54 protein-coding genes, 1 tRNA gene and 3 pseudogenes (2 of these 58 only partly in view) are annotated in these 57,286 nt (G+C 54.6%); 33 read left to right on the top strand and 25 right to left on the bottom strand.

The window, feature by feature from the left end:
* From RIKMI_RS0112255 to RIKMI_RS14960, 9 genes are all read left to right on the top strand, one after another.
* Positions 1–390, top strand: partial view of a phospho-sugar mutase gene (locus RIKMI_RS0112255; RefSeq protein ID WP_027291863.1) — the 3' portion only. It extends 1,368 nt beyond the left edge of the window; the window shows 390 of its 1,758 coding nt (coding positions 1,369–1,758); its start codon lies beyond the left edge, outside the window; its stop codon occupies positions 388–390.
* Positions 383–1,159: an MBL fold metallo-hydrolase gene (locus tag RIKMI_RS0112250; RefSeq protein ID WP_027291862.1), complete on the top strand. Its 777-nt coding sequence runs from the start codon at positions 383–385 to the stop codon at positions 1,157–1,159. Before RIKMI_RS0112255 ends, RIKMI_RS0112250 begins: the two co-directional genes overlap by 8 nt.
* Before the next feature lie 3 nt (positions 1,160–1,162).
* Positions 1,163–1,966, top strand: a complete 804-nt coding sequence (locus RIKMI_RS0112245; RefSeq protein ID WP_027291861.1) for an SDR family oxidoreductase — start codon at positions 1,163–1,165, stop codon at positions 1,964–1,966.
* Positions 1,967–1,987: 21 nt separating this feature from the next.
* Positions 1,988–2,461: a thioredoxin-dependent thiol peroxidase gene (bcp, locus tag RIKMI_RS0112240; protein ID WP_037291978.1), complete on the top strand. Its 474-nt coding sequence runs from the start codon at positions 1,988–1,990 to the stop codon at positions 2,459–2,461.
* Between the two features lie 18 nt (positions 2,462–2,479).
* The gene (recA, locus tag RIKMI_RS0112235) at positions 2,480–3,553 is read left to right on the top strand and encodes a recombinase RecA (protein ID WP_084135303.1); all 1,074 of its coding nucleotides are present in this window, start codon (positions 2,480–2,482) and stop codon (positions 3,551–3,553) included.
* 231 nt (positions 3,554–3,784) lie between these two features.
* Positions 3,785–5,989 carry a RelA/SpoT family protein gene (locus tag RIKMI_RS0112230; protein WP_037291975.1) on the top strand — a complete coding sequence of 735 codons (2,205 nt, stop codon included), beginning with the start codon at positions 3,785–3,787 and terminating at the stop codon, positions 5,987–5,989.
* Positions 5,990–6,001: 12 nt separating this feature from the next.
* Positions 6,002–6,412: a hypothetical protein gene (locus tag RIKMI_RS0112225; RefSeq protein ID WP_027291857.1), complete on the top strand. Its 411-nt coding sequence runs from the start codon at positions 6,002–6,004 to the stop codon at positions 6,410–6,412.
* A 30-nt stretch (positions 6,413–6,442) separates the two neighbouring features.
* Positions 6,443–6,829, top strand: a complete 387-nt coding sequence (locus tag RIKMI_RS0112220; protein WP_027291856.1) for an HIT family protein — start codon at positions 6,443–6,445, stop codon at positions 6,827–6,829.
* A 423-nt stretch (positions 6,830–7,252) separates the two neighbouring features.
* On the top strand, positions 7,253–7,774 hold the full coding sequence (locus tag RIKMI_RS14960) for a helix-turn-helix domain-containing protein (protein ID WP_147288462.1): 522 nt from the start codon (positions 7,253–7,255) through the stop codon (positions 7,772–7,774).
* A 16-nt stretch (positions 7,775–7,790) separates the two neighbouring features.
* On the opposite strand, the gene RIKMI_RS14125 is transcribed toward RIKMI_RS14960, so the two are convergent.
* Complete coding sequence (locus tag RIKMI_RS14125) at positions 7,791–8,192, bottom strand: YkvA family protein (RefSeq protein ID WP_084135301.1); 402 nt, start codon at positions 8,190–8,192, stop codon at positions 7,791–7,793.
* A 278-nt stretch (positions 8,193–8,470) separates the two neighbouring features.
* On the opposite strand from RIKMI_RS14125, the gene RIKMI_RS0112205 reads away from it, so the two are divergent.
* The 4 genes from RIKMI_RS0112205 to fmt all read left to right on the top strand — a co-directional run bounded on the left by RIKMI_RS0112205 (position 8,471) and on the right by fmt (position 12,609).
* On the top strand, positions 8,471–8,851 hold the full coding sequence (locus tag RIKMI_RS0112205; RefSeq protein WP_027291854.1) for an START-like domain-containing protein: 381 nt from the start codon (positions 8,471–8,473) through the stop codon (positions 8,849–8,851).
* 99 nt (positions 8,852–8,950) lie between these two features.
* Positions 8,951–10,402, top strand: coding sequence for an LptF/LptG family permease (locus tag RIKMI_RS0112195; protein WP_027291853.1), 1,452 nt, complete (start codon positions 8,951–8,953; stop codon positions 10,400–10,402).
* 12 nt (positions 10,403–10,414) lie between these two features.
* Positions 10,415–11,641 (top strand): bifunctional 3,4-dihydroxy-2-butanone-4-phosphate synthase/GTP cyclohydrolase II, encoded by a 1,227-nt coding sequence (locus RIKMI_RS0112190; protein WP_027291852.1) that lies wholly within the window; start codon positions 10,415–10,417, stop codon positions 11,639–11,641.
* Between the two features lie 8 nt (positions 11,642–11,649).
* Positions 11,650–12,609 carry a methionyl-tRNA formyltransferase gene (fmt, locus tag RIKMI_RS0112185; RefSeq protein ID WP_027291851.1) on the top strand — a complete coding sequence of 320 codons (960 nt, stop codon included), beginning with the start codon at positions 11,650–11,652 and terminating at the stop codon, positions 12,607–12,609.
* A 105-nt stretch (positions 12,610–12,714) separates the two neighbouring features.
* Here the strand turns inward: fmt and RIKMI_RS0112180 are convergent, their stop codons facing one another.
* The 6 genes from RIKMI_RS0112180 to RIKMI_RS0112150 form a co-directional block, all read right to left on the bottom strand.
* A complete protein-coding gene (locus tag RIKMI_RS0112180) occupies positions 12,715–13,635 on the bottom strand; it encodes an AraC family transcriptional regulator (protein ID WP_037291971.1) in 921 nt (306 codons plus the stop codon).
* Between the two features lie 13 nt (positions 13,636–13,648).
* On the bottom strand, positions 13,649–13,936 hold the full coding sequence (locus RIKMI_RS0112175; protein ID WP_027291849.1) for an FtsB family cell division protein: 288 nt from the start codon (positions 13,934–13,936) through the stop codon (positions 13,649–13,651).
* A 265-nt stretch (positions 13,937–14,201) separates the two neighbouring features.
* Positions 14,202–15,002, bottom strand: coding sequence for a bifunctional hydroxymethylpyrimidine kinase/phosphomethylpyrimidine kinase (gene thiD, locus RIKMI_RS0112165; protein ID WP_027291848.1), 801 nt, complete (start codon positions 15,000–15,002; stop codon positions 14,202–14,204).
* An 11-nt stretch (positions 15,003–15,013) separates the two neighbouring features.
* Positions 15,014–16,000, bottom strand: a complete 987-nt coding sequence (gene thiL / locus RIKMI_RS0112160) for a thiamine-phosphate kinase (protein ID WP_051214541.1) — start codon at positions 15,998–16,000, stop codon at positions 15,014–15,016.
* Positions 15,997–16,650 (bottom strand): thiamine phosphate synthase, encoded by a 654-nt coding sequence (gene thiE, locus RIKMI_RS0112155; RefSeq protein WP_245584963.1) that lies wholly within the window; start codon positions 16,648–16,650, stop codon positions 15,997–15,999. Before thiE ends, thiL begins: the two co-directional genes overlap by 4 nt.
* The gene (locus RIKMI_RS0112150) at positions 16,638–17,594 is read right to left on the bottom strand and encodes an NAD(P)H-dependent flavin oxidoreductase (protein WP_027291845.1); all 957 of its coding nucleotides are present in this window, start codon (positions 17,592–17,594) and stop codon (positions 16,638–16,640) included. The genes thiE and RIKMI_RS0112150 overlap by 13 nt, the downstream gene beginning before the upstream one ends.
* Positions 17,595–17,723: 129 nt before the next feature.
* Here RIKMI_RS0112150 and RIKMI_RS0112145 point away from each other — a divergent pair, with 129 nt between their 5' ends.
* On the top strand, positions 17,724–18,731 hold the full coding sequence (locus tag RIKMI_RS0112145; protein ID WP_027291844.1) for a D-alanine--D-alanine ligase family protein: 1,008 nt from the start codon (positions 17,724–17,726) through the stop codon (positions 18,729–18,731).
* Positions 18,732–18,740: 9 nt separating this feature from the next.
* Positions 18,741–20,687: a 6-phosphogluconolactonase gene (locus RIKMI_RS0112140; protein ID WP_027291843.1), complete on the top strand. Its 1,947-nt coding sequence runs from the start codon at positions 18,741–18,743 to the stop codon at positions 20,685–20,687.
* 172 nt (positions 20,688–20,859) lie between these two features.
* On the opposite strand, the gene RIKMI_RS0112135 is transcribed toward RIKMI_RS0112140, so the two are convergent.
* Positions 20,860–22,290 (bottom strand): sulfatase, encoded by a 1,431-nt coding sequence (locus RIKMI_RS0112135; protein ID WP_027291842.1) that lies wholly within the window; start codon positions 22,288–22,290, stop codon positions 20,860–20,862.
* Positions 22,291–22,759: 469 nt separating this feature from the next.
* Positions 22,760–23,281, bottom strand: a complete 522-nt coding sequence (locus RIKMI_RS0112125) for a ferritin-like domain-containing protein (protein WP_027291841.1) — start codon at positions 23,279–23,281, stop codon at positions 22,760–22,762.
* 182 nt (positions 23,282–23,463) lie between these two features.
* On the opposite strand from RIKMI_RS0112125, the gene RIKMI_RS0112120 reads away from it, so the two are divergent.
* The gene (locus tag RIKMI_RS0112120; protein WP_211224114.1) at positions 23,464–24,366 is read left to right on the top strand and encodes an alkaline phosphatase family protein; all 903 of its coding nucleotides are present in this window, start codon (positions 23,464–23,466) and stop codon (positions 24,364–24,366) included.
* Positions 24,367–24,501: 135 nt separating this feature from the next.
* Here RIKMI_RS0112120 and RIKMI_RS0112115 read toward each other — a convergent pair whose 3' ends face one another.
* The 3 genes from RIKMI_RS0112115 to RIKMI_RS0112105 form a co-directional block, all read right to left on the bottom strand.
* On the bottom strand, positions 24,502–26,874 hold the full coding sequence (locus tag RIKMI_RS0112115; RefSeq protein WP_027291839.1) for an ABC transporter permease: 2,373 nt from the start codon (positions 26,872–26,874) through the stop codon (positions 24,502–24,504).
* 184 nt (positions 26,875–27,058) lie between these two features.
* Positions 27,059–28,309 carry a peroxiredoxin family protein gene (locus RIKMI_RS0112110; RefSeq protein WP_027291838.1) on the bottom strand — a complete coding sequence of 417 codons (1,251 nt, stop codon included), beginning with the start codon at positions 28,307–28,309 and terminating at the stop codon, positions 27,059–27,061.
* A 323-nt stretch (positions 28,310–28,632) separates the two neighbouring features.
* The gene (locus tag RIKMI_RS0112105) at positions 28,633–29,817 is read right to left on the bottom strand and encodes a MalY/PatB family protein (protein WP_027291837.1); all 1,185 of its coding nucleotides are present in this window, start codon (positions 29,815–29,817) and stop codon (positions 28,633–28,635) included.
* 106 nt (positions 29,818–29,923) lie between these two features.
* On the opposite strand from RIKMI_RS0112105, the gene RIKMI_RS14120 reads away from it, so the two are divergent.
* Together RIKMI_RS14120 and RIKMI_RS0112095 are read left to right on the top strand one after the other, a co-directional pair.
* Positions 29,924–31,036: a pseudouridine synthase gene (locus RIKMI_RS14120; RefSeq protein WP_051214540.1), complete on the top strand. Its 1,113-nt coding sequence runs from the start codon at positions 29,924–29,926 to the stop codon at positions 31,034–31,036.
* Positions 31,037–31,176: 140 nt separating this feature from the next.
* Positions 31,177–31,249: transfer RNA gene (locus tag RIKMI_RS0112095), tRNA-Lys, on the top strand.
* 335 nt (positions 31,250–31,584) lie between these two features.
* On the opposite strand, the gene RIKMI_RS15205 is transcribed toward RIKMI_RS0112095, so the two are convergent.
* On the bottom strand, positions 31,585–31,815 hold the full coding sequence (locus tag RIKMI_RS15205) for a hypothetical protein (protein ID WP_051214539.1): 231 nt from the start codon (positions 31,813–31,815) through the stop codon (positions 31,585–31,587).
* Between RIKMI_RS15205 and RIKMI_RS14110 the strand changes: the two genes are divergently transcribed.
* Positions 31,798–33,207, top strand: coding sequence for a hybrid sensor histidine kinase/response regulator (locus RIKMI_RS14110; RefSeq protein ID WP_051214538.1), 1,410 nt, complete (start codon positions 31,798–31,800; stop codon positions 33,205–33,207). The genes RIKMI_RS15205 and RIKMI_RS14110 overlap by 18 nt on opposite strands.
* Positions 33,195–33,920: a sigma-54-dependent transcriptional regulator gene (locus tag RIKMI_RS14715; RefSeq protein ID WP_084135300.1), complete on the top strand. Its 726-nt coding sequence runs from the start codon at positions 33,195–33,197 to the stop codon at positions 33,918–33,920. The genes RIKMI_RS14110 and RIKMI_RS14715 overlap by 13 nt, the downstream gene beginning before the upstream one ends.
* A gap of 14 nt (positions 33,921–33,934) precedes the next feature.
* Here the strand turns inward: RIKMI_RS14715 and RIKMI_RS14105 are convergent.
* Positions 33,935–34,864 (bottom strand): annotated as a pseudogene (locus RIKMI_RS14105) (MFS transporter); the annotation flags it as partial.
* Between the two features lie 422 nt (positions 34,865–35,286).
* Here RIKMI_RS14105 and RIKMI_RS15065 point away from each other — a divergent pair.
* The 5 genes from RIKMI_RS15065 to RIKMI_RS0112055 all read left to right on the top strand — a co-directional run bounded on the left by RIKMI_RS15065 (position 35,287) and on the right by RIKMI_RS0112055 (position 39,551).
* On the top strand, positions 35,287–35,559 hold the full coding sequence (locus tag RIKMI_RS15065) for a hypothetical protein (RefSeq protein ID WP_027291835.1): 273 nt from the start codon (positions 35,287–35,289) through the stop codon (positions 35,557–35,559).
* Positions 35,504–35,914 (top strand): RteC domain-containing protein, encoded by a 411-nt coding sequence (locus tag RIKMI_RS14710; protein ID WP_169715527.1) that lies wholly within the window; start codon positions 35,504–35,506, stop codon positions 35,912–35,914. Before RIKMI_RS15065 ends, RIKMI_RS14710 begins: the two co-directional genes overlap by 56 nt.
* A gap of 207 nt (positions 35,915–36,121) precedes the next feature.
* Positions 36,122–37,471, top strand: a complete 1,350-nt coding sequence (locus RIKMI_RS0112065; RefSeq protein WP_169715526.1) for a C10 family peptidase — start codon at positions 36,122–36,124, stop codon at positions 37,469–37,471.
* Between the two features lie 135 nt (positions 37,472–37,606).
* On the top strand, positions 37,607–38,203 hold the full coding sequence (locus RIKMI_RS0112060) for a hypothetical protein (protein ID WP_027291832.1): 597 nt from the start codon (positions 37,607–37,609) through the stop codon (positions 38,201–38,203).
* A gap of 217 nt (positions 38,204–38,420) precedes the next feature.
* Positions 38,421–39,551: an AAA family ATPase gene (locus RIKMI_RS0112055; RefSeq protein WP_027291831.1), complete on the top strand. Its 1,131-nt coding sequence runs from the start codon at positions 38,421–38,423 to the stop codon at positions 39,549–39,551.
* Positions 39,552–39,586: 35 nt separating this feature from the next.
* Here RIKMI_RS0112055 and tatC read toward each other — a convergent pair whose 3' ends face one another.
* From tatC to RIKMI_RS0111995, 11 genes and pseudogenes are all read right to left on the bottom strand, one after another.
* Positions 39,587–40,375 (bottom strand): twin-arginine translocase subunit TatC, encoded by a 789-nt coding sequence (gene tatC / locus RIKMI_RS0112050; protein WP_027291830.1) that lies wholly within the window; start codon positions 40,373–40,375, stop codon positions 39,587–39,589.
* 3 nt (positions 40,376–40,378) lie between these two features.
* Entirely contained in the window at positions 40,379–40,588 is a 210-nt protein-coding gene (tatA, locus tag RIKMI_RS0112045) for a twin-arginine translocase TatA/TatE family subunit (RefSeq protein WP_027291829.1), read from the bottom strand.
* 6 nt (positions 40,589–40,594) lie between these two features.
* Entirely contained in the window at positions 40,595–41,593 is a 999-nt protein-coding gene (locus tag RIKMI_RS0112040; RefSeq protein ID WP_037291964.1) for a flavodoxin, read from the bottom strand.
* Between the two features lie 92 nt (positions 41,594–41,685).
* A pseudogene (locus RIKMI_RS14705) lies at positions 41,686–42,501 on the bottom strand (carboxymuconolactone decarboxylase family protein).
* A gap of 9 nt (positions 42,502–42,510) precedes the next feature.
* Positions 42,511–43,572 carry an alpha/beta hydrolase gene (locus RIKMI_RS0112025; protein ID WP_027291825.1) on the bottom strand — a complete coding sequence of 354 codons (1,062 nt, stop codon included), beginning with the start codon at positions 43,570–43,572 and terminating at the stop codon, positions 42,511–42,513.
* A 92-nt stretch (positions 43,573–43,664) separates the two neighbouring features.
* Positions 43,665–44,816, bottom strand: a complete 1,152-nt coding sequence (locus RIKMI_RS0112020; RefSeq protein WP_027291824.1) for an aldo/keto reductase — start codon at positions 44,814–44,816, stop codon at positions 43,665–43,667.
* Positions 44,817–44,836: 20 nt separating this feature from the next.
* A complete protein-coding gene (locus tag RIKMI_RS0112015; RefSeq protein WP_027291823.1) occupies positions 44,837–45,589 on the bottom strand; it encodes an SDR family NAD(P)-dependent oxidoreductase in 753 nt (250 codons plus the stop codon).
* A gap of 95 nt (positions 45,590–45,684) precedes the next feature.
* Entirely contained in the window at positions 45,685–46,497 is an 813-nt protein-coding gene (locus RIKMI_RS0112010) for an AraC family transcriptional regulator (RefSeq protein ID WP_027291822.1), read from the bottom strand.
* A gap of 111 nt (positions 46,498–46,608) precedes the next feature.
* Entirely contained in the window at positions 46,609–47,775 is a 1,167-nt protein-coding gene (locus RIKMI_RS0112005; RefSeq protein WP_027291821.1) for a MalY/PatB family protein, read from the bottom strand.
* 3 nt (positions 47,776–47,778) lie between these two features.
* Positions 47,779–49,212: an MATE family efflux transporter gene (locus RIKMI_RS0112000; RefSeq protein ID WP_027291820.1), complete on the bottom strand. Its 1,434-nt coding sequence runs from the start codon at positions 49,210–49,212 to the stop codon at positions 47,779–47,781.
* A gap of 19 nt (positions 49,213–49,231) precedes the next feature.
* Positions 49,232–50,098, bottom strand: coding sequence for a DUF3737 family protein (locus RIKMI_RS0111995; protein WP_027291819.1), 867 nt, complete (start codon positions 50,096–50,098; stop codon positions 49,232–49,234).
* Positions 50,099–50,689: 591 nt separating this feature from the next.
* Between RIKMI_RS0111995 and RIKMI_RS15200 the strand changes: the two genes are divergently transcribed.
* The 8 genes and pseudogenes from RIKMI_RS15200 to RIKMI_RS14950 form a co-directional block, all read left to right on the top strand.
* Complete coding sequence (locus RIKMI_RS15200; protein ID WP_169715525.1) at positions 50,690–50,860, top strand: hypothetical protein; 171 nt, start codon at positions 50,690–50,692, stop codon at positions 50,858–50,860.
* A gap of 9 nt (positions 50,861–50,869) precedes the next feature.
* Complete coding sequence (locus RIKMI_RS0111985; protein ID WP_027291817.1) at positions 50,870–51,700, top strand: FimB/Mfa2 family fimbrial subunit; 831 nt, start codon at positions 50,870–50,872, stop codon at positions 51,698–51,700.
* Between the two features lie 344 nt (positions 51,701–52,044).
* The gene (locus tag RIKMI_RS0111980) at positions 52,045–53,391 is read left to right on the top strand and encodes a DUF4906 domain-containing protein (protein ID WP_027291816.1); all 1,347 of its coding nucleotides are present in this window, start codon (positions 52,045–52,047) and stop codon (positions 53,389–53,391) included.
* A 7-nt stretch (positions 53,392–53,398) separates the two neighbouring features.
* Positions 53,399–53,860 (top strand): annotated as a pseudogene (locus RIKMI_RS15195) (DUF3575 domain-containing protein).
* A gap of 104 nt (positions 53,861–53,964) precedes the next feature.
* Positions 53,965–55,527, top strand: a complete 1,563-nt coding sequence (locus RIKMI_RS14450; protein WP_084135296.1) for a DUF4906 domain-containing protein — start codon at positions 53,965–53,967, stop codon at positions 55,525–55,527.
* Positions 55,528–55,530: 3 nt separating this feature from the next.
* Positions 55,531–56,697, top strand: a complete 1,167-nt coding sequence (locus RIKMI_RS14095; protein ID WP_115356414.1) for a hypothetical protein — start codon at positions 55,531–55,533, stop codon at positions 56,695–56,697.
* Between the two features lie 135 nt (positions 56,698–56,832).
* Positions 56,833–57,183 carry a hypothetical protein gene (locus RIKMI_RS14955; RefSeq protein WP_115356415.1) on the top strand — a complete coding sequence of 117 codons (351 nt, stop codon included), beginning with the start codon at positions 56,833–56,835 and terminating at the stop codon, positions 57,181–57,183.
* Between the two features lie 4 nt (positions 57,184–57,187).
* Positions 57,188–57,286 carry the 5' portion of a hypothetical protein gene (locus RIKMI_RS14950; protein WP_156877469.1) on the top strand. The gene runs 60 nt beyond the window's last position, so the window shows 99 of its 159 coding nt (coding positions 1–99); the start codon lies at positions 57,188–57,190; its stop codon lies beyond the right edge, outside the window.

Below are 57,286 nucleotides of genomic sequence, written 5' to 3'. Positions count from 1 at the left end.
TACGGCTTCTTTAAGGAAGGTCTGGTGTCGGTGGTACGCAAAGGCAAGGACGGGCAGGCCGAAATCAAACGGATGATGGTCGATTTCCGCAATCAGCCGCCCACGGAGCTGGCCGGCTCGAAAGTGGTCGAAGTGCGGGACTATCTGGGACAGTATAAAGTGGTGAACGGAGTGAAAGAGGCGATGGACCACCTGCCTAAGTCGGACGTGCTTCAGTTCGTGACCGAAGACTCCACGATCGTTTCGGTACGGCCCAGCGGCACCGAACCGAAAATCAAGTTCTATTTCGGCGTGCGCGAACCGCTGGCCGACACGGCGCAGTACGATACGGTGAACGCCCAGCTGGGCGAAAAAATCGAACGGATCAAAAAGGAGTTGCGCCTTGTCTGAGACTGAGCTTACTTTTCTGGGGACCGGCACCTCGCAAGGGGTGCCGATTATCGGTTGCGGCTGCGAGGTCTGTACGTCGGCCGACCCGCACGACAAACGGTTGCGCTCGTCGGTACTCGTCGAACGGGACGGAGTACGGATCGTAATCGACACGGGACCGGATTTCCGGTACCAGATGCTGCGCGAACATGTCTCCCGGATAGATGCCATCCTCTATACGCACGGGCATATGGACCATGTGGGAGGGATGGACGACGTGCGGGCGTTCAATTACGTGATGCGGCGGCCGGTGGACATCTATTGCGAGCCGAGGGTCCGAAAGACGCTGGAACGGGTTTTCGACTACGCTTTCGCCGAACAGAAGTATCCGGGGGTGCCGGAAGTCGTGTTGCATCCGATCCTTTCGGACGCGGAGGCATTCGACGTGCACGGTGTGAGCGTGATGCCCGTGCGGGGCATGCACTATCGGTTGCCGGTATTGGGCTACCGGATCGGCGACATATGCTACCTGACGGACATGAATGCGATCGACGAAAGCCAGATCGACAAATTCCGGGAGGTGGAAGTGCTGGTCGTCAACGCCCTGAGGCGGGAAAAACATATTTCGCACTTTACGCTGGACGAAGCGTTGGCGGTGATTGCCCGGGCGAAACCGAAACGGGCCTACCTGACGCATATTTCCCATCAGCTGGGACGGTATGAAGAGGTGCGCAGGGAATTGCCGGAAAATGTTTTTCCGGCCTATGACGGATTGAAAATCAAAGTGTGACGAATGGATTTCAAAGATAAGGTGGTTGTCGTAACGGGCGCTTCGTCCGGGATCGGCGAGGCGTTGGCGCGTCGTTTTTCGGCACTCGGGGCGCATGTGGTCGCCGGAGCGCGGAGCCTCAGTAAACTGGAGACGGTGGTCGCCGGGTTGCCGACCGAAGGATTGGCGGTGCAGTGCGACGTCTCGAAGGAGGAAGATTGCCGGCGGCTGATCGACCGGGCGGCGGAGGTTTACGGCCGGATCGACGTATTGGTGAACAATGCAGGGATTTCGATGCGGGCGTTGTTCGACGACGTGGATCTGGACGTATTGCGGAAGTTGATGGATACCAATTTCTGGGGCACCGTGTATTGCACCAAATATGCGCTGCCTTATATACAGCGGTCGCACGGGAGTATCGTGGGAGTTTCGTCCGTGGCCGGCTTCCACGGTTTGCCGGGCCGGACCGGTTATTCCGCATCGAAATACGCGATGCACGGATTGTTGGAAACGGTGCGGGTCGAGAACCTGAAGAAAAAGGTGCACGTGCTGATCGTCGCGCCCGGATTTACGGCCTCCAACGTGCGGTTCGCGGCGTTGACGGCGGACGGATCGCAGCAGGGCGCTTCGCCGCGCGAAGAGGGAAAAATGATGACCGCGGATGAAGCGGCGGCGAGGATCGTGCGAGCCGTGGCCAAACGCAAACGGACGCTGTTGATGGACTTCGACGGCAAGGCGACGCGGATATTGAAATTTTTCGCGCCCGGGCTGTTGGATAAATTGTATTATAACCACATGGCGAAAGAACCGGATTCGCCGTTCAAGTAACATGCCGAAAAGAAAATCGTTATGCTGAAAACAGGAGATAAAGCGCCGGACTTCGCGGCGCAGGATCAGGACGGGAAGGTCGTTTCGCTGGCCGACGTACTGGCAGGGGGCAAGAGCGTGATCCTTTACTTTTATCCGAAAGACAATACGCCGGGTTGTACGGCCGAAGCCTGTTCGCTCCGGGACGGCTATTCGGAGCTGTCGAAAAAGGGATTCGTCGTGTTGGGTGTGAGCGCGGACAGCGCGGCTTCGCACGCGAAGTTCATCGAAAAACACGGATTGCCGTTCACGCTGTTGGTCGATGCGGATCACCGGATCGCGGAAGCGTACGGGACATGGGGCGAAAAAAAATTCATGGGACGCACCTATATGGGCATGATCCGTACCACCTTTATTATCGGTACTGACGGTGTGATCGCACAGGTCTTCGATAAGGTGAAAACCAAAGATCATTTCGGTCAGATTCTGGAATGGTACGAGTCGGAAAAACAATAATTACATACGAAACGAAGAATGGCAGAAGAAAAAGAAAAGGCTCCGGCGCCCAAGACGGCGGAGGCGGAAAAAACGGCCGCCAGGAAACGGCCGGAGATACCGGCTGAAAAGCTGAAAGTGCTTCAGGCGGCGATGGATAAACTCGAAAAGGATTTCGGCAAGGGGACGATCATGCGGATGAGCGACCACGTGGTCGCCGACGTGCCGGTGATTTCGTCGGGGTCGATCGGGCTGGACCACGCGCTGGGCATCGGCGGTTATCCGCGGGGCCGGATCGTGGAGATTTACGGGCCGGAATCGTCGGGTAAGACGACGCTGGCGATCCATGCGATCGCGGAGGCGCAGAAAGCGGGAGGCATCGCGGCATTCATCGACGCCGAACATGCTTTCGACCGTTTTTATGCGGAAAAACTGGGCGTGGATGTGGACAATCTGCTGATTTCTCAGCCGGATAACGGAGAGCAGGCGCTGGAGATCGCCGACCACCTGATCCGTTCGAGCGCGATCGATATCGTGGTGATCGACTCGGTGGCGGCCCTGACGCCGAAAGCGGAGATCGAGGGGGATATGGGGGATTCCAAAGTCGGCTTGCAGGCCAGGCTGATGTCTCAGGCTCTGCGTAAATTGACCGGCACGATCAGTAAAACTAACACGTTGTGTATATTTATCAACCAGTTGCGTGAGAAGATCGGCGTGATGTTCGGCAATCCGGAAACGACTACCGGGGGGAATGCCCTGAAATTCTATGCTTCGATCCGGGTCGATGTGCGCAAGGGAACGAGCCTGAAAGACGGCGACGAGGCGACCGGGAACCGGACGAAAGTAAAGATCGTGAAGAATAAAATGGCCCCGCCTTTCCGTAAAACCGAATTCGATATCGTTTTCGGCGAAGGAATATCCAAGGTCGGCGAAATTATCGACTGGGGCGTGGAATTCAATATCATCAAGAAGAGCGGTTCGTGGTTCTCGTACGGCGACCGGAAACTGGCTCAGGGACGGGACGCCGTGAAGAATCTGCTCTTGCAGGATGCCGCGCTGACCGAAGAGCTGGAGGCCAAGGTGCGCGAGGCGTTGGCCCAGGCGAAGGAATAGCTCCGCCGACAGCCGGTTCGGAGTACGGGCGGGCTTTCGTCTTCAAGACGAAAGCCCGCCTTTTTTAGGTCGGGTAACGGATTATTGCGGGAAAAATTGTATCTTGGGTTCTGAAAAATGTAGACTATGACAGATTTCAACCCCTCTTTCGGTGAAAATCCCGCACCAGCGACAGTACCGGCCGAATCCGGAACGAGACCGGCCCGGGACAATTACGATAAGGATGAATTGATGGTGCAGCAGCAGTTCGACGAATTGCTGGAACGGTGTGCGCCGATCTGTAAAAGCGAGGGGGATTACGAGCGTATCCGTCAGGCTTTCTATTTCGCCAATGAGGCGCATAAAGGGGTGAAACGCCATTCCGGGGAGCCGTATATTACGCATCCGCTTTCGGTTGCCCGGATCGTCGTAGTGGAAATCGGGCTGGGGGTAAAATCGGTTATGGCGGCGCTCCTGCACGATGTGGTGGAAGACACGGATTATACGGTCGAAGACATCGAACACCATTTCGGGGCCAAAGTCGCGTCGATGGTGGACGAGCTGACCAAACTGGAAGGGGCTTTCGCGCAGGATATATCCAAACAGGCGGAGAATTTCAAAAAAATGCTCCTGACCCTGTCGGACGATATACGGGTATGCCTGATCAAGATCGCCGACCGGTTGCACAACATGCGGACGCTGGGGTCGATGCCCAAGCACAAACAGATGAAGATCGCCTCGGAGACGATTTACCTTTTCGCACCGTTGGCGCACCGGCTGGGGCTTTATGCGATCAAGACGGAGTTCGAAGACCTGAGCCTCAAATATCGGTTCCCGGACGAATATAATCAGATCAAACAGAAACTGGCCGATACGGAGCCGCAGCGGCTCCAGTTTATCGAAAAGTTCAACCCCCCGATTATCGAGAAACTCAAGGAGAACAATATCGAGTTCGAAATTTCGGGGCGTGTCAAGTCGATTTATTCGATCTGGAAAAAAATGAAGCGCAAGCAGGTTTCGTTCGAAGAGATTTACGACCTGTTCGCGATCCGGATCGTATTCAAGCCTTCGCCGCTGATTCCCGAAAAATCCCAATGCTGGCATGTCTATTCGTTGATTACGGATATTTATAAACCGAAGCCGGACCGGATACGGGACTGGGTCAATATCCCGAAAGCGAACGGGTACGAGGCGCTGCATTGCACGGTAATGGGGCCGGAAGGGGTTTGGGCCGAAGTCCAGATACGTTCGGAGCGGATGAACGAAATCGCAGAACGCGGTTTTGCGGCGCATTGGAAATACAAGGCGGAGGGAAAAGGCGGGGAAGATGCCGGCAATGACCGCGAGCTGGATCAGTGGCTGGCGCAGCTCCGGGAGGCGTTGAACAGCCCTTCGGAAGACGCCGTGGAGTTCATGGACAACTTCAAGATGAACCTCCAGGTATCCGAGATCGTGGTCTTTACTCCCGACGGGGAGTCCAGAACGATGCCGAAAGGGGCGACGGTGCTGGATTTCGCTTATGAAATACACTCCAAGATCGGGAATCGCGCGATCGGGGCCAAAGTGAATTACAAAATCACGCCCCTTTTCGCAGAAATCCATACCGGCGACCAGATCGAAATCCTGACTTCGCAGAATGCCCGGCCTCAGGTCGAGTGGCTCGATCACATCACGACGGCGAAAGCGAGGACGCATATCAAGCAGTTCCTGAAACGCGACGGCGAAAATAATATCGTGAGGGGCCAGGAGTTGTTCGAGGCGGAGATGAAAAAGCTCGGCGTACCTTTGCAGGCCAGGGTATTCCGCAAAGTGCTGCCGGCCTATCATTCTGCCGGCAAGGATGAGTTTTACAGTAAACTGGGGGCGGGAATCATCCGGTTGGACGGTCTGGACAAGATCCTGAAACAGAATGCCGCCAGTAAGTTGATGAAGTACTGGACGCTCCAGTTCGCCAACCCGTTCCGTTTCCTGGGGACGGGCGATGACAGGAAGAAAAAGGAGGGGGAAGAGGGGGGCGAACAGGCCGGTTACCGGTATGTGATGGCCGAATGCTGCAATCCGATACCGGGAGACGAAGTGGTCGGTTTCAAGATGGACGACGGCAGGGTGGAGGTACATAAGAAAAACTGCCATAATGCGGTCAAGTTATCGGCCCAGCATGGGGAACGGATCGTGCCGGTCAAATGGTCGAGCGAGAAGGTGATGTCGTATCTGGCGGTGATCGAAGTGCGGGGCATCGACCGCGTAGGCATATTGTACGACCTGGCGAAGATTATCAGCGGCGAGTTGAATGTCAATATACGGGAGCTGCATATCCATAGCCATGACGGTATTTTCGAGGGTACGATCAGCCTTTATGTGCGCAGCAGCGAGGATTTGAAAATGATTATGGACAAGGTACGGTCGGCGAAGGGTGTGGAAAAGGTGAACCGGACGGAGGCTTCGATGGTCGATTAAACGGAAAATTCTATGGAAAACGGGCAGGTCGTGCAATTTCTGATCATCGCGGGGGTGATAGCATATGGAATATGGAGTGCGGCAAAGGGGAAGAGGGGCGGGGAGCGATCGCCGCACCGGATGCCTGGCGGTGAGAATTTTCCGTTTCCGGCACCGGAAAGCGTGTCGGAAACGGATTCCGATGGAGCGTCGGGAAGGGAATCGCATCAATCCGACCGATTGCAGCGTGCGGCAGAAGAGGAGCTGAATGGTTCGGCGACGGAAGAAACGGCGGCGGTTTCCCCGTTGCGGCAGCAGAACGAGGAGGGAAACGGAGATCGGCCGTTATTTGAGGAGAGCGAACAAAAACAGCCGGAAGTTCCGGATCTGAGGGCGATCATTATTTCGAATGAGTTGTTGAACCCCAAATACAGAGAATACTAATCATTTAACATAATTAATGTCTGACGGAGAATGGCTACGATTTTCACCAAGATCATCCGCGGGGAGATTCCCTGTTACAAGATTGCGGAAGACGAGAATTATTTTGCATTTTTGGATATAAATCCTTTGGCAGAGGGACATACGTTGGTCGTACCTAAGAAAGAGATCGATTATCTTTTCGATTTGGAAGACCGCGATCTGGCGGGGATGATGGTTTTTGCGAAGAAAGTCGCGGCCCGGATCCGGGAGGCGGTGCCTTGCCAACGAATCGGTGTGGCGGTCATCGGTCTCGATGTGCCGCATGCCCATATTCATTTGGTACCTCTCCGCGAAGGAGGCGATTTGGATTTCAGCCGGCCGAAGCTGAAACTGTCTCCGGAGGAATTTCAGACGATCCAATCCAAGATCCGCTTTTAAAAAGAGTCCTTAAAACGATTGAATAGAGAAGGGCAGGCCCATTTCGGGCCTGCCCTTTTTGTTTTTCGTTAAAGATAGCGGTTACTTTTGTAATTCAATACAATGTAAGTCACAATAATTATATTCACTGGAAGTGCTATTTTGTTATTGCATATATCATTATATCTGCTTGTTATATATTTTTATATGATTTATTTGTTTTACTTATTTGTCTATGTGTATTTTATCCATGTCTTATTCTTATGTTTGTACATTTAATTTCATATCATAATTATATGTAAATCAGTTAAATAATATTTTTATATGGAGTTGCATTGTATGTTTGGATTGTTGTTCTTGGCGAAAATAAAAAGCAGGGAGATGTAAATCTTGTTGTGATTTCAGAGGATTAGATTATATTTGTGATTGAGTAAAGTTACAAGCATGAAAGATCGTCTGGCGCAATTCCTGAAATCCGAAGGGCTTACAGCTGTAAAATTCGCGGAAATTATGGAGGTTCAACCTTCCAGTATATCGCATTTGTTATCAGGCCGTAATAAGCCGAATTTCGATTTTATATCCCGTATATTATTGCGTTTTCCAAGTTTAAACCCCGATTGGTTGATTAATGGAATTGGTGAAATTTACAAGAGTAACCCGAAAAATAGAAACAGCCCGAATACAGATGTAAATGAAAATCGAATTACAAATGTAACAGAAACTAATGGAACGATTCAAACGGAAAATAAAGATACGGTTCGACAGGGAGATATGTTTGAATATTCTTTAAATAAGGAAGATAAGGATATTTCGGAAAACGATAATGATCCTGTTACGGTTGTAAATAGTCGTATTCCGGATAAAACCATGACTGAAGGAAATGATGCTTCTCGTGCAGACAGGAAGTCGATTTCGAGAGTAATAATCTTTTATGCGGACGGATCGTTCGACGAATACCGTAATTGATTTTTCGGACGATTAATTATGTTAAGTCGGTGCCCGTATTTTCAGTAACTGTTTTCGGTGCGGCGGTTTTGCCTGTTTTCTGAATTTGTACCCCGAATCGTTTTCGCAGATATTTGCGGGCGCGGGACGCAACAGCGGCAGTGATATTCGCCCGTATGGCTTTGCAACCGATGAAGATAGCTGCGAAATCGTCCGTGCAACCGATAATATGGATACTTTCGGGGATGAGGTCGTATGGCAAGAAGATATATCCGACGGCGCCGTATATTCTGAGCTTGTCGTTCCAGGGGGTGTCGGAGCTTGAAAGTACGTAATAAAATAGCAATAGACCGTATATTGTCCGTGCTGCAGTTTGTTCGAGTCTTCTTTTTACGGTTGTGGACAGGCAGCCATGCGCACTTCGGGAGGTTGTTTTCATGATCGATGATGCGTTTTCTGTTCGTGAAGGAAAATTATATGCGAGACGGGTTATAACCAATTCGGTTTGGTCAATACGCGGCGGTTATTTGTCAATGGTCGGTTCCGCTTTGTGGCCGGTATTGGTAGTTGTATTTTTAAATGTTATTTATATTATGTTAAATATGCAAAGAGTCGTTCCAGAAGCAGATCGGTTACGTTACGATTAAATCTATTTGGAAATTAGGATATTGGGGGAATATTTCCTATTTTGCGCTGACTTGTTATGGCAAGTTGGCAATGAAAAAAAGAATAATTTTGGAATATCCGTTCCGCTGTACTCCCGGCTCCTTGTTCCGCGCCGTGACTACGCCGTTGGGATTGCGGGGCTGGTTCGCCGATAATGTGGTCGTTTCCGGGACGCGGTACGATTTTTTCTGGAATAAAAGCATGCAGACCGCCAGGTTGGTACATTATAAACGGAATGCTTATGTGCGGTACCAGTGGGAAGACAGCGGAGAACATTATCTGGAAATGCGTATTGCTCATCAGGAACTTACGGGGGATATTCTCCTGACTGTCGTCGATTTCGCCGAAGAGGACGAACGGGACGGCTGCAAAGAGTTGTGGGATACCCTGATCGAGAAACTCAAAAGGGCTATCGGTTGTCCGAAAAAATGATAAATTTGTACCCTCTTATTCCGTACCGGGAATACGGAGGGAAATAATCGTCTCGTCCAGGCCGTTTTTATCCCGGACGACGAAGGATACGGACACCGAATGAAAACTGTTTACCGTTTCGTACTGAAGGCTTACGTGGGACCGATGGTTCTCACGTTCTTCATCGTGATGTTCATCCTGCTGATGCATTATCTGTGGATGCACATCGACGAACTGGTAGGCAAAGGGCTGGGACCGGGCGTAATCGTCGAGCTGGTGTTTTATGCCAGCGCCACGCTGGTGCCCATGGGGTTGCCCCTGGCTACCCTGCTCGCCTCCATCATGACGATGGGCAACCTGGGCGAAAACAATGAGTTGCTGGCGCTGAAAGCGGCCGGTATATCGCTGCCCCGGATCATGAAGCCGCTCATTATTCTGATGACGGTCGTTTGTGTCGGCAGTTTCTTCGTTATCAACAATTTCACTCCCTATTCCTACCAGAAGATGTTTTCGCTGCTGAGCGACATTTCCAAACAGAAACAGGAGATGAAGTTTCAGGACGGGATTTTTTTCAACGGAATTCCCGACATGAGCATCCGGATCGGACATCAGGATCCGGAGACGAACAAACTGAACGATATACTGATCTATAACAACAAGACGTACAGCAAGATGCAGACGACGGTGGCCGATTCGGGCTATATCCGGATTTCGGACGACCGCAAATACCTGATCGTCAATCTGTATAACGGGCAGATATACGAAGAGAACCGGAATTACGAATGGTTCACGAAAAACGAATTGAGCCACCACCTGTTCGACGAGCAGGAGCTGCTGATACCTTTGTCGGGGTTCGCTTTCGAGCGTTCCGACCAAGAGGAGTTTGCCTCGCGGAGCGAAACCAAGAATATGAGCCAGTTGTCTTATACGATCGATTCGCTCAGACATGCCCAGGATTCGATGGTGACGGCGTTCGGCAACAGGCTGATCAAATCGCACTTGCTGCGGAACCTCAGTTATGCGGAGCTGGATTCGTTGCCCCGGCTGCGGCCGGTGTCGGTGATGGCGATGCTCGACACGATGAGCGTAGAGAACCGTAACGCCGTATTCGGACAGGCTTCCGCGTGGGCCGAAGAGGCCCGCAGTTATGCCGATTACGAATCGGAGTATATGAGTTATACCTCGCAGTTGCTCTACCGCGCCCAGGCCGATTTCCAGCGTAAGATCGCACTGCCCTTCTCCATCATGATTTTCTTCCTGATCGGGGCGCCTCTGGGAGCCATCATACGCAAAGGCGGGCTGGGGATGCCTATCGTGGTGTCGGTGCTCTTTTTCGTCGTCTATTATATCATTACGATTACAGGCGAAAAGTTCGTGAAGGACGGGGCTTGGCCCGCGTTTTGGGGGATATGGATATCGAGCTTCATCCTCTTCCCGATCGCGATCTTCCTGACATACAAATCGACGAACGATTCGGCACTGTTCAACCCGGACGCTTACAAAAAACGTCTCGAACCGGTCATTGCGTTGTACCGCCGCACGCGAGCGTATTTGAAGAAAAACAAGGATTAAAAACTACTTATAATGGCTAAAATGCTGAATACCATAGAAGAGGCGCTGGAAGATTTCCGGGCCGGGAAGCTGTTGATCGTCGTGGACGACGAAGATCGCGAAAACGAAGGGGATTTCGTCTGCGCGGCGGAAAAAATCACGCCGGAGATCGTCAATTTCATGGTTCATAACGGACGCGGGGTGCTGTGCGCACCTCTGACCGCCGAACGATGCAAAGAGCTGGAGGTGGATATGATGGTCGGCGACAATACGTCGCTGCTCGGAACCCCCTTCACCGTATCGGTGGACCTGCTCGGCAGCGGCTGTACGACCGGGGTGTCGGCCGAAGACCGGGCCAAGACGATCCGGGCTTTGGTCGATCCGGCCACCCGTCCGCAGGACCTGGGGCGTCCCGGGCATATCTTTCCGCTCCGGGCGCAGGATAAAGGCGTGTTGCGGCGTCCCGGACATACCGAGGCGGTGATCGATCTCTCGCGTCTGGCGGGGATGCAGCTGGGAGGCGCGTTGATCGAGATTATGAACGAGGACGGGACGATGGCCCGTTTGCCGCAGTTGCTGGAGATCGCCAAAAAATACGACCTGAAAATCATTTCGATCGCCGATCTGATCGCCTATCGTCTCAGGCAGGAGTCGATCATCGAACGGGGGGCGCGGGCTACCCTGCCGACCCAGTGGGGCGATTTCGATATCGTCGTCTATCGTCAGAAAAGCAACGGGTTGGAACATATGGCCCTCATCAAGGGCGAATGGGCCGAAGACGAGCCGATTTTGGTGCGGATGCACTCGTCGTGCGCGACGGGGGATATCCTCGGATCGTGTCGCTGCGATTGCGGGGCGCAGCTGCATAAGGCGATGGAGATGGTCGAAAAAGCCGGTAAGGGGGTGATCGTTTATCTGAATCAGGAGGGCCGAGGCATCGGGCTGTTCAACAAAATCAAGGCTTATAAGTTGCAGGACGAAGGGCTGGATACGGTGGAAGCGAACCTGAAGCTGGGCTTCAAGGCCGACGAGCGGGATTACGGCGTGGGGGCGAGCATCCTGCATGACCTCGGTGTACGGAATGTCCGCCTGATGACCAACAACCCGCAGAAACGGGCCGGACTGGAAGGGTACGGCATCAAGATCGTGGAAAACGTGCCGATCGTGATCGCCCCGAATCCCCACAACGCGCATTATCTGGAAACGAAGGAAAAAGATATGGGTCATACGCTGGGCCTGTTCTCGTCCTGCAAAAAATAGGGTCGGATATGGATGCCGGACAGTTACGTATCGTTTATATGGGGACGCCCGATTTCGCAGTGGAACCTTTGCGGCGGCTGGTCGAGGGGGGCTATCATGTCGTGGGCGTCGTGACGGTGCCCGACAAGCCTGCGGGGCGGGGGCTGAAGGTACAGGAGTCGGCCGTAAAGCGTTATGCGACGCAGGCGTTGCCGGAGGTACCGCTGTTGCAGCCGGTGAAACTCAAAGATCCGACTTTCGTGGAGGCATTCCGCGCTCTGTCGCCCGACCTGGCGGTCGTGGTGGCTTTCCGGATGTTGCCGGAGGTGATCTGGGCGATGCCGGAACTGGGGACGTTCAATCTGCATGCTTCGTTGCTGCCTCAGTATCGGGGGGCGGCTCCGATCAATTGGGCGGTCATCAACGGCGAGACGGAAACGGGGGTTACTACTTTCCTGCTGAACCGGGAGATCGATTGCGGAGCTATCCTGATGCAGCGCCGGTTACCCATATCCGGGACCGATACGGCGGGGACGGTGCACGATGCGTTGATGGAGCTCGGCGCCGGATTGGTGCTGGAGACGGTCGATGCTTTGGCGGCGGGCACGGTCCGGCCGGTCGTGCAGCCCGATGCCGCGGAGTCGCGCCTGAAACCTGCGCCGAAAATTTTCAAGGAAGATTGCCGGCTGGTAGGGGAAGGGAAAAACTGGCGGGATTATCCGGTACGGGGATTGTACGATAAGATACGCGGTCTCAGCCCCTATCCCGGCGCCTGGTGCGGGTTCCGGGAGACGACGATGAAAGTGCTGGCCGCTCACTGCGAGGCTTTTTCGGCGGGTGAGGTTCCGCAGACGGCGGATTTCGATTCCGACGGGAGGCAATACTTGCGGGTGGCCTGTGCCGATGGCTGGCTGTACGTAGACCGTTTGCAGGTGGCCGGGAAGCGGGCGATGGAGACCGAGGAATTTCTGAGGGGGTACCGTTTCTGACAGCGTGCGGGCCGGAGTGGCCCGAGTGCGCGAGGGGCATGTTTATCCTGAACACAAAAAGGGGCTTACCGCCCCTTTTTGTGTTCAGGGATGGACCCGGGATGTTTAGAGGGGAACGACCGGGAGGCAGATGTCCACGATGAATTTATGCTCCGGGTGCTGCTGCGGATCGTTCAGGTAAAGTTCATAGCAGTGGCGTCCTTCGGCAGTCCGCAGGCCGTTTTCGCCGATGAGCCTGCACAGGGTCGTCCATGCCGGCCGAAATTCCTCCATGCCGACTTCGAATCGCCCCACGGCATATTGTCCGCCGGTGACGGTGTAAAAGCCGACTTCCCCGTCCGTCTTTATCTCTTGCGGAACGACCAGGCAGGCATCCGAAACGAGCAGGTTTTCATCTGCCGTGATTTCCGGATCGTCGTGGTAAACGGCCAGCGTTTGTACGGCAGGCCCCAGCAAACCGCGCGGGGCGCTCCAGCGCATGAGTCGTTCGAATGCTCCGCCGATGGTGCGGAACGATCCTTTGTGCCGGACATAAACTACTTTCATTTCGGGTCGGTCGCATACTTCGAATGTAAAATCCATGTTGATTCCTCCTTTGATTTGAATGGTTCGACGGGGACAAAGGTAGGCGAAGTGTGCGGCGGGCCGTTGATCCGCGTTGTCCGGGCATTGACCGCCATTGCTTTCCGGTTTGCCGTTCTTGCGGCGGAACTCTTCGGCGGTCAGGCCGAAATGATGTTTGAAAGTACGGCAGAAGACAGGCATCGAGCTGAATCCCAACGTAAAAGCGATGTCGCTTACGGGGCGGTCGGGGTCTTGCAGCAGGCGGTGCCCCGCGGTTTCGATACGTCGGCGGGCGATATATTTCATCGGGGTCTCGCCGAACTCGGCCGTGAAGGTCCGGTGGAAATGATAGGGGGACATATGGGCGAGTCCGGCCAGTTCGCGGAGCGTCGGCGGAGAGTCCAGGCGGTTATTGATATGGTCGATCGCCCGATTGACGGCGCGGGTGTGGAACGTGGGCATAGCCAGACGCGGGTTAGTTTTCGTCGATCAGGTAAAGCTCTTCGCCCGGACGGTGCATCCGGAAGTTTTCGCGGGCGAAGCGCTCCAGGAACGCACTGTCCCGCAGGCCCGCGATCACGGCGCTGTCCTCCCGGATCTTGCGGACGTAGAAGGCTTTTTCTGTCTCCATTTCCCGGATTTTCCGATCCAACTCCCGCGAATCGAGGTAGTTGTTCCGGTCGAAAAAGAGCACCCACGCGACAAAAGCCAATGTCGCGATGACGATGATGTTCCGGTTGGAAAGAAGACGCTCGATTTTCATACCTGTCCGGCAAAGATAGGTTAATTTGCCGGGGTTTTTGTCATATCGGGCGACTGTTCCGGTTGAAGCGGGTAATTATACACGATTTACACAGTCTTATTCGTATGCTTGATTGTCAGTTGTTTTCGGTCTGCGTCCGCTTGTTCGGCGAAAGAGTCTCCCGGCCAAAAACAGTCTCGCAGGAGCTTGAGCCGGGATTTATCTAAGGCGTACCGCAAGGGCCGGGAGGAAATCATGGCTTCGGATTAAAGTGAATGGACTGAAATCAATGCCGGAAACCGAAAAAGTGATCGACCGGGCCGTGCCCTTCGCCGATGCGGAGGTCCGCTCCGGCGGCGATCGCGTTGTGGATGAAGTCCGCGGCATGGCCGACGGCGCGGCTCAGCGGATGGCCGAGCGCCAGATAGGAGGCGAGGGCCGACGAGAGCGTGCATCCCGTTCCGTGCGTATTCTGCGTGTCGATGCGTTCGTGCGTATAGACGCGGGGCAGCTGCTCTCTCGCGGTGAACAGCGTGTCGGTAAGCGTATCGTTCATGAGGTGGCCGCCTTTGAGCAGCAGCGCTTTGGCTCCCTGTTCCCGGAGGGCTGTCCAGACCGGTTCGTAGTCCATGGCGGATTCGATCGTCAGGCCGGTCAGCCGTTCCGCTTCCGGGATGTTGGGCGTCGTGACCGTCGCCAGCGGCATCAGGCGGGCGACGATCGCTTCCGTTGCGCTGCCTTCGGTCAGCACGTCGCCCGAAGTGGCGACCAGCACCGGGTCGAGCACGATGAACGGCGGGTCGTACTCTTTCATCAGCGCGGCGACCCGTTCGACGATTTCGGCGGTAGCCAGCATCCCGATTTTGACGGCGTCGGCCCCGATGTCGTCCAGCACGGCGCGTATCTGTTTTTCGATGATTTCCGGCGAAAGCGGCTCTACCGCCGCGACGCCCAGCGTGTTTTGCGCCGTAACGGCCGTTATGACGCTGGAGGCGTAACAGCCGAGGGCCGAAATGGTCTTGATGTCGGCCTGGATGCCGGCGCCGCCGCCGCTGTCCGATCCGGCTATGGTAAGTATTCGTTTCATGGTTCGTTGAATCAGAAATGGTTGAATCCCATCAATCGCGCGGATTGTCCCTCTTCCCCGCGGTAAACGATTTCCGGCGCACCGGCCGCACACTCCCCGATGACGTGCAGCCTGCGGCCGAATTGTCGGCGGAAATTTGCCTGCAACTCGTCGAAGCGTGCCGGATCTACCGTCAGCAACAGGACGTAGTCTTCGCCTCCGGTCAGAGCCAGCTTCCGGGCGTCCCATCCGTATTTGTCCGCTGTCCGTTCCAGCAGGGGCGAGACGGGAATGTCCCCTATCGTCACCGTCGCGGCCAGCGAGGAAGCCCGCAGGATATGAAGCAAATCCGATGCCACGCCGTCCGACACGTCCATCATGGCGTGTACCGCTTCCTGCGCTCCCAGCCACTCCCCTTCCGCCAGATGGGGCCGGGGCCGGTGGTGCCTCCGAATCAACTCTTCCGTATCGGTATCGGTCGGCAAACGTTGCAGGATAGCCTGCAATCCTCCGGCCGAATCGCCCAGCGGTCCGGTTACGACGATCCGGTCGCCCGGACGGGCGGCATTACGGCGTTTGATATGGCTGTTCCCGGCAGTGCCTAAAACCGTGATATTGATAACGATACCCTCCGGGGAAGAGGTCGTGTCGCCGCCCAGGAGCGGTACGCCGAATGAACGGTAGCCGTCGAAAAAGGCGTCGCACCATTTCGTATCGGTCGTGCCGGGGGGGAGGCCCAGGCTCAGGAAAGTGGCTGCCGGCCGGCCTCCCATCGCCGCGATGTCGCTCAGGTTCACAGCTAAGGATTTCGCCCCCAGTTCGTAGGCGGAGATCCGTTCCCGCAGGAAATGCACGTTTTCGACCAGCAGATCCGTGGTGACCAGCAGCGAACGGTCGTCGCCCCACGGGATGACGGCGCAATCATCGCCGATCCCCTCCCAGCCGTTCGGTATCAGGTCGCGGAAACCGGAGGCGATGCGCCCGATCAGGCCGAACTCCCCTATCTCTTTGATTTTCATGATTTCGCTCGTTCGACTTCGGTCAGCAGCTCCCGGGCCGCCTGGGAGGGTGAAGGAGCCGAACAAATCGCGCTCACCACCGCCACTCCGTCGGCGCCGGCACGGATGACCTCCTGTATGTTGGTTTGCTTGATACCGCCGATCGCTACCATCGGCATGCCGGCACCGACGATGCGCCGTAACCGCGCCAATCCGTCCGGGCCTAAGGCCGCCGCCGTATCGGTTTTGGTCGGCGTGGAAAAGACCGGGCTGGCGCCGATATAGTCCAATCCTGCGAACGACAGGCATTCGAGAGCTTGCGCCTCGTTTTCTACCGAAAGGCCGATGATCGCCTCCGTACCCAGCAACCGGCGGGCGTCGGGATAGGACATATCGTGCTGGCCGATGTGCAGTCCTTCTGCGCCGATGACTTGCGCGATGTCGGCCCGGTCGTTGATAATCAACGGGATACCTGTCGGGCGCAGCAAACCGTGTACGGCCCGCCCCAGTTCGATGAATTCCCGTGTGTCGCACGTTTTTTCACGCAGTTGCACCATCGTTATCCCGCCCCGCACGGCCGCCGAAATAATGTCGAACAGAGATCTGCCGAGCGATAACGACCTGTCTGTTACCAGATAAAGTTCCAGCGCATTCCGTTTCATATTTCCCATTGCCGTACCTCCCTTACTGCCGTCCGGAATTCAGCGACGATATCCCGCATGATTTTTTCCACCGGTTCCACCTGCCGGATCAGCGAGGCGACCTGTCCGATTTCCAGTTCACCTTCGGTCAGGTCGCCTTCGAAGATGCCGCGTTTGGAACGTCTGGCGCCCAATATTTCGCGCAGTTCGTCTGCCGAGGCTCCGTTGGATTCCGCTTCCGCTACCCGCCGGTAAAATTCGTTCCGGACGAGCCGGACCGGGCTTAATTTCTTGAGACATAACATCGTGTCCCCTTCGCCGATCGTCGTGCAGAGATTTTTGAACGCTGCGTGGGCGGAAGATTCTTCGGACAAGGCGAACCGCGTGCCCATCTGGATGCCGTCGGCGCCCAGGGCCAGGGCCGCGAGCATGCCGCGTCCGGTGGCGATGCCCCCGGCGGCCAGCAGGGGCAGCCGTGTCGCCTGTCTGACCTGCGGAATCAGGGCCATGGTCGTAATCTCCTCGCGTCCGTTGTGGCCGCCGGCTTCGAATCCTTCCGCGACGATCGCGTCTACGCCTGCCGTCTCGGCTTTGCGGGCGAAACGGGCCGAGGAGACGACATGGGCCACCGTGATGCCGTGTTCCTTGAGTCGGGCCGTGTAGAGGGCCGGGTTCCCGCCCGACGTGAAGACGACGGGTACCTTTTCGGCGATAAGCAGGCCGATGATCGTTTCGATTTCGGGATAAAAGAGCGGGACGTTCACGCCGAACGGTTTGCCGGTGCCTGCCAGTGCCGCGCGGGTTTGGGCGATATGTTCCGCGAGGGTGTCCGGATGCATGGACCCGGCCCCGATCAGTCCCAGTCCGCCGGCCGAGGAGACGGCTGCGGCGAGCCGCCAGCCGCTGCACCAGACCATGCCGCCCGAAACGATAGGATATTCTGTCTTAAAGAGTTTTGTAACAGCTGTTTCCATTTTGGATACCGATTTTGGTCGATTATTCGATAAAGATATAATAAAAAATCTATAAATTTGTATGATGCAATGTCGTCCGTAGGACGGTGCAATCGTTTGCAGAATTTTGGAATCGGTTTTATTCTTCTGATGGCACGGAAAAAAGTCGTCGCAGTCATCGCGGGGGGGGACTCCTCCGAAGATGTGATTTCCTATAAAAGCGGAGCGCAGGTTTACGGTTGTCTGGACCGGGAATCGTTCGAACCCTATCTGGTGGTTCTGCGCGGTACTTCTTGGCGGGTGAATCCCTCGGACGCCGCGCCCGAAGGCGCCGTGCTGCCGGTGGACCTGAACGATTTCAGCTTTACGGCCCCGGACGGGCGGCATGTGAAATTCGATTATGCGCTGATCCAGATACACGGGACTCCGGGCGAGAACGGCATCTTGCAGGGGTATCTGGAGCTGATGCGGGTGCCCTACTCTACCTGCGGCCCGGAGGTGTCGGCGCTTACGTTCGATAAATCGCTCTGCAAACTGGCTTTGCGGGGGAAGCCGGGAATTTGCCTGGCGAAAGAGATACTGCTGCGCCGGGGCGACCCGGTTCCGGAGGCGGAAGATATCATAAAGGAGCTCGGTCTGCCGTTCTTCATAAAACCGAATGCCAGCGGAAGCAGTTTCGGGGTGACCAAGGTCAAAACCGCGGAACAGATAGGGCCGGCGATCGAGGCGGCGTTCGCCGAAAGCGACGCGGTGATGCTGGAGCAGTTCGTGGACGGGCGCGAGGTGAGCTGCGGGATGATGGTTGCCGGAGGGAAAGAGTGGATATTGCCCGTGACGGAGTTGATTTCGGAGAAGGAATTTTTCGACTTCGAGGCGAAATACGAAGGGGCCTGCCGGGAAGTGACGCCGGCCGACCTGCCGGCGGAGGTCGTAGCGCGGCTGAACGAGGCGACGGCGACGGCATACCGCACGTTGGGATGCCGCGGCGTCGTACGGGTCGATTTCATTATCGACCGGGAGAGCGGACTGCCCTACTTCATCGAAGTGAACACCACGCCCGGTATGAGCGCCGCCAGCATCGTGCCGCAGCAGTGGCGGGCCGCGGGCCTGACCATGGGCGAGGCGTTCGGAATGATTATCAACGAAACATCAAAATAATTAACCGCTATGAGTACAAACTACAAGCTCAAGACCGAAGGGGGCCTCAAGAAAGGCGCCGAACCGATGGATATCATCACGCGGTTCGAGCGTATCCCTACCTACATCGCGGCTACGGCCGAGGACGGCGCGTTCCGCGTGGCGGCCGAAATCGCCGAGGCGATCAAGGCCAAAGCCGCCGCCGGGCAGAAATGCGTGCTGGCCCTGACGGCCGGAAAATCGCCGATCGGCGTGTACCGCGAACTGGTACGCCGTCACAAGAACGAAGGGCTGAGTTTCAAAAACGTGGTGATCTTCACCCTGTTCGAATTCTATCCGATCAATCCGGCGGAACAACAGAGCTATACCTATTCGCTGTACGAAGAGCTGATCAACCAGGTGGATATTCCCGCTTCGCAGGTACACACGCTGGACGGCACGGTACCGGCGGACCGGGTGAGCGACTATTGTAAACGATACGAGGCCGCAGTTCAGGCGGCGGGCGGAATCGACATCCTGCTGCTGGGGATGGGCGATCAGGGACAGGTAGCCCTGAACGAAGCGGGCACCTACCAGAATACCCGTACCCGCATCGTAGCGCTGAGCAATGCTTCGCGCAAGCTGGTGGCGTCGTCGTTCTACGGAATCGAAAACGTACCGACCCGCGCGCTGACGATGGGGATCGCCACGATCATGCAGGCCAAGCGGATTATCCTGATCGGTTGGGGCGAAGACAAGTCCGAAGTGGCCGCCAAGGTGATCGAAGGCGTGGTAGACGCCGCTATTCCCGCGTCCTACTTGCAGAACCACGGCAACGTGGAAGTCGTGCTCGACGAGGATGCCGCTTCGCACCTCACGCGGGTGGCGACGCCGTGGCTGGTGGGTACCTGCGTCTGGACGAACCGTTTTATCCGCAAGGCCGTACTCTGGCTCTGCCGGAAAGTCAATAAACCGATCCTGAAGGTGACGTACCAGGATTATATCGACAACAGCCTCGGACAGTTGATCGAAGAGACCGGACAGACCTACGACAAGATCAATATCCAGGTGTTCAACGACTTGCAGCATACGATTTCCGGCTGGCCGGGAGGCAAGCCGAACGCCGACGATTCGACCCGTCCGGCCCGGTCGTTCCCGTTCCCGAAACGCGTGGTGATCTTCAGCCCGCATCCGGACGACGACGTGATCTCGATGGGCGGTACCTTTATTCGTCTGGTGGACCAAGGGCACGACGTGCACGTGGCGTATCAGACTTCGGGGAATATCGCCGTGCACGACGACGTGGTGCTCCAGACGCTGGATACGGCCCGCGAATGCGGTTTCGAGGACAAGTACGAACACTTCAGGAAACTGATCCAGAGCAAGGTCAAAGGACAGCCCGAACCGTTGGAACTGCGCAAGTTCAAGGGGGCCATCCGCCGCGGTGAAGCGCGTGCCGCCGACCGCAGCTTCGGGCTGAACGACGATACGAACGTGCATTTCCTGAACCTGCCGTTCTATGAGACCGGTTCGGTGAAGAAAGGGGCCATTTCGCAGGCCGACATCGATATCGTGATCGACCTGCTGCGCAAGATCCAGCCCCATCAGATTTATGCCGCCGGCGACCTGTCCGACCCGCACGGTACGCACCGCGTCTGCATCGAAATCGTGCTGGCTGCCGTGAACCAGATCAAACAGGAGGGCGACAAATGGTTGAACGACTGCGTGATGTGGCTTTATCGCGGGGCATGGCAGGAGTGGGACCTCGATATGGTCGATATGGCCGTGCCGCTGAGTCCGGACGAGGTGATCAAGAAGCGCCACGCTATCTACCGCCACTTGTCGCAGAAAGACATCGTGCCGTTCCCGGGCGACGACAAACGCGAGTTCTGGGAACGTGCCGAAGACCGTACCCAAGCTACGGCGCAGCTTTACGATAAACTGGGGATGGCCGAATACCAGGCGATCGAAGTGTTCGTGAAGTACCCTATTTTCTAAGCAGGTAATGTTCGATGGGGGGAACGACCCCATGAGGACCGGAGCGGACTTTCAGTCCGCTCCGGTTTTGTTTTTCGGCGGCGGATGGCCGTCGGAGGCCATGTATATAGGACACGGGTTCCGGCACAACCGCCGGAAAGCCCGTTCGCACGGAGCGAAGTGTCCGAAGGGTCTATTCGTCCCTTCTCAATCTGGCCTTTTCCAGAAAACGGGATGAACGGTCTATGACCTTGCGGTAGCGTTTGTCCGATGCGCGGTTGCGGTTTTCCTGCGGGTCGGTCTTGTGGTCGAACAGCATCCGGGCGTTACCGCCGCGTTCCGGCCATTCGGCATAATTATAGCGTTCATCCACGACGTTATCGCCGCCTTCCCATTGGATATACGCATGTTTTCCGGTTGTTTCCCGATTTCCGTGCAGCGACGGGACGAGGCTCCGGCCGTCCAGTTGTCCGTGCGGCTCGTCCAAGCCGCAAAGCTCGCATAACGTGGGATATAAGTCCACGAATTCCGCCGTGTACCACACTTTCCCCGGTTTTATGCCCGGTACCCTTACGATGAGTGGAACCCGCGTAGCGCGGTCCATCAGGTTGTGTTTTCCCCAGAACGTATGTTCGCCCAAATGCCAACCGTGGTCGCCCAGCAGAACCACGATCGTATTGTCGGCCAGTCCCAGGGAGTCCAAAGCATTCAGGATCAGGCCGACCTGGGCGTCCACGTAGCTGACGGAGGCATAGTAACCGTGCTTCGCTTCGCGCTGGAAGGCTTCGTCATCCGTGTCTTTTACCCGTGCATAGGCGAAAATCTCCCGCGAACCTTGTACCTGTTTGGGGAGGCCTTCCGGTCGGAACCGGTTGTCTGCCAGCGGAATATTTTCTCTGCGGTACAGATCCCAATATTTTTTCGGCGCATTGAAAGGCAGGTGGGGACGCCAGAAACCGCAGGCGATAAAGAAAGGCTGGCCCGTATTCCGGAGCCGCTCGAGGTCGGCGACCGTTTTCAACGCCCCCTTGCCGTCGTCATAGGCCGAGTCCGGTACTTCGGCTGCCTCGCAGAACGGCCCGCGCATCGTTTTCGGATGGATGGTCCGCCCCGACGCGTCGTTCATCCAGACTTCCCATTTGTTGTATTCCGCCCAGTCCTTGCCGTATCCTTCGGGATGTACGCGCCACGGATATTCGCTCCATGTGCTGTCGTGGTCCCGGAGATTGTGGAAGACTTTACCGTTGGATACCGTATGGTAGCCGTGGTCGGTGAACCATTGCGAGACAGGTATTGCGTCGGGGGCGTCCCGGCTGGCCCAGGCGTCGAAAGCTACGAACCGGTCCGGATACCGCGGATATACGCCTGTCAGCAGGCTGGCGCGGGAAGCTCCGCTTACCGGAACGTTGCAATAGGCGTTCTCGAACAATACGCCGCCGGCGGCCAACCGGTCGATGTTCGGCGTTCGGATCTGCGAAACGCCGTAACAGCCCAGCTCCGGCCGTAAATCGTCGGCGATCAGCAGCAGTACGTTGGGGCGTTGGCAGATCGTTTTTTCGGCCCGGACACTGCCCGGCAGGCAGGCCGAACCGGCTAAAAGCAAAGCTATCGGTGAATAGTTCATGGACGTTTTTTCGGATTCGGTACCGTTTTTCTGTTCCGCATCTTTTTCTGTATTTTCGGCGGAACCATGAACAAAAGTAACGAATCCTCTCGGATTTCCCGGACAGGTAAAACGGACGCCGCCTTCCTGCCGAAGCAGGAAGGCGGCGTCCGTCGAGGACAGGAAACCCTATACGGATTACTTTGGGATTACGGGGCTTCTCATCTGCTTTAAATCCGCTCCCGATATTCCGTTCTTTTGTGCCGGGCGGTGCCGCACGCCGGTCGGAAAGGGCCTTTATGCGGACGGCACCGCAGGGCCGGCGGTTGAAGTAAAGCCGTGTATATATTCGAAACCCCGATCATATGTCTGATATGCCGAACGTGTTCGGCAATGATTTCCTCTATCGGCTCAGGGCCGGACGGCTTCCGGCCGTCGGGGGGGCGGCGCGAGCCGACAGGTAGGTCAAGTATATAATCAGGCTCGAAAATTATTTGCCTTTTTTCAGCAGCAAGTCCATATCCCTTTTGAGTTGGGCGAAGTCTTTCAGCCACGATTCGAGGTCCTCTTCGTGTTCCAGCTCTTCGTCCAGGATTCCTACCGCCATCTGGTAAGTGGCGTAGTCTTTGCCGATGGTCAGGTCGGCCAGGCTCTGGTAGCGCTGGATCGCGCAACGTTCGCTCTTGAGGTTCTGCTTCAGGATGACTTCCACGTACGGATCGTTCGGGGCTTCGTAGGTACATGCGGCCAGTTTGAACCACTCTTTCGGATCCAGTACCGGCGTTCCTTCCAGCTGTATGATGCGCGTTGCCAGTTTTTCGGCGTGTCCCAGCTCTTCGTTGGCATGGGTCAGCAATTCCGGCTCGATCGCCGTACGCTGCGGGCCTTCCATGATCCGTGCCCCGATCCAGTATTGGTAGTAGGCCAGCCACTCTTCGGCCAGCGCGGCATTCAGTTGCGATAATAATTCCGTAACGTCCAGTTTGGAGATTTCGACAGCATTTTTTCCCATGACAATATGTTTTTAAGGATTGGTAATAGGATAGATTTTGCCTTTTATGTATGCAATACCCATGCCGCACCGTCCGTTCGGCGGAACAATTTTTCTGGGTTTTCCGGAAAATAAACCTTAACTTTGATAGGATTTTTTCAGTAGTATCCACTAACCAACTCAATTTCAAATCAAAAACCGACATGATTAAAAAAATCAGAACGATCTCGCTGGCCGTCTTGGCGGCGGGGATGGTCTGCTTCGTCAGCGAAGCCGCGGCCAAAGCGCCGAAAATGAAACACGTGGTGATGATCGGGAGCGACGGCTTCAGCGCCGAAGTGATCGTCAAAAATCCGGGCAAATTCCCCAATCTGGAACGGATGATGAAAGACGGTTCTTACACGATGGAGGCGCGTACCGTGCTGCCGTCGTCGAGCGCCATCAACTGGGCCACCCTGCTGATGGGAGCCGGCTCGGAGATGCACGGCTTCACGGAATGGGGTAGCAAAACTCCGGAAGTGGAACCGATCTATGTCAATAAATACGGTCTCTTTCCCGGTATTTTCGGCGAAGTCCGCCAGCAGATGCCGGACGCGGTGACGGGGGTCGTCTATTCGTGGAACGGCATCGGTTACCTGTTCGAGAAGGAGGCTGTCGATCTGGACAAACCGACCCATGACGACGACGATGCCGCCACGCAGGCGTTCTGCGATTTCCTGAAGGAAAAACAGCCGACCCTGGCGTTCATCCACCTGGCCCAGCCCGACGGGACGGGACACGGCATCGGCTGGATGACTCCCGAATATATCGAAGCCTGCGAGAAGATCGATTCGCTGGTAGGGGTGATTTACGATTGCGTGCAGCAGAACATGGATCCGAAATCGACCGCCGTTATCTTCACTTCCGACCACGGCGGCAAGGGTACCGGCCACGGCGGCAAGACGATGGTGGAAATGCAGTCCCCCTATATCATCGTCGGCAAGGGTATTCCGGCCGGCCATAAGATCGAACGGATCGTCATGAAGTACGATAATGCTCCGACGATCGCCGACATGTTGCGGATCGAAGCTCCGGAGCAATGGTACGGCAAATCCATCCTGCGGTAAATTCCGCGTGCGGGGAAATATCGGGTACCGTACATCGACCCGTTTTCGGCTCGTGCCGGACTCTTCGGGTCTTGTCGAAAAATGCGAAAAGCCGGGCAGCGATACTGCTGCCCGGCTTTTCGCATTTCGCGTCTTTTATTCGGCTTTCAGCGAATCCACGGGATTGGCCGTCGCCGCCCGCAGGCTTTGCACCGATACGGTAATCAGCGTAAGCAGCATCACGATCGCCAGCGAGAGGACGAAAACCCACCCGTGCATCGGTGTCCGGTAGGCGAACGCCGTCAGCCATTCGTGCATGCCGTACCAGGCGAAAGGCGCCGCGATCACGAAACAAACCATTACGATCCAGACGAACTTGCGGTTGAACATGTTGAGGATTTCCGTTACCGTAGCTCCCATGACCTTGCGCACGCCGATCTCTTTGCGGCGGTACTGCGTTTCGAACAGCACCAGTCCGAATACCCCGACCAGCGAGATCACCACGGCCAGCAGCGAAAAAATCGTCACCAGGCCCGTCGTCCGCCGTTCCTGCATGTAGAGTTTGTTGAAGAACGTATCGTATACCTGTACTTCTGCCGGGTAAGTCGGATCCACCCCGGCCAACGCCCCTCTGATGGCTCCCGCAGCGTCGTACGGATCGCCCGACGTTTTGACGTACACCCAATCCAACGGGAACCCGATGTCGCCGACTATGAAGGCCATCGGTTGGACCGTGTTACGCAAAGAGGCGAAATTGAAATCTTCGACCACACCCACGATCTCCGTATTATTGACCTCGAATCGCTGGCCGACTCTCATACCGTATCGTTTGCATGCCGTTTCGTTGATCAGCAGTTTCCGAATTTCCGCGTTCCGTTCCGATTCCAGGAAATCGCGGCCTTCGATGATTTTAGCCCCCAGCAGCTTCGGCAGATTCCAGTCTGCGAATATGACATTCAGGCTTATCGGTTCGCCCTCGGCGTTCTCGCCGAATCCCCAGAGGGGGTAAAGGTCGTTCGAGCCCACGACCGAACCGCCGAACGATACGTCCGTTATCGAGGATTTCTCCATGAGGCGGTTCCGGATCACCGGGGCTTTCCGGGCCATATCCTGCGAAAGTTGTACCAGGGCGAAATGTTCCGTATTCAGTCCGGTCTTCATCGACCGCATGAAATCGTTCTGCATCTGCATGAACAGCGCGGCGATAATCAGCCCGATCGACACGACGTATTGGAAGCCGATCAGTGCCGTTCTCAGCCGCCGCCCTTTGGCCGAGGTGCCGAACGAACCTTTTTTCAGCACCAGCGCCGGCGGGAAAGAGGTGGCATAGAAAGCTGGATAGATGCCGGCCGCCAGCCCTACGGCGACGGCCACGCCCAGTGTCGTCGTGACGATACCGAGGTTCGCTTCGAGCGAAATGCTGCCTGAAATCAACTGATCGAACGAAGTGTAATTCAAGAGGTAAACCCAAAAAACAGCCAGAACGTAAGCGATCAACGCGATGCCCACGGCTTCGCCGATCAGCGCGGCACGCAGTGCGCTTAAAGGCGAACCGAGCACTTTCTGCGTGTTGATGCTCTTGACGCGCATCGGTACCAGCGAAGTGGAGAAATTGACGAAATTGATTCCGGCTACGACGAGAATGAGCAGGCCGATGGCCGCCAGGACGGCAGTCGTCGTGCGGCTTCCCTGTTCGGCCAGGTCGAACTCCGTATCGGTTGCGTAATAGATATCCGGCAGAGCGGTCAGACGGATGTCATCCAAGTGCATCCAGGTATTTTCGTCCAGTATGGGCCGGAGCCGCGACATCCATTCCTGCTTCAGGGCAGTCGAGGCTTCGGGCGTCCATAGTTTTACGTAAAAACTGTATCCGGAATTGGCCCAGCTGTCCGATTCCAGCATCCGGGTCCGGTCCATGGGAATGTAGATACGGTTCTTGATCTGCGTATTGTCCGGGAAATCTTCGTAAACTCCGCCGACGGTCATCATCGTCGCGGTGTCGTTCACGAACGTGATGCGTCGATTCAGGGCTGGAGCGCCTCCGAAGAACCGCAGGGCCATGCTTTGCGGAATCAATACCCGATTCGGTTCCCGGAGGGCGTCTCGGTTGCCCTCTGTCATCCGGAAATCGAAGATCTCGGCGAACTCCGGAAAGACCAGGGCTGTCCATTCTTTATAGCCGGTTTTACTGCCGTTGTTTTCCACCGTCAGATAGGGGCCGTAAAGGCTGAATCCCAGTTTGCTCAGGTCCGCCAGCAGGGCGCTCTGGCGAATCTGGGGAGCCTGTGCGAGCAAGTCGATCATCGGCCGTGAAAGTATGGGCGTGTAGGTCGTATTGTTTTTAGAGATTTCTACCCGATAAATTTGTTCGGCATCGGGATGGAATCGGTCGAAGCTCCGGGCGTAGTCCACCTGCGTCATAATGACGATGAAGGCGGCGAACGCTACGCTCAACCCTACGATATTGAGCGCAGAGGCCGTTTTGAACCGTTTCAGGGTGGTTAGAAAGTTCCGTAAAATCGTATTCATGTCGTTCTCGTGGTTTAGGTTGGTTGCTCAAACGGCTGCGGAAATCGTGCCAATATATATATATATATATATATCAATTAGTTAGGATTATGCAACGAATTTCCTGTTGTCTAATAATTAGACACGCTGTGTCTAATTATTGGACAACGTTTTACCGACGAAAGGAAGAAAGAAACGGGGCGGATCAGCGCAGCTTCCGGGCGAGGATTTGCCGCAGCTCTGCTGCGGTCGGGTCTATGGCCAGCACGGTGCCGTCCGTATCGATCAGTACCTGACATCCTGCGCCGCGACTGACGCCGTAGAGTTGCCAGATTCCGGCCCGGTCGTTCAGTTCGAGCAGGTTCAGCCACGGGTAGCCGTCCCGGGCAATGGCTTTGCGCATGGCTTCGGAGTTGCCGGTTTCCCGCGCTACGCCTACGACGGTGAACCCTTTCGCTTTGAATTCGTTATACACCGGGATAACGGCCATGCCGTTCCGGCGGCACGGACCGCACCACGAGGCCCACAGGTCGATCAGGGCCATTTTCCCCGCGACCAGCTCCGATAGCCGGTGTGTACGGCCTTCGAGGTCGGGAGCCGAGAAATCGGCGAACGGCTTGCCGACGGCGATTCGGCGATAGAACATCGTGTCCAGCCGGGCTGTGTACGGATGTTCCGGATAGCGTGCCGCGTAAACGGTACGGTAGATCTCCTCGCGCAGCGCATTCGATTCCGGAGCGCTGAACAATTGGTCGTTATAAAGCCAATAGTATCCGGCCAGCGAGGGATGGCAGCGGATATGTTCGTAACGCGCGTTTCGAACCGAGTCGTAATAGGCCTGCATTTGCCGGTCGGTGGCTGCCGCTTCGGGACTCAGGTGCGTGTGCGTTTCCCGCATGTCGTACCAGATTTTCCACAGGCTGTCTTTGGTAGAACGGTTTTGTTCGTGGTCCAGACGCTCCAGCAGGGTGCGGGCTGCGGCATTGTAATAAGTCCCGTTTTGGGAACGGGCTTTCTGTAATGAAACCCAGGCCGTGAAGACGGGAGTTTCGCAGGTGAAAACGGAATCCAAATAACGCAACTCCCGGTTGTCCGCTCCGCCGGTTATCCGGTTCATCGAGGCGCTGTCCATCGGGTATAACGTCATGCGGACGGTATCGGTATCGGGGAAGAAAACGACGGGTTGCCACGATCCGTTTTGCCATTCGTCGGCGAAAGCTAACTCGTAGGCCTGCGGCGATGCTTCGAAGGTGTGCCGGAAATGTCCGTTGCGGATCGGGATCTCCTGCGGGGGATTGACGCGCATGTCCTGGCCGGCCGGAGCGAGCAGGATGGTTCGGCTGTAAGGCCGGTCGACGACGGTACCTTCGATGACTGTCGTCCGGAGCTGCCGGGCGTTGGCGGCGAGGATTCCGGCGGTCAGCAGGAGGCTCAGGGCGGTGAAGTGTTTTTTCATGGGTTCGGTTTTGGAATTGGGCTTTGCAATTAGACGTAACGAAACGATATTTCGGATGTCCGGGATGTGCGATTTTTGATAGGTAAGTATATACGGCTTCCGATTATATGTTTTAATAGAAAGTGACTATATGTTTCCGAATGCGTTCGGTATATCAAAACAAAATATATAATCAGGTATGCGAAAATTATGAAAAAAGCGGGTACCCGACTTGTCGGGTACCCGCTTCCGAGCAATATGGGAATTGAAATGGGGCTCGCCCTGCCCTGCCCTCTTCTTTCGTCCGACGGGAATCGTCCGGCCTGGCAGCGCCGCCGGACGGCTTATAATCCGTGTTTGCGTACCGCTTCGAGCAGTTGGTTCATGGCCCGTTGCAACACCGACCGGGGCGTACCGATGTTCAGGCGTTGGAAACCGGTGCCTTCGACGCCGTAAACCGAGCCGTCGCCTAACCCCAGTCCCGCTTCCTCGACAAGGAACTGGTTCAGTTCCTGCTGGGACATGCCCCATTTCCGGAAATCGAGCCACATCAGGAAGGTCGATTCCGGTTTGTAACAGCCTACCGACGGAATACGGGAGGTCATGAAATCGTAAACGAAGTCGATATTGCCCTGTAAATAGTCCACCAGTTGTTCCATCCATTCGTCTCCTTGTTCGTAGGCTGTTTTCAGGGCCACGGAACCGAAGATGTTGCCGTTTTCGATATGTATTTTGTCCACCTCGGCCTGGTAAGCGGCGTGGCGTTCGGCGTTCGGGATGATAGCGGCTGCGGTCGAAAACCCGGCTACGTTGAAACTCTTGCTCGGGGCGATCAGGGTGATGGTCCGTCCGGCCAGGTCTTCGTTCAGCGATGCGATATGGATGTGTTTGTGCGGCCGGAAGATGAAATCGCAGTGTATTTCGTCCGAGATGATCGTTACGTCGTGTTTTTTGCACAGTTCCCCTATTTTCAGCAGTTCTTCTGCGGTGAAGACGCGTCCGGTCGGGTTGTGCGGGTTACAGAGTATGAATGCTTTGGCTTCGGCCAGTTTTTTGTCCAGATCGTCGAAGTCGATCCGATATTCGCCGGTGGCGGGATCCTGTACCAGCGGGTTGTCCAGCACCCGGCGGCGGTTGTTGCGGATCGTGTTGCCGAAAGGGTGATAGACAGGCGGCTGGATCACTACTCCGTCGCCCTCTTTCGTACAGCTCAGCATGCCGAAAGTCACACCGGCCACCACGCCCGGCGAAAAGGCGATCCACGAAGTGTCTATCCTCCACCCGCTGTGCCGTTCCACCCACCCGCGGATCGCGTCGAAGTAGCATTGCGGGCGGAAAGTATATCCGAACACCGGGTGTTTCATCCGTTGTTCCATCGCTTCGACGATGAAATCGGCCGTCGCGAAATCCATGTCCGCTATCCAGAGCGGAATCACTCGGTCGGTACCGAATACCCGCACCAGGTCTTCGTATTTTTCGCAATCCGTCCCGATCCGGTCGATGTACGTGTCGAAGTCGTATTTCTTCATGGGTTTGTTTTGTTAAAAGTTGCGCAAATTTAGAAAATAAGGGATACCTTTGCAACGTTTTAATCACATATGCTTGATTTTAGCAATCAGGCAGTAACGTAAAGCAATGGATAATCAGAATTCAGACAAGAAGCGGCCATTTGGTCGGGATGACCGCAGTGGCCGTTCGTTTTTTCGGATCCGCCGCGAGGGCGCTGTCCGCAGCGATGAGGATAAACGCGTTTCGGACGAACGTGCCGGACGTTCTCCGTATAAAAAGGCGGGTGCGGGACATAAACCGTTCCGTCCGGGTACGGATCAGCGGCGGGAAGATAAGCCGCGTTACGGCAATCGGGACGACCGGGGCGGTGCCGGCCGGAAGCCGTATGCCGACAGGAAGGATGACCGCGGGGGATACGGGAAAGGATACAAACCCCGGTTCGACGGGCAGGCGGCCGGTCGGCCGGCTTATGCCGGTCGCGACCGCAAGCCGCGTTACGAAGATACGGCTCCGGCGATGCCGGAGGAGATGCGTCTGAACCGTTTTATCGCGATGTCGGGGGTATGTTCGCGTCGCGAGGCGGATGAGTTGATCGAGGCGGGAGAGGTGACGGTCAATGGCGTTATGGTCGATAAACTGGGATCGAAGGTGCGCCCGGGCAAGGATGAGGTGCGGCTGAGCGGCGAACTGCTCAAGGGCGAAAAGAAAGTCTATATCCTGCTCAACAAACCGAAGGGCTATGTGACTACGGTGGATGATCCGCATGCCGACCGTACGGTGATCGACTTGCTGAAAGGCGAGTGTAAGGAGCGGGTCTATCCGGTAGGGCGGCTGGACAAGAATACGACAGGGGTGTTGTTGCTGACTAACGACGGGAATCTGACGAAAGAGCTGACTCACCCCAGTTTCGCCAAGAAGAAGATCTACCATGTCTTTCTCGATAAGCCTTGTACGGAGACCGATCTGGAGAAGCTGACGGAAGGCGTCGAGCTGGAAGACGGGCCGATTTATGCCGACGAGGTCAGTTTTGTGGACGGCAACCGGAAGGAGGTCGGCGTCGAATTGCATTCGGGGCGTAACCGTATCGTGCGCCGCATGTTCGAGGCGTTGGGCTACGAGGTGGTCAAGCTGGACCGTGTCTATTTCGCGGGGCTGACGAAAATGGGGCTGCGCCGCGGATTTTGGAGGTATTTGACTCCGCGGGAGGTATCGGCCCTGAAATCGGGATCGTATGAATGATATACCCTTGTGGTGCTGGTTTCGCGTCGGAGTGCTTCATCGGGAAGCGCTCCGTTTTTTATTGTACAGGATTTTGGAAAATCGGTTCCGGAGTATTACTTTTGTGGCGCGGTCGGGAAGTCCGGTCGTTGGTACCGAATGATTCCGTAGCTCAGCTGGTAGAGCACAACACTTTTAATGTTGGGGTCCTGGGTTCGAGCCCCAGCGGGATCACATGGATTCAGTAAAACCTCTCTCACGGGAGGTTTTTTTATTGCGCAAACCGGCGCAATACAGATTGAAAATCACTATTTTACAGATTATAAGACTCAGATTTCTGTCGACGGGTTCAAGTCCTGAGGATGCATAACGATGCAAATGAGGCACCTTCGCCCGTAACAAAATCGTAGGCCAAAACGACCAGCCGGGAAAATGGCCTGCAGTTTGGAGAAAAACGCACTGAATATCAATAAACTGCATCGTTCTTTTCTGAGTTTCTCACCCTACATTTGTGTCCCATCAAAAAGAGGAGAGAACCCCATGGAAAGGCAATCATTCAAAATCACTTTCTACTTGCGTAGAAATCGGGTGACGAAAGCGGGTCTTGCGCCGATCCTGTCCCGTGTCACCGTCAATGGCATCGCCGCCGAGATACCGGTCAAATTATCCAACGGGACATCCGTGCGAAAGAACGAGCCAAAAAAGAACAGGAAGAACTTATAGGGAAGCTGCGCCAGAGCGTGAAGCGGAACAAGGAGCTGATTACATTTCGCAGGCGAATCATGCAGACCATCACCCATGAGCTTCGTTCCCCCTTGACCGCCATCAACGGCAATGCGGAATTGGCGGCATCCGACACGGATGACACGCTGCGGCTTTCGCATATTCAGGTTATCCGGCAGTCGGTACAACGTATGTCCTCCATGCTTGCCGACCTGATGAACTACTTTCGTTTGGACAACGGCAAGGAACAGGTATGCCCGAAACCTTTCCAACTGCAACATATCACAAACACGTTGGAAAACGAGTTCGCTCCGAGGGCGGAACGGAAAAGACTGTCATTCCGCTCGGAGGCTTGTGGAAACGAGGTTGTGGTAGGCGACAGAAACCTGATACTCAGAATCGGTAGCAACCTGCTTTCCAATGCCGTCAAGTTTACGGACGAAGGTCATATCTTACTGAAAACAGGCTACTCGGACGGCGTGTTCACATTGGAAGTTTCGGACACGGGATGCGGCATAGCCAAAGTGCAGCAGAAAACCGTCTTCCGACCTTTCAGGCGGATGGCAAATGCCGCCACGCAGGACGGTTTCGGGCTCGGACTGCCGATTGTCCAAGATTTGGTGAAACTTATGAAAGGAACAATCAGGCTGGATAGCGATACGGGAAAAGGATGCCATTTTACCGTGCAGATTCCATTGGAAAAGGCAGAGGAAGATTTTACGGAAGTAAATGCTGTACCCCATATTCCCCAGCGTCTTCATAACCTTTCCGTATTGGTATTGGACAACGATGTAATGCAGCTTGATATGACACGGGATATGCTTGCCCGGAACACAATCAAGTGCGATACCTGCCGTAACACGGGAGAACTGCTTGACAGGATGAGGGTGCAGAATTATGACCTGTTGATTACCGACATGAAGATGCCCGATATGAACGGCTATGAGGTTCTGGGACTTCTGCGCTCCTCAGAAATAGGCAATTCACAGAGCATACCTGTCGTTGTGGCAACCGCACTTGACAAGAGTTCGGAAGCGGAACTGCTCGCCGGTGGCTTCTGCGGATGCCTGTTCAAGCCATTCTCCGCCAAAGAGCTGCTGAAAACAATCTCCCATAGTGCCGTACATAAAACACAAAAGCAGGAAATCAATCTGTCTTCGCTACTTGCATACGGGGATAACACCGGAACTTTGGAACGGCTTATCACTGAGACGGAGAAGGAAATGGAAGAAATACGCGAGGCTCACGATAAAAAAGATATGGCAGGGCTGGACAACATGATACACCACCTGCGCAGTTCGTGGATGTTAATCAATGCCGACTATCCTTTGAGGGAGTTGTATGACTTAATCCACCAACCACAATATAACGATGCAGTGTTAAACGAAAAGGTGCAAGCCGTATTGAATAAAGGCAATCACATTATCCGTATTGCTCGGAAAACGAAGGAGGGCTTATGGGAAACGTGATTGTCATAGACGATAATGTGGTCTATTGCGACTACGTGGGCAACCTCTTGGCAAAGGAAAGGATAACCACAGAAAAGATATACAGTTTTACAGCCGGCAAGAAAGCCGTCCTGTCCTTATCGGATGACGATATAATCCTCTCCGACTTGCGTTTCCCCGACGGGGACGGGATAGAACTGCTGGAACTTATGCGTGAATCGGGGCATTGCAATCCTTTCTTCATTATGACGGACTACGATGAAGTACCGACAGCCGTCCGTTCAATGAAGTCGGGAGCGGACGATTATATCAGCAAACGGAAATTGGAAAGCGACTTGCTGCCTGTGTTACGTAGCCTGTGGAAACGCAAGACTTCGTCCGGGACAAAGAAGGAAAATATCTACGAACGGGAAAGCGAAGTGTTCCGCAAGATTTACCACCGTATCAGACTGGTCGCCCCTACCGACATCAGCGTGTTGATATTGGGGGAGAACGGTACGGGCAAGGAACATATAGCCGAGAGGATACACCGTTTGAGTGACAGGTCAGGCAAACCGTTTGTGGCTGTCGATTGCGGTCTGCTGGTCCCGTCATTGGCAGCATCCACCCTTTTCGGACATGAGAAAGGGGCGTTTACAGGAGCCACGGAAAGCAAGAGGGGATATTTCGGAGAAGCAGACGGTGGAACGCTGTTTCTCGATGAGGTAGGCAATCTGCCGCCGCCCTGCGAATAGACCACGATGGACGACTGGAGCGGACTTCCCGACCCGAAAAGCGACGCCGTGCCCAGCATCGTCAGGATGACCGCCAGCCACGGGATACGGGCGAAAAAGAAGACCAACAGGAGAATGACGATGGAACTCGACTGCACGATTCCGGCTACGAGGCTCGGTTTTAGCCTGTCCGACATACGTCCGGCCGCCAGATTGCCGACGAACATGCCGAGTCCGGCCAGGACCATCAGCCAGGAGAGCGCTCCTGCCGGGAATCCCGTCACATCGGTCAGCAGCGGGTCTATATAACTGTACCAGCAATAGATACCGCTCTGCCCGATCAGTACGCCGCCGAAGATAAGCCACGGGGGCAGCGTTTTCAGAAACCGGAACTGCCCCTTGAATCCCGTGTCGGGCAAACTCGCCACCTGCGGCACCCAATGGCGGATGAAAATGAAAGTGAGCAGTCCGGCCAGCGAGGCGATCAGGAAAGCCACGCGCCAGGATACGGTGTTCGTCAGCCATGTTCCGGCCGGCACGCCGAGCAGCGTGGCGACGGTCATCCCCGCGATCATGATCGAGACGGCCTGCACTTCACGGCCCGGTTTCGCGAGTTTCCGCGCAACGATAGCGCCCACGCCGAAATAGGCCCCGTGGGGCAGCCCCGAAATGAACCGTGCCGCAAACAGAGTCCAGAAATCGGGAGAGACCGCCGCCATCAGGTTTCCCGCTGCGATGACCGCCGCCAGAAGCAGCAGGATCCGTTTCAGCGGGAACCTGCGGACGAGCAGCAACGCCGGTGCTCCGCAGCATACGCCGAGAGCGTATGCCGAAATCAGATGTCCGGCCTGCGTAATGGATATGTCGAGACTGGAGGAGATATTGCCGAGAATGCCCATCATCAGAAATTCGGCGATTCCCAGTGCGAAAGTGCCGAACGCCAATGCGATAAGACTCCTGTTCATTTTACGATTCGTTGAACGCTTCTGAAATTCGGCAGCAAAAATAGAACAATTACGATATAAATCATTCGCCTTTCGTCATGCGGTCCTGTAAGACGGCAAACAACAGGCCGGTCCCCGAATTACAATACCCATACAATACTGATACAATTTTACAAAGCATAGCGCTGATTACGAAAAGAATAACTATTTTAAAAGGGAAATATCCTCCGACAGTATATGAGGAATGAGCCGGTTTACCTGCTGCCGGTAAAACCCTTCTTTTCGCATGATACCATTATCCCGAAAACACCGTTACGATCCACCCGGATCCGCTTCAAACAGCCAAGCGGTCATACTCGACGTTTTCTTAGCAACCTATAAAACAGTTCACGCTCCGGGGTACGAATGCCCCGGAGTTTTTATTCACATAACCTGTTACCATTATGAAAACATGGAAGATTTTAGAAGAGAGCCCTCTGATCGTTTTGCTGAAAGACAGCGAAGAGAAGAGCGATTACACCCCTGCATCGGGCCAGTCATGGCAGACCGCCTATGACGCTTTTGCGGAACGAATCGCCGTATTCCTGGAACAAGATTATCCTCTTCGGGATGTATTGCACGCATTTTTCTACATCCGGGTCGAACTTCACGCCTTGCAACGTGGATCATGCTACAAGGCGGGAAAAAAATGCAGCTTATCGCCTGTATCTGACTAAAGCGCTGGAATTGGTCGAATCAGGAATCGAACTGGCGAAAATCCTTTTTCGTTCGTTTTCAAATCGAAGCACGGCCGGTACTTCCCACCTCCCGCCACTTAGGTGGGTATTCTCCCAACAGGCATTATTGGAACTGGGAACCGCTCTGCACGGTTGCGGCGCCTTGGTCGATGAAAAGGGCGCCAAACCCACTTTCACCGTTCTGATGCGCGTATTGTGCCGTACATTCGGTATTGTTATCAATGACATTTACGTCAAACGCACACAGATGTTCGACCGAAGTCAGAGCGTAACCCCATTTTTGAACCGGATGGTCGAAACAGTAAACCAAATGGCAGATGAACGGTTGAAATAAATCCTTTCCTATGTTCCGTTTCCGGGGCGAAACCGTTAAGCGGATCGCCCCGCAATGTTTTGGCTCCCGAACCACAATCAAAAAAATGATTATATTTATCAAAACGGCCGACTCATAGTCCATTGCAACATTAGGGAGAGAAAACAGCCATTCGCAGATTCATTGAAAAGCACAGATAGAAATATATCATTCGTAAATTCTTTGCTTATGAAAAAACAGCTTCTATTTTTTGCATGTGCGGTCGGATTATGCGGATGCGCCAAAGAAAATCTGCCGGAACACCCGGCTGAGACCGCAGCCATAGTCCAAACGAAATCCCGTTTTTTAACATTGGATTCCATTCAGCATTTGGCCGCCGAATTACCGGACGTTTTCAGCGAAAGTGCGATGACCCGTTCCGGTTATACCAAAGTCGTAGCCGATCTCTTCCCGTTAAGCGACATGCGCTCATCTTTCTCCACCAGGTCGGGAACAAAAGATGACGCTAAAGTCACCGAAAATATTTATGTAGTCAATTACGCAGACAACGAAGGTTTTGCGATCCTGGCGGCCGATACATCTATGGAGACGATTTTGGCCTATTCCGATCAGGGCAACATTACCGATACGATGGATAATCCGGGCGTAAGAATGTTTATGGACATGATTCCTGCTTATGCATCTACACAACTTGCCCGTAATTCGATCAGGGATTCCATGCCCCTGGAGGAGCAATATCCGCCGCAATCGGAACTTCTCCTGCGGCGGGAATATACCCAAATCAGCCCATTTGCTCCTGTCCGGTGGAGCCAATGGGTACCGTTCAATGACGGCCTTAATTTCCCGGACTGGCTGAAATGCAGCAATTCGCCGAACGGTAATCCTCCTGCCGGATGCGTAGCCATAGCGATATTGCAGATTATGGCAGCCAACCAATATCCGACCTCTTTTCAGGTATCGAACGGCTGGTATTCCTGCGATTGGAACAAATGGCGCGGGTATCAGTACGGAGCAAACTTTCCCGCCGACTCTTATGACCGGCGGGCGGTAGCCGCATTGGTGAAAGAGATCGGTTCGGCAGTGGATATGTCTTACGGTTGCGACGGCAGTTCATCCAATGTCGACAAGGCGAACGATGCCCTGCGGAACAGATTCAATTATGCGACAGACGGCATTTACAGTTTTCAGGCGGATCGTATCAAATCCGATTTGTCCAATAAACGCGCCATTTACGTCCGGGCTTATGCAACCGAAAACTGGATCGGCTATTCAGACGGCCACGCGTGGGTTATAGACGGTTACAAGGACGTCTATCAAATATGGGGAGTTTATAACAATGTCTACGATCCGGATTATAACCTGATTCGTCAGGATTTCGTAAAAGAACGCAAAGAAAAAGAGACCCGCTGGCTGCATTGTAATTTCGGTTGGGGAGGAACCGGCAACGGTTATTATTATGTCGGGGTCTTCAACACGGAGTTTCCGAACGAACTGGACCCCGGTTGTTCACGGCCGAGCGAACATTACTACTATCGCTTTAAACTCGAAATCATAAAGAACATAAGACCCAATATTTAAAATCTACGAATTATGAAATTGCAACTGTTGATGTGTGCGGGTTTATTGTGTATGGGCTTATCCGGTTGTAATAAAGAAGTGACCCGTTTTCCAAAATCCGACCATTATATCCTCCGGTATCAGAATCCGTCGTCGATGTATGCGGAAACAAAAAGCGCGGCCGATACTCCTCCGATCGGGAGTACACCGGCAAAGGTCACCGATGGACATTTCGTCGTCTATACCCGGCCTTATTCGAGTCCGGCACTCAGCGAATCGAAAGATCTGGTCGATGATGCGACATTCGAAACATTGGCCGAACGGTTCGGCGACACGCATTTTGGCGGTACGACAATCGACTGTCTGAGTGTGCCCGTCATGTACGTACAGACCGAAAGCGTGAATATCGTTTCAGATAATGATTACGACGCGGACCATCCAGCCGGATCGTCTTTGAACGACCTGTTTGTCATACAGTATAAATGCGTCGATAATATTCTGAAAAAACCGTATGATTTTGAACCGACCGATGAACAGCAAAAATGGGGACTTCCTGCGTGGTGTTTTGCAGAAAAGGTATCCGACTTCAATCTTAGACGACCGACCCTGCTCCAATTCAATTTTATATTTTCTCCGGTAACCGATCCGGAGCGGAGCGGTATCCACCGCTTCACGATTACGTGGGCGAATATCGAAGGGAAAGTACTGAGCGCCACGACCCAGCCTGTGCAGCTGGTCGGCAAGTCCCTGTAAACACAGCCGGCTCCTGTGATTTGTACAGAAAGAGATACGGGCGTATTTCGTGCGCCATGCTCCCGAAACACGCGAACGGCGTTTTCTAAATCGCTGCATTTTCAAATACCGGTAAGTCCCAATCGCAACGTCATATTTTGTAATATCTTTATTGGTAATAATATTATTAGTAATAAATATATTACTTATATTTGTGAGGTAATAACGGTTGAAGATTATGGAGAACAAGCCTTTTATATTCGGCGTTGCGACCTCGGGCGATAACTTTACCGATCGGGAGAAAGAAACGGAACGCCTGTTGTTGAATTTCCGGCATGGTGTGAACACGGTGTTGATTTCACCCCGTCGCTGGGGTAAAACGTCTTTGGTACAGAAAACGTGTCGCCTGGCACAGTCCGATAAATTAAAGATCGTTTATATCGACATTTTTTCTTGTCGCAGCGACAGGGATTTTTACGATGCCTTTGCGTCTGCCGTTCTTAAACAAACCTCCTCGAAAGTGGACGAATGGTTGGAGAATATCAAATTATTCCTTTCCCGTATCAGCCCCAAAATTTCGCTGGGGCCGGACCCGATGACGGATTTATCCATATCGCTCGAACTGAATCCCAAGAGCAGCGACATCGACGAAATCCTGCAACTTCCCGAAAAGATAGCGCAGAAAAAAGGTTGTAATATCGTCGTTTGCATCGACGAGTTTCAGCAGATCGCCGAGTTCAAGGATTCCAAGACATTCCAGAAGCGGCTGCGTTCCGTATGGCAGTTGCAGAAATCGGTCTCTTATTGTTTGTTCGGCAGCAAAAAACATCTGATGAACGAACTGTTCGAGAAAAAGAGCCTGCCGTTTTACAAATTCGGCGACGCCATCTATTTACAGAAGATAGGAACACCGGATTGGACCGACTACATCTGCGGCCGTTTCGAGGCAACAGGCAAACAGATCTCGAAAGAGTTGGCCGAAAAGATATGCCAAAAAGTTGATAACCATTCTTCGTATGTGCAGCAGTTGGCATGGCTGGTATGGATTCATACGGACAAAGTCGCAACGGAACAGGATTTCGAGGAAGCCTATCAGGATATTATCGACCAGAACACGCCGCTGTTCGAGAAGCAGACCGAAAGCCTTACGACCTATCAGATGAATTTCCTGCGAGCCATTTTAGACGGAGTTCACAGTGAATTTACCACACAGGAGGTTTTGCAGAAATATCAACTCGGTTCGTCGGCCAATGTCAGCATCGTTAAGCGTGCCTTGGTTAAGAAAGAGCTTATCGAGATTGAAAAACGTCAGGTCATTATCCCCGATCCGGTAATGAAAGTGTGGTTGAAAAGAGAGTTGGGAATGTAAGATTGAAATAGTTGGTTCAGGTTCTTGTGCCGTAGTTATGCTTTCCTGTTTGGTATTCTCCTTACGATCAGGAGACTCGCTTCATACAGCCCCCACATGGGTAATGCAATCAGCGAAAGCGTGAAGACGTCCGAGGTCGGCGTAATAACCGCGGCGACTACAAGGATAATCACAATGGCGTGTTTGCGGTAACGGCGCATGAAATCCGCCGACAGGAAACCCAACCGGGCGAACAGCCACGAAAGCATCGGAATCTCGAAGACGATCCCCATCGCCAGGCACATCGTCACCAGCGTCGAAATGTACGAGTCGAGCGCGATGAGGTTATCCACCTCGCCGCTCACCTGATAGGTTCCCAGAAAGCGGAACGTCAGCGGAAAAATCAGAAAGTAGCCGACCAGCACCCCCAGGGAGAACATCGCGTATCCCCCTGCGACTACCCGCACGGCGTACCGCCGTTCATTATCGTACAATGCCGGGGAGACGAACCGGAACAGCCGATAAAGGATATAGGGCGAGGCGCACAGCACGCCGGCGCACAGGGCGGTCTTCATGTGAATGATAAACTGCTGCGCCAGCTCCGTATTGATCAACCGGACGGAAAACGGTTCCACAGCACCTCCTGCCCACGCCGCTATCCGACCGAACAGACGGTAGGTAACGAACCCGTCGTCTTTCGGCGCCAGCACGACGGCGAACAGCTCTTCCTTGAAAAAGAACGCCGCGATGCCGAACACAGCGGCTACGGCGGCGCTCCTGACGATCGCCGCCCGCAGTACGTCCAAATGTTCCCGGAAAGATTGCGTATCCGCCTCGGCAGCCATCGGTTATGCTTTCCGTTCGGGTTCTTTAATCTCCTTAACTTCTTCAATCTCTTTCTCTACGTTGTTCATCCCTTCCTTGAAAGAGCGAACGCCTTTGCCGATTCCCTTCATCAGTTCGGGAATCTTCCTGCCGCCGAAGAACAGCAGCACGACCAGGGCGATCAGCAGCACTTCCTGCATGCCGATTCCGCCGATAAACAGTGGGGTCATAATGTTTATTTATTTAGAGTGATCAAACGTAAATTCCAATCGGTTCTCCATTTCGTCGAATACCCCCAGTTCTGAAGTAACTTTCCCTATCGGAATAATCCGCATGGTCAGTTGCCCCATATCCGGATCGTCGGCTTTCGCGTAAAAGATGGCGATAGTGTTGTTAGAAGGACAATAGGTGATGTCACCGTTCTCGAAACGAAGCTGCCCCTCTTCAGTATCGGTCGGCTGCTGGGGCATAGTGCCGTAATATTCGCGGCCTCCATAACGTCCCAAAGTCGCAGTGAGCGGAAACATACCCCGAATCTCATTAGCTAACGGAGTGTCGAGCCATTCCCCGGTAAACGTATGCCCTCCGGCCGTAATGCGAACTGCTGCTCCCTGCGGTTCTGTACGTTCTATGCCGATTCGTCCGAGCCAGTCTTGTACCTGCGATTCAGCAGAAGGAACCTCCGATGCTTCGATGGCGATGCCTTCCAATACGGTAGATTGCGGACAAAGAGAACGGACGAGCCGGTAGCTCGCCTCGGCGGAACTGGTGCCGCTCGCACAGAACGGTACAACGGTTTTCCCCGAAAGGTCGTTCGTTGTCAAGAAAGTGCGGATGGGAGGGGCGACGGTTTCCACCCAGATAGGATAGCCGATGAATACCACGTCATACGAGGCGAGGTTTTCGATATGCGTCGTCAAGGGCGGGCAATATCCGGTGGCCACCTCTTCCCGCACTTGTGCCAGCAACGTGTCGTAGGCATCGGGGTAGGCATCGGCCGTTCGGATCTCCATAAGGTCACTCTTTACCGCATCATGGATATATGCGGCGATCGTTCGGGTATTGCCCGTATGAGAGAAATAGACGACTAACACTTTTTTGTCGCCCGAAGGTTCGACCGGGTATTCCGGGTTTTCGGACGGAGGCATACCCTGTAAACCCATTCGAGACTCTCCCGCAGAACAGCCCGTAACGGACAACATGCACCAAATAAAAATAAATAAGAGTTTCGTTTTCATATCTATTTATTCCTTTGATGCAAAAGTAAACACGAAGCCCCGCAACAACTTTGTTGCGGGGCTCAATCTGCTTTGCTCGAAAGCTCACCCGGTTATTTCAGTTTATCGTATTCTTCGTCCGTCACGGGTTCGAGCCATTCGTTGGAGGCGTTCTCTCCGGGAACCTCGAACGCCAGATGCGCGAACCAGCTGTCGGCCGCCGCCCCGTGCCAGTGCTTTACACCTGCCGGAATATGGATTACCGTGCCGGGCAGAATCTCCTGCGCGGGCTTGCCTTCCTCCTGATACCAGCCGCGGCCGGCCACGCCGACCAATATCTGTCCGCCGCCTTTCGTCGCCTTGTGGATATGCCAGTTGTTACGGCAGCCCGGTTCGAAGGTCACGTTGGAGACATTCACCTGTTCGCGTGAAATTGGGGCGAGGTAACTGTTGCCGATGAAGTATCGGGCGTATGCCGTATTCGGTTCGCCGATCGGGAAAATCATCCCGCGCTGGAAAGCGGCTTTGGCGTCTTCGCCGGCCGTATCTTCCGCCTATACGCCTTTGGCGAGGTTGAACGCTGCCCAAGCCTTCGGCCAACCGGCATAGAAACCGATATGGGTGATAATCTCGGCGATCTCGGTGCGGGTGATGCCGTTCTTCTTAGCCGACTGGAGATGGTAGACGAGCGAGTTGTCCGTAATGCCCTGACTGATCAGGGAGGTAACGGTTACCAGACTGCGGTCGCGCAGACCGAGTTTGTCGGTGCGGCTCCACACTTCGCCGAAGAGCACGTCGTCGTTGAGTTCCGCGAATTTCGGAGCGAACTCGCCGAGCTGGTCGCGACCGGCCATCTGTACGATCTTTTCCTGGGCCATAACGTTGAATGTTAGAATACTGAATGCAGAAATTAAAAGAATCCTAATCATAATCGTGGTTTATTGCTGCTTCATTAAATATTTCCTGAAAAAATCATCTATCCTATCGAACGGTATCACATCGAGATTGTCATACAAATCGACATGGTTGGCTCCGGGGATAATCAGTAATTCCTTGTGATTGCCCGTTAGTCGCTTGTAAGCATCTTCGCTGAAATAGCGGGAGTGGGCTTTCTCGCCATGAATCAAGAGCACGGCACTGCGGATTTCGCCGATATAGGCGAGCAGCGGCATATTGACGAACGACAATACGCTGGTCTTCGTGATTCCTTCGTTGGAGTTCGGGGAACGGCGGTGGTAGCCGCGTTCGGTTTTGTAATAGTTGTGATATTCCTTGACGAACTGCGGGGCATCTTCGGGAAGCGGATCAACCACGCCGCCGTCTCGTTCATTTTTACCCGTACCGTACTCTTTTGTACGGAGATCATTCAATTGCCGGCGGAGTGCGTAACGGGCATCCGCATGATCGTCGGCATCAAAATATCCGTTGGCTTTCACGCGGCTCATGTCGTACATGGTGGAGGTTACCGTCGCCTTGATACGCGGGTCGTTGGCCGAGGCATTGAGCGCGAATCCGCCCCAACCGCAGATACCCAGGATTCCGATGCGTTCCGGATCGACGTCCGCACGTGTTGTCAGATAATCGACCGCCGCACTGAAATCCTCCGTGCTGATTTCGGGCGAGGTAAGATAGCGGGGCGTGCCGCCGCTTTCGCCGTAATAGGAGGGGTCGAAAGCGATGGTCAGAAAACCTCGTTCGGCGAGCGTCTGGGCATAACGGCCCGACACCTGCTCCTTCACCGCACCGTAAGGACCGCTGACCGCAATGGCCGCCAGACGGTCCTGCGTATTTTTAGGTTTGTAAAGGTCTGCGGCAAGCGTGATGCCGTAACGGTTGTGGAACGTGATTTTCGTGTGTTCCACCTTGTCGCTCTGCGGAAAGGTCTTGTCCCATTCCTGTACTAATTCCAAAGCATTCATGTCTGTTAATTTTAGTGTCTCCTGTGCAGCGACATTCGCAATGGTCAGGAACGTCAGTAGGGCGATTGCCTGTAACTTCATAACCGAGTGATTTTTATAATGCGAAAATAAGACAGCAGCTTCGCTCCGCCGGTAGACAAATTACGGATTATACTACCCGATTTACCGATTTTTCATCGGCCCACCTGCCGTTGCTGTTCGGCATTATACCGATCTCCGACAACGGGAATGGCGGCTACGGCATCCTCCAACTCTTTCCATTCCTCAGTGCTGGTGCTGAAGTCGAGCGTGCGCAGGTTCTCTTCCAAATGCGAGAGCTTCGTCGTTCCGGGAATGGGGACAATCCACGGGGCTTTCTGCAACAGCCAGCCAAGAGCCACCTGTGCCGAGGTCATGCCGCGCGGACGGCCGAAGGCTTGCAGCACGTTCACGATGCGGGTGTTCGCACGCATGGCTTCGGGCTGGAAGCGGGGTAACGTCTGGCGGTTGTCGTTGTTCGCATCGAAAACCGTATATTCATTGATGCAACCTCCCAAAAAGCCGCGGTTGATCGGGCTGTACGGAACGAAACCGATACCCAATTCCCGACATACATCGAGAACACCGTTTTCCTCTACCAGACGGTGCATCAGGTGGTACTCGCTTTGGATAGCCGTCAGCGGACAAACAGCATGGGCTTTACGAATCGTCTCGGCGCTGACCTCGCACATACCCCAGCGTTGCACTTTACCCTCCTTCATCAGGTCGGCGATGGTCGATGCCACCTCCTCGGCCGGAGTGTTCGGATCGGCCCGATGCTGGTAGAACATCGGCAGCGAATCGAGTTTTAACCGGCGAAGCGACTCCTCGCAGTAACGGCGGATGGTTGCCGGGCGGCTGTCCTGACGACCTGTAGCCTTGCCATCGATGACTTCATGGCCGAATTTGGTGGTGACGTTTATTTTATTTCGGAACTCCGACAATGCCTCCCCGGTCAGATTCTCGTTGGTCAGCGGCCCGTAGATGATGGCCGTGTCGAAGAGCGTTACCCCGCGATCGACCGCTTCTTGCAGCAGGCGGATACACTGTTTCTTATCCGGATGCTGGCTGCGGTTGTAGGTCATGCCCATCACGCCGAAGCCGAGTGCCGATACCTCGAATGCTGCCCGTCCTGTTCCGAGCGTGCGGCAGGGCATTCCATCTTTTCCTTTCACGATCTTTTCTCCGTTCAGCACGGTTTCAGCCGCCTTGACTTTGTTGAGAGTGGGCTGTATGGTCAATGCCGCGCCCACGGCGGCTGCCGCTTTGAGGAATCCTCTGCGGCTGATACCTTCTTGCGTTTTCATATCTACTACTGTTGTGAGGGTTAGTGAATACTGAATGCTCCGTCTACCAAAAGTACGTGCCCGTCCACAAAACTGGCTTGCGGGGAACAAAGCCACAACACGGCATTGGCAATTTCTTCGGGTCTGCCGAGCCGCCCGGCAGGAATATCGCGAAGCAAATCGACTTCTACCTGCGGATTGCGTCGGATCAGCTCTTCTGCCATCGGAGTGCGGATAGCACCCGGACAAACCGCATTGATACGAATACCTTGTGCCGCATAGTCGATGGCCGCTGTACGTGTAAGCCCGATGACGGCATGTTTGCAGGCGATGTAAGCCGCCTGACCGGGGAAGCCCGTCACTCCGCCTTGCGACGAGGTATTGACAATCGCCCCGCCGCCCTGTTTCAGCATTTGGAGAATCTCGTAACGCATACAGTTCCATACGCCTTTCAGATCGACAGCTACTGTCCGGTCGAACTCTTCGTCGGTAATCTCGGCCATCGGTCGCTGCGGGGTTTGGATACCCGCATTGTTCAGGGCCGCATCCAGTCGTCGGTAGGTCGCCGCAATCCAATCGACCATCTCCTTTACGGCCTGCGTGTCGGACACATCACAGCGGTACGCCACGGCTTTATACCCTTCTGAAACTAACTTTCCGGCTTGTTCTTTCGGTTCATTGATATCCACCAATACGGTCGTTGCGCCTGCTTTGGCAAATGCTTCGGCCGAGGCCAGTCCGATTCCGGCTGCCGCACCCGTTACCATTACTACCTTTCCGTTCATAGTTCCCATAACTCTAATGTTTTATGTTCTGTCGGTAAAGGTAAAAAGGAAGCCCCGCAACGGCTTTGCTGCGAGGCTCAATTTGCTTTGTTCAGAAGGTCATTTTACCATGATGGAGCGACACCGTATGCCTCCTTGTATATTTTAGAGAAGTGCGACAGGTTCTTGAAGCCTACATCAGAACAGGCCTCTGTCACTTTCTTCTTTCCCGATTTTATCAAATCATGAGCAGCTTCCAAACGTCGCCTGATGATCCATTTCTGCGGGGTCAGGTCGCTGACTTTGGCGAAGTCGCGTTTGAAAGTTGCCAGACTGCGACCCGTGTAACTTGCTATCTCTTCCATTGAGAGGTCGCACATGTAATTTTCATTCAGGTAGTCGAGAATGTCGATCTTCCACGGTTCCACGAAATCGAACAGCGAGGCATAAAGGTTTATGTCGGTATTGAGTAGTACATAGACACCCTCTATCATTTTCAATTTCAGAATATCTTCACTCGGCTTTTCTCCCGCATCGAAATAGGGAATGACCGATTCGAACAACGAGCGGATGTCGGGTCGGTTGCTTGGCAGTACGCGCAGGCTGACTTTCTCCCGCCTGGAGTCGGCCGGTATTTGTTGTCGATTCAAAGTCTGGTAAAATTCTCTCAGAAAAGACCTTGAGAATTTCAGTACGACAGAACGGTACGGGTTACCGTCCTCGACTCTTTTCTGCAACCACATCCGATTGTCGCGCCGCATAAAGGCGCAGTCGCCCGGATGCAGGATAGTTTTCTTACCGCGCTCCTCTATTTCCAGTTCTCCGGAACACAGATAAATAAGCGTATGCTCCCTGTTTTCGTGGGCGCACCCCCTGTCATCGGTAAAATAACTCGCTATAAGCACGTTCGAGCAGTCGAATACATCTAATCTTTCCATATCGTCGACCTTTGATTTTTTGTAAAGGTAGCCAACTGCAACGATATGAGTTTTGTTGCAAGGCTCAAATTTTACTTAAAGGTTTTGTTTTTAGACTGACATATCATCGTACTACTCCGCCTCGTTGAAGCACCGGGCCATCCTTTCCAACCCGTCGGCAAGCAATGCCCGGGGGCAGGCGATATTCAGCCGGATGAATCCCTCTCCGCCGGGGCCGTACAGCGTACCGGAATTGACCATCAGCTTTTGCTGTTCTTGCAGGCGCAGGGTCGCGGCGTCCGAACCGAGACCGGATGCCCGGCAGTCTATCCAGACTAAGTAAGTCCCTTCGAGCGGCAGCACGGGATATTGCGGCAGCCTTTCAGCGAAAAAGCGGCAAAGGTATTCGTAATTCTCCCGCAGGTATTTCCGCAGGGCATCGAGCCATTCTCCGCCCTCGTTGTAAGCCGCCGTCGTAGCGATCACGCCGAACGGATTGACGTCGCACACTTCGTTGATATTGATGGCACGGTCGATGCGGCGGCGCACCTCCTCATCGGCCGCGACGATATTGGCGATTTGCAGCCCGGCGATGTTGAACGCCTTGCTCGGCGAAACACAGGTCACGGACTTTTGTGGGAAACGCTCGGAGAGGGAGGCAAAAGGCGTGTAGTCATGCCCCTCGTAGGTCAGCTCGCAGTGAATTTCATCCGCCACGACAAACACCCCGTTGCGCAGGCAGATGTCGCCGATCCGCCGCAGCTCCTCCGGAGTCCAGACCCGCCCGACCGGATTGTGGGGATTGCACAACAACAGGACTTTCGCTTTCGGGTCGGCCGCTTTCGCTTCGAGATCGTCGAAGTCTATCGTGTAGCTGCCGTCCCGGTAAACGAGGTTGTTGGCAGAGAGTTCGCACCCGTCGTTGCGAATCGACGAATAGAAGCAGTTGTAAGCTGGGGTCTGAACGATGACCTTGTCGCCCGGTGCGGTCAGGGCTTTGATAATGGCCGACAGTGCCGGGACGACACCGCTCGTATAGACGATCCACCGGGGATCGATCCGCCAGCGATGACGGCTCTCGAACCACCTGACGACCGCATCGTAATAGGCTTCGGGCACTTTGGTATAACCGAAAATGCCGTGTGTAACCCGCTTTTGCAAAGCTTCTATAATAGCAGGTGCGGTACGGAAATCCATATCCGCCACCCACATAGGCAGTACATTTTCCTCTTCGGGAGTGTCCCATTTGTAAGAGTTCGTCCCGCGACGCGGGATAATCGTATCGAAATCGTATTTCATAACTTATCTTTTTACGCGTAATTTATAAATCCAGTTACCGCCCCACAACCTCGTAAGGAAGATTATGCCCCGGAAACAAAGCTCGATGCACATGGCGAGCCACACGCCGCGCAGTCCCATCGTGGGGGCGAGCCATGCCGCCAGCGTCAGCCGCACGCCCCAGATGCTGCCGAAGTTCATCAGGCTGGGAATGAACGTACTTCCGACACCTACGAAAACACCGTAGGCAACGATAGACGCTGCGAACATCGGCTCGGCGAAGGCTTCTATCCGCAAAATTTCGATTCCCAACGTGCGGATATCCTCCACGGGCGTCATTACCCCGATGATTTGCGGGGCCGCCGCATACATCAGCGCCCCCATAACGCCCATGATCGCCATTCCCGACCAGACGGTCATATTGGCGAAACGACGGAGCAACCGGATGCGGCCCGCTCCGAGGCTTTGGCCGACCAGCGTGGTGGCAGCCTCCGAGATGCCGTAGCCGGGCATATAGCAGAGACTCTCGGCGATGATGGCGAACGAGTTGGCGGCAATGGCGACGATGCCGAGCGGTGCAACGATCACCGTCGTTGCGATCTGCGCCCCGCAAATGGCCATGTGCTCGAATCCCATCGGCAGGGAGATGCGGACAGCTTTGCGCAGCGTCTCTTTTCGGGGTAGGAAACTACCCCGTTCTCCGGACAGTTTCAGCATGGGCGAACGACGGCAAAGATACCACATCATCCCACCGGCGGCGATGAGTTCGGCCAATACCGTTCCCAATATCGCGCCTTTCACACCCAGACCTGCACCGGGAGCGGTAAATTCCATTCCTAACCAATCCACTTGCCGCGAGGGGAAAATCAGGAAAAAATTAAATATTACGTCCAGCAAACACATCAGCACGTTCAGCATAGCTGGCACACGCATATTCCCGCTGCACCGCAACATGCCGCCCGCCAGGAAATTCAACTGCAAGGCGGGCAGGAAAAGAGCAAAGATCCGAAAATAGAAGGACGAATCGCTCCGTATCGCCTCGTCGCCGCCTAACCAGCCTGGAAGCATGCCGCTGATGGAAATGCCGACCGCCGCCAACAGGGAGCTGAAAACAAGCGTGGCCGCAACCGACTGGCGGAGTATCTTTTTGGCTCCCGCGAAATCTCCGGCTCCGATCCGGTGCGCTACCTGAACGGAGAACCCCGTCGCGGCGGCTGCGCACAATCCCCAAAACAACCATGTGGTGGTTGAAACCAATCCGATGGAAGCAGCGGCATTCGCGCCCAGGCTGCCCACCATCGAGGCGTCGATGTACTGCATGGCAATCGAGGACACCTGCGCCATGATGGCCGGGACGCTAAGGTATGCAGTCAGGCGTAACTGCTGCCTCAGCGTCATGGGCTTCCCTTCGCGGATCAGCGATAACAGGTAATCTGTCTTTCCCTTTTTTATTCCCATCAAGTTATTTACAAGGGTGTCAATCGGTAAAACATGTTTTCTCGTCCCAAAGTCTCAACTTGCAGTCAGCGGGAGCCTTGATATTCTCGTCGAGGATAATCTTCCCATAGCTCTCGGCGGTGATACAGCCCGTTCGCGGATTCTTCACTCCGCCTATTGCGCCTTTGATGGTCGCCTGCACCGAACTGTACTCGAAAGCCCGGTCGCAGTCGGGGCCGAAGGTACAATTCTCCAATACGAGGTCATGAGCATAGCAGAGTGGCTGCTCGCCGGTAATGTGGCAGTTCACCAAACGAAGATTGTGCGAATGCCAGCCTAAGTATTCGCCGTTCAACTCGGAATCGTAGATTGTCACATTTTCCACCTCCCAGAAGGCGTCTTTCGTGGTGATTTTGGCATTGCGCAGCTCCACATTCTTCACATACTGGAAGACGTATTTGCTGTCGCTCTCCAGTCCGTCGATGCGGATATTGCTGCTGAACATAAACGGATAAGTGCCGCCATGCAGTTTCAGATTTTTGATGTCCAGATTATTGCAGCGCCAGAACACTTCATCGGCGTCGTTGATCTCCACGTTTTCGATTTCGATATCGTGCATCTCGCGGAACATCTTGGGGGCGTCGATGCGTGTGTTGGTCATTTTCAGATGGTCGGAGTACCACAGTGCCGATCGCCCGCCGACATCGAAGAAGCAATGGTCGATAACGAAACCGTGCACGTGCCAGAAAGGATAGTTACCTTCAAAAGTACAGTTGAAGGCTTCAATGTTGCTGCACTCTTTGATAGCCGACTCTCCGGCACGGATGATTACGTTCTCCAATCGCAGATCGTGCGATTCGAACAAAGGCCGTTCGCCTCCGAACTCCGTATTCGATATTACTTTCATACTTTTCTTACTTTTAATTATATAATTCATATTCAACTTGTAACAGCGCAAAAATATGAAGCTCTCTCCATAACAACTTTGTTTCAAGGCTCAAACTTCTTTGTTCTGAAGTTCATATTGCAATGATGAGATAATATTTTATCTCTTTGATACAAAAATAGATAGTCCCTGATATATGTTTTGTATACAAATTCTCGGTATTCATACCCAAATTACGGATTATACTTGTTGCCTATTCCTGCACGAATAACATAAAACCTATTTATAAAGAAGTGATGCCGGTAGTAAATGAGTGGTCTCCGAGAACGTGTAATTTCTATATGGCTATTTTCCATATTGATCACAAACAAATAATTCATTTGATCAGTTCGATTAGCAGGCACATCCTGTTTTTGCAAAGTTTTTCACTTCATTTGAATCGTCATATATCTTATTATCAATATTATACATTTTTCAAAAGGGCAAAAAACTTTTTGATTTCCGGAGCAGGGCTTTTGTGAAACCGTACTTTTCAGGGAAAAACATATATACATTTGCCCTCGGAAACGCCGCATACCGCGGCTATTAATAAACCCTTAAAACACATACACCATGAACAAACTGTTGATCTGCGCAACGGCGCTGTACGCCTTTGCCTCCTGCACCAAACAGGAACCCGTTCCCACTCCTCCCACGGCAGAAGGCAGCCGGGTTACCGTATCTTTCACCAGCGCCCCCGCCACCCGCGCCTTCTTCGGTGCCGACGCCTCCGCCGAGGTATGAGAGAAAACGTTGTCCTCGCTGTCCGTCCTGGCCTTCGACGCGAGCGGCAACCTGATCGTGCAGCGTAACTTCACCGCTTCCGAGATTGAAGCGAAAAAGGCCACCTTCGCCCTGCCGGAAAGCTCCTCCGGGACCACCGTCAGTTTCTATGCTATCGCCAATGCCACCCTCGGCAGCATTACGACCAAAGCCGAACTGCTCTCCCTGGTCGAGAACTCCGCCGCCGACTATAACGGCCCTTTCGCCGAAGTCAGTGCAAAATGCAAACGAAACGGCGGTTTTCTAATGACCGGCAGCCAGTCGCGGGAGATCGCCGCAGCAGGAGCCTCCACCGACGTGACCATCGCTTTACAGCGTACCGTCGCCAAAGTAGCCGTCCGCACCTCCCTCTCGTCAGACTTCGCCTCGAAATATCCCGGTAAAGTCCGTATCAACACCGCCGCCATCTCCAAAGCGGCCAGCCGGACCCCCTATTTCGGAGGTACCGCCGCTCCCGGAGCCATGACCTTCGGCTACACGCAACCCTCCGGCGAATCGTCCGGTACCTATTCCAACCTTTTCTACCTGTTCGAGAACGGTCCCCTCGCCGCCGGCAGCCGGGTGCTTCTGACCCTCGACGGCATATACGACCGCGACGGCAACTTCGGCACGACCGACGATCAGACGCCCGTCACCTATACCGTAGAACTGACCGGAACCGCCAACGGACAGCTGCTGCGTAACGGCTACTACCGAATCGCCATCGACGTGTCCGGCCTTACCGGACAGGACATTACGGCGACCGTCACCGTAGCCGACTGGCAGACCCCCGTGACCCAGACCGTCAGTCTCGGCCAATAGTCCCGTGCCGGCTATCCAATGCGGAGCCGGGCTGTTTCCGGCTTCGCTTTTCTCTAACCATCTATTTACACACAATCATGAGAAACCGTTTTTTTATTCCGGTATGAATTCTTACTCTCGCTCTGCTGTCCACCTCCTGCCGGGAAGAGCGGGTCCGACAGTCCGATAACGGTCATACCCGTACCGCCAACGTCACCCTGACCTTCACCGCCCCGGCGCTGGAGATCGTAACACGCACCCTGAATACCGCACAGGAGCAAACAGTAACGGACATCAATCTGTGGTTATACCACCGGGCCATCCCCGACGCAAACTACCATCTTTACCTGACCTCGACGGGCAGCATGCCCCTGTCGATCGTCGGCGGCGAATACGACTACTACGCCGTGGCGAACATCGGTAAAGACCTCGGTATGCTCAGGCCCTCCGAAGCCTCCGCATACACCGCCCCCATTGCGGCGGAAAGCGATCTGGAAAAAGATTCCCGCCTGTTGATGTCCACGCGCGGCACCATGAATGCCTTGCAAGGAACCCGGATTCCGATCACCCTGTCACGCTGTTCCGCCCGTCTGGAATTTACACTTGACGTCAGCGCCGCAATGGCCTCGCAAATCACCGTCACCAATATACAGGTGATGAACGTGCCCTCATCCCTGCGGATATTCGGCGACAATCATCCCGCCGACCTGGCCGGATATTTCGATTACGCCTCCCGGCCATACCAGTCCGGTGCGCAGCATGTCTTTTACCTGCCGGAAAATACGGCCGGTTCCAATACCGCCATTACCGATCCCCGGAACAAAGACAAGCACAACGCCCCCAAAGGAGTGACCTACATACGGATCAGCGCCGCCACCTCCGCCGGCCGCGTGGAGTATTACATCTTTCCCGGAGCCAACTCCACCTCCGATTTCAACGTGCGGCGCAACAACCGCTATGTCATCTCCGCCACGATTACCGGACTGAACAGTATCGATACCCGGATGTCCGTCACACAGATGAACGCCGAAGGGTGGGCCTCCTCCTACACGACCGGCTCGACCGCCAACGGACGGCTGAACATATTCTGTACGAACAATCCCGACAACTGGATCGATCTCTCCTACACGCTCACCGAAGGCGGGACGCTGCTCATCGACGGAGCCAGCCGACCGGCCGGACAATTTTTTCGGGTTATGACCGGAAGCGGCTCCGTCACACTCCCCGTCTCTTATGTCCGGCACAGCGCCGGCAATACCAGCGTACAGTTCACCCTGCGCGACCGGTACGGCTGTCAATTAAACGCCTCGCTCTCGACAGCGTATAAACTGCCGTACGAATCTATGCGGGTTACGTGGGAACCGTGGGCGGCGCAGCTGGATTACTACGATACCGGTACCGCCCGTTTATCCATTTCCGAATCCGGTTATACAGGCAATTTCGATGTCACCTGCCATATTTCCGGACCGGCCGTCCTGTACCAAAACAACCGCCGAATATTCGACGGCGAAACTGTCAGTCTCGCCGCCGGTTCTCATATTTTCGAACTAAGTCCCCGCGGGAACGGATCCGTTACTACCGCATTTACGGTCAAAGACAGCAACGGGCAGAGCACGTCCCGGACTATGCAAACCGAAATCAGCGGCCAGCCCGACTCCCTGCTTCGCTCGGTATACCTGCCCTTAGAAAACGGCCGTCGCGGCTTAAAATAATACCGGTATGAAAAGAGCGATCCTATTCCTGGCTTTATGCCTGCTATGCGGTTTTTCGTACCGCGCAGAAGGTCAGTATTACGGAGTGCGCGTCAATGCGCTGGCCCTGGCGAGCGGAACGCTGAATGTAGGTTTTGAAACCTCCCTCGGCAACCGGCACACCCTCGATCTGTCCGTCTACTGAAATCCTGTAAAGACCGACGGCCTCCAGCTGAACCTGCTCGGCCTGCAGCCCGGTATCCGCCATTGGTTTTACGAAACCTATGCCGGCCATTTCCTGTCCGCCTATCTGACCGCAGCCCGGTACGACATCGGCAATGCCCGGCTGCACCACAAAGGCTGGCTGGCCGGGATCGGTGCCGGTTACGGCTACTCATGGCTGCTGGCCAAACGATGGAACCTCTCCGTAGAGGCCGGCATCGGCCTTTATTATCTGAAAGACCGCGATCTGCACCGCCACGTGCCCTGAACCTCCGACGAACATATCGGACACAACCGCCGTCTGGTTTTCGGTCCCGGCCGCTGCGAAATAGCCTTTACCTATCTTTTTTAACCCTGTAAACTCTTACCGTTATGAAACGATCGACCGGCCTTTGGGCCTTATTAATATTGATGTGCACCTCCTGCGCCAAATTCGCGGAACCCACTCCCGACCAGGAAGAGACGGCTGCATGCCGTTTGACACTCTCCCTGGCGGTTCCGGAACCGGAGACGATTACCCGCGCTCTTAACCCCGAAGCAGAAAAAAGCGTATCCGACCTGAACCTCTATCTGTTCAGCGACGCCGTGGACAAACATTACTTCATCTCGCCTTGCGCCTCGTCCGTCATCCTCGACATACCTTCCGGGAACTACGAACTGTTTCTGGTCGCCAATATCGGAGACGACCTCGGTACGATGACCCGCCAACAGCTCGAAACATACCGCTACCGGATCGCCGCAGAGGAAGATTTGGAAAAGAACGGCAGACTGCCGATGTATGCCCGGCAAACGGTTACGGTGGAGCATGATATGACCCTGCCCGTTACCCTGACCCGCCTGACGGCCAAAGTGGAAATACGCTGTACGGTAGCCGAACAGGCCGGCGCCTTAACCCTGAATTCCATGCAAGTCAAGTCGGCTTCGGCCGACGTTCTGCTGTTCGGAAAAAACAGAGCCGCCGGCAGCGTCGTCGATTACGCTGTCCGCACCCTCTCGGGCAGAGAGAGCGTACAGACCGCCTACGTGCTGGAAAATTGTCAGGGAGTTAATTCCTCCGTCACCTCGCAGGACCTCAAAGATTCCTCCCATGCCCCTCAGAACGGCACCTACGTGATTATCCGGGGTTCCTACGCTGAAAAGTCAGTTACCTACCGGATCTATCTGGGGGAAAACAATACCTCCGATTTCAACGTCCGGGAAAACCGGCACTACGTGCTGAACGTGCTGATATACGGAGCTAACCCGGGCGACTGCCGGGTCTCTGTCATGGAAATGGACATCGCTCCGCTCGACACCCAGTATACGATAGGGAGGCAAGCCGTCACGACTCTGACCCTCGCCAACCCGTCCGAGCCGGACAACTTTTACATGCTGACCTTTCACTCTGAAAACGCCCGTGTGAGTATTGACGGCAGAAACTATACCGACGGCGAAACGATCCCTTTGCTGAGCGGCACCGGTAACCGGCAAGCCACCATTGCGCTCGACGGGATGCAGCCGGGGAACGCCTCGGTCGTATTCACCGTAACCGACCGTTACGGCATACAATTCCATAAGACAGTCTCCACCCGATTCGTATCGGGCACGCCGATCATCATTACTTCGACGCCCTTTTCCAGTCCATACACCAATACCGTATCGACCTTCGAGGTAGCCTTCAGCGAAGCCGGCTATACCGGCGACTTTACCGTCAAACTGACTCCCCAGACCGAACCGCCCGGCGCTTTCACATTCAACGGCGAGAACCTCGAATACAATTTTGTCCGGACCGTAGCTCCCGGCACCTATCCGATGACTTTCAACGCGGCGAATTTCGTCGGTAATGCCATATTATGGATCAACGTCAGGGACAGCAAAGGGCAAAGTAAAAATTATTCGGTCGTCCAGGCGATCAGCGCCGCAAAAACAGCCGCACAACATACGAAAAAGAGGTAAGCCATGAGAGTGAACGTATATGGATGGGCCTTAACCGTACTGGCCCTTGCCACCTCCTGTTCCGTCACGGCTCCCATCGCCCGCAGAGGTTATAACGCCACAGCGGTCCATACGCCCCGCACGATACGGGAACAGCCGAAAAACAACGCAGGGAACGGTTATTTCCTGAACAGAAAAAGCGACGGTACGAAAGAATATTTCATACCCGCGAAAGTGATCGACGGCGAACGGATGATGTGCCTGACCCTCGACGAAGTAACTGTCGTCGCCCGGTCGCGTAGCCTGCCCGAACGAATGGGCTGTGTGAATGTGGACTTTATCGTGACTATGCCCAAAGGGCTTCAGGGAAACGGCCGTACTGTAACCGTCACCCCCGTACTGCATCGTAACGGCCGGAGAATCCCCCTGCAGGCACTGGCCATCCGGGGCGGTCTCTTCGCCGGCGTGCAGGAGCGCGACTACTGGCAATACGGCCGGTTTCTGGACAGATTCGTTCCGGACAGCCTGCGGGCGGTTCGGGCATTCCGCCGCTTTGTCCGATACCCTTATCCGAAAAACGTGCGGCTCGACTCCATCGTAGCGCATGCCGCCGACATTAGCTGCCATTATACGCAGAGCGTACCGACCGCAGAGGCCGGGAACCGGCTCCGGATTACCCTCGAAAGCTATGTGACGGGGCTTGACGGCAGCCGCATCGATTTGCCTGCGTCCGATACACTGGAATACGTTATCTCCTCCATGATCTCTTTTGTCGATACCGCCACGAGATACGTGAACCGAGTCGTCGAAAGATATGCCGAAGTCGAAGCCCGGCACCGTCTGGCTTTCCAAGTCGGCGACACCTGCATACTCGACATCCCCGGGGACAACCGTATCCAGCTTGAACGTATCGGGGCCCTGATGCAGCGCATTACGGAACAGAAGGAATTTCATGTCGATTCGATCGTGCTGACCGCCTCTTCGTCCCCGGACGGAGCTTTCGGTCGGAACGGCGAGCTTGCCAGAAAACGCGCCAAAGCGTTGCGCAGCTATCTCTGTTCGCGGTTTCCGGACAGCGGAGCGGACACGCTGATCCGCATCCGGTGGGTGGCGGAAGACTGGCCCGAACTGGCCCGGCTGATCCGAAACGACCCGGGAATCGGAGGGCGTGAGAAAATATTGCATTTATGAACGCAGATTCCCGAACCCGACCGACGGGAGGCGGAACTGCGCCGGAGATACCCCGCGCAGTTCCGGTATATCCGGGACGAACTCTATCCGCGGTTGCGTACAGTCGGTCTGCGCTACTCCCTGAGCCGTGTCGGTATGATACGCGACACGATCCATACCGCGGAACCCGATACGCTCTATGCGCGGGGAGTTACTCTGTTGCAGCAGCGCCGATATACCGAAGCTGAGCGCATCCTTTCGGGATATAAGGACCGAAATACGGCAGTAGCATTGCTTTCGCTGGGGCGCAACCGGCAAGCGTACGACATCCTGTGCACGCTTCCGCGCTCGGCAGTGACGGAATATCTCACCGCAATCGCCCTGGCCCGGTTGGAACGCCGGACGGAGGCTATCAGCGCTTTCGAGAGGGCCGCAGCACTCGACGAACGCATGCGGTACCGGGCCGGACTCGATCCCGAACTGAATGACTTACTTAAAAACCGATAACGCTATGAAAAAGCTGATGATTGTCTCCGCAGTCTCGTTGCTGGCAGCCTGTTCTGCCGTCGATAAGAGCGATTTGGAGATTCGACAGAAACCGACCCTTACG

It is taken from the genome of Rikenella microfusus DSM 15922 (genome assembly GCF_000427365.1).
GTDB lineage: Bacteria > Bacteroidota > Bacteroidia > Bacteroidales > Rikenellaceae > Rikenella > Rikenella microfusus.
The sequence above is the reverse complement of the archived record's forward strand: the minus strand, read 5'-3'. Positions and strand labels throughout refer to the sequence as shown.

What these genes read in the sequence shown, in the direction of transcription:
- RIKMI_RS0112245 (WP_027291861.1), top strand. Translation starts at nt 1,163, where the DNA reads ATGGATTTCAAAGATAAGGTGGTTGTCGTAACGGGCGCTTCGTCCGGG.
- bcp (WP_037291978.1), top strand. Translation starts at nt 1,988, where the DNA reads ATGCTGAAAACAGGAGATAAAGCGCCGGACTTCGCGGCGCAGGATCAG.
- recA (WP_084135303.1), top strand. Translation starts at nt 2,480, where the DNA reads ATGGCAGAAGAAAAAGAAAAGGCTCCGGCGCCCAAGACGGCGGAGGCG.
- RIKMI_RS0112230 (WP_037291975.1), top strand. Translation starts at nt 3,785, where the DNA reads ATGGTGCAGCAGCAGTTCGACGAATTGCTGGAACGGTGTGCGCCGATC.
- RIKMI_RS0112225 (WP_027291857.1), top strand. Translation starts at nt 6,002, where the DNA reads ATGGAAAACGGGCAGGTCGTGCAATTTCTGATCATCGCGGGGGTGATA.
- RIKMI_RS0112220 (WP_027291856.1), top strand. Translation starts at nt 6,443, where the DNA reads ATGGCTACGATTTTCACCAAGATCATCCGCGGGGAGATTCCCTGTTAC.
- RIKMI_RS14960 (WP_147288462.1), top strand. Translation starts at nt 7,253, where the DNA reads ATGAAAGATCGTCTGGCGCAATTCCTGAAATCCGAAGGGCTTACAGCT.
- RIKMI_RS14125 (WP_084135301.1), bottom strand. Translation starts at nt 8,192, where the DNA reads ATGAAAACAACCTCCCGAAGTGCGCATGGCTGCCTGTCCACAACCGTA.
- RIKMI_RS0112205 (WP_027291854.1), top strand. Translation starts at nt 8,471, where the DNA reads ATGAAAAAAAGAATAATTTTGGAATATCCGTTCCGCTGTACTCCCGGC.
- RIKMI_RS0112195 (WP_027291853.1), top strand. Translation starts at nt 8,951, where the DNA reads ATGAAAACTGTTTACCGTTTCGTACTGAAGGCTTACGTGGGACCGATG.
- RIKMI_RS0112190 (WP_027291852.1), top strand. Translation starts at nt 10,415, where the DNA reads ATGGCTAAAATGCTGAATACCATAGAAGAGGCGCTGGAAGATTTCCGG.
- fmt (WP_027291851.1), top strand. Translation starts at nt 11,650, where the DNA reads ATGGATGCCGGACAGTTACGTATCGTTTATATGGGGACGCCCGATTTC.
- RIKMI_RS0112180 (WP_037291971.1), bottom strand. Translation starts at nt 13,635, where the DNA reads ATGCCCACGTTCCACACCCGCGCCGTCAATCGGGCGATCGACCATATC.
- RIKMI_RS0112175 (WP_027291849.1), bottom strand. Translation starts at nt 13,936, where the DNA reads ATGAAAATCGAGCGTCTTCTTTCCAACCGGAACATCATCGTCATCGCG.
- thiD (WP_027291848.1), bottom strand. Translation starts at nt 15,002, where the DNA reads ATGAAACGAATACTTACCATAGCCGGATCGGACAGCGGCGGCGGCGCC.
- thiL (WP_051214541.1), bottom strand. Translation starts at nt 16,000, where the DNA reads ATGAAAATCAAAGAGATAGGGGAGTTCGGCCTGATCGGGCGCATCGCC.
- thiE (WP_245584963.1), bottom strand. Translation starts at nt 16,650, where the DNA reads ATGGGAAATATGAAACGGAATGCGCTGGAACTTTATCTGGTAACAGAC.
- RIKMI_RS0112150 (WP_027291845.1), bottom strand. Translation starts at nt 17,594, where the DNA reads ATGGAAACAGCTGTTACAAAACTCTTTAAGACAGAATATCCTATCGTT.
- RIKMI_RS0112145 (WP_027291844.1), top strand. Translation starts at nt 17,724, where the DNA reads ATGGCACGGAAAAAAGTCGTCGCAGTCATCGCGGGGGGGGACTCCTCC.
- RIKMI_RS0112140 (WP_027291843.1), top strand. Translation starts at nt 18,741, where the DNA reads ATGAGTACAAACTACAAGCTCAAGACCGAAGGGGGCCTCAAGAAAGGC.
- RIKMI_RS0112135 (WP_027291842.1), bottom strand. Translation starts at nt 22,290, where the DNA reads ATGAACTATTCACCGATAGCTTTGCTTTTAGCCGGTTCGGCCTGCCTG.
- RIKMI_RS0112125 (WP_027291841.1), bottom strand. Translation starts at nt 23,281, where the DNA reads ATGGGAAAAAATGCTGTCGAAATCTCCAAACTGGACGTTACGGAATTA.
- RIKMI_RS0112120 (WP_211224114.1), top strand. Translation starts at nt 23,464, where the DNA reads ATGATTAAAAAAATCAGAACGATCTCGCTGGCCGTCTTGGCGGCGGGG.
- RIKMI_RS0112115 (WP_027291839.1), bottom strand. Translation starts at nt 26,874, where the DNA reads ATGAATACGATTTTACGGAACTTTCTAACCACCCTGAAACGGTTCAAA.
- RIKMI_RS0112110 (WP_027291838.1), bottom strand. Translation starts at nt 28,309, where the DNA reads ATGAAAAAACACTTCACCGCCCTGAGCCTCCTGCTGACCGCCGGAATC.
- RIKMI_RS0112105 (WP_027291837.1), bottom strand. Translation starts at nt 29,817, where the DNA reads ATGAAGAAATACGACTTCGACACGTACATCGACCGGATCGGGACGGAT.
- RIKMI_RS14120 (WP_051214540.1), top strand. Translation starts at nt 29,924, where the DNA reads ATGGATAATCAGAATTCAGACAAGAAGCGGCCATTTGGTCGGGATGAC.
- RIKMI_RS14110 (WP_051214538.1), top strand. Translation starts at nt 31,798, where the DNA reads ATGCAGACCATCACCCATGAGCTTCGTTCCCCCTTGACCGCCATCAAC.
- RIKMI_RS15205 (WP_051214539.1), bottom strand. Translation starts at nt 31,815, where the DNA reads ATGGGTGATGGTCTGCATGATTCGCCTGCGAAATGTAATCAGCTCCTT.
- RIKMI_RS14715 (WP_084135300.1), top strand. Translation starts at nt 33,195, where the DNA reads ATGGGAAACGTGATTGTCATAGACGATAATGTGGTCTATTGCGACTAC.
- RIKMI_RS15065 (WP_027291835.1), top strand. Translation starts at nt 35,287, where the DNA reads ATGAAAACATGGAAGATTTTAGAAGAGAGCCCTCTGATCGTTTTGCTG.
- RIKMI_RS0112065 (WP_169715526.1), top strand. Translation starts at nt 36,122, where the DNA reads ATGAAAAAACAGCTTCTATTTTTTGCATGTGCGGTCGGATTATGCGGA.
- RIKMI_RS0112060 (WP_027291832.1), top strand. Translation starts at nt 37,607, where the DNA reads ATGTATGCGGAAACAAAAAGCGCGGCCGATACTCCTCCGATCGGGAGT.
- RIKMI_RS0112055 (WP_027291831.1), top strand. Translation starts at nt 38,421, where the DNA reads ATGGAGAACAAGCCTTTTATATTCGGCGTTGCGACCTCGGGCGATAAC.
- tatC (WP_027291830.1), bottom strand. Translation starts at nt 40,375, where the DNA reads ATGGCTGCCGAGGCGGATACGCAATCTTTCCGGGAACATTTGGACGTA.
- RIKMI_RS0112040 (WP_037291964.1), bottom strand. Translation starts at nt 41,593, where the DNA reads ATGAAAACGAAACTCTTATTTATTTTTATTTGGTGCATGTTGTCCGTT.
- RIKMI_RS0112025 (WP_027291825.1), bottom strand. Translation starts at nt 43,572, where the DNA reads ATGAAGTTACAGGCAATCGCCCTACTGACGTTCCTGACCATTGCGAAT.
- RIKMI_RS0112020 (WP_027291824.1), bottom strand. Translation starts at nt 44,816, where the DNA reads ATGAAAACGCAAGAAGGTATCAGCCGCAGAGGATTCCTCAAAGCGGCA.
- RIKMI_RS0112015 (WP_027291823.1), bottom strand. Translation starts at nt 45,589, where the DNA reads ATGGGAACTATGAACGGAAAGGTAGTAATGGTAACGGGTGCGGCAGCC.
- RIKMI_RS0112010 (WP_027291822.1), bottom strand. Translation starts at nt 46,497, where the DNA reads ATGGAAAGATTAGATGTATTCGACTGCTCGAACGTGCTTATAGCGAGT.
- RIKMI_RS0112005 (WP_027291821.1), bottom strand. Translation starts at nt 47,775, where the DNA reads ATGAAATACGATTTCGATACGATTATCCCGCGTCGCGGGACGAACTCT.
- RIKMI_RS0112000 (WP_027291820.1), bottom strand. Translation starts at nt 49,212, where the DNA reads ATGGGAATAAAAAAGGGAAAGACAGATTACCTGTTATCGCTGATCCGC.
- RIKMI_RS0111995 (WP_027291819.1), bottom strand. Translation starts at nt 50,098, where the DNA reads ATGAAAGTAATATCGAATACGGAGTTCGGAGGCGAACGGCCTTTGTTC.
- RIKMI_RS15200 (WP_169715525.1), top strand. Translation starts at nt 50,690, where the DNA reads ATGAACAAACTGTTGATCTGCGCAACGGCGCTGTACGCCTTTGCCTCC.
- RIKMI_RS0111980 (WP_027291816.1), top strand. Translation starts at nt 52,045, where the DNA reads ATGCCCCTGTCGATCGTCGGCGGCGAATACGACTACTACGCCGTGGCG.
- RIKMI_RS14450 (WP_084135296.1), top strand. Translation starts at nt 53,965, where the DNA reads ATGAAACGATCGACCGGCCTTTGGGCCTTATTAATATTGATGTGCACC.
- RIKMI_RS14095 (WP_115356414.1), top strand. Translation starts at nt 55,531, where the DNA reads ATGAGAGTGAACGTATATGGATGGGCCTTAACCGTACTGGCCCTTGCC.
- RIKMI_RS14955 (WP_115356415.1), top strand. Translation starts at nt 56,833, where the DNA reads ATGATACGCGACACGATCCATACCGCGGAACCCGATACGCTCTATGCG.